Source organism: Frankia sp. CeD (genome assembly GCF_000732115.1).
Taxonomy (GTDB): Bacteria; Actinomycetota; Actinomycetes; order Frankiales; family Frankiaceae; genus Frankia; species Frankia casuarinae.
The window spans coordinates 84,628-129,057 of record NZ_JPGU01000002.1 but is presented as its reverse complement, the minus strand read 5'-3'; the positions used below and the strand labels follow the sequence as shown (position 1 = coordinate 129,057).

At 70.7% G+C, this 44,430-nt stretch carries 38 protein-coding genes and 3 pseudogenes (1 of these 41 only partly in view); 9 read left to right on the top strand and 32 right to left on the bottom strand.

Features of this window, described 5'->3' with window-relative positions; genetic code table 11:
- Nucleotides 1–115 precede the first annotated feature (115 nt).
- From CED_RS24960 to CED_RS02090, 4 genes are all read right to left on the bottom strand, one after another.
- On the bottom strand, nucleotides 116–355 hold the full coding sequence (locus tag CED_RS24960) for a hypothetical protein (protein ID WP_235186859.1): 240 nt from the start codon (nucleotides 353–355) through the stop codon (nucleotides 116–118).
- A gap of 230 nt (nucleotides 356–585) precedes the next feature.
- The gene (locus tag CED_RS02100; protein WP_023839802.1) at nucleotides 586–1,368 is read right to left on the bottom strand and encodes a UbiX family flavin prenyltransferase; all 783 of its coding nucleotides are present in this window, start codon (nucleotides 1,366–1,368) and stop codon (nucleotides 586–588) included.
- Nucleotides 1,369–1,382: 14 nt separating this feature from the next.
- On the bottom strand, nucleotides 1,383–2,330 hold the full coding sequence (gene mqnP, locus CED_RS02095; RefSeq protein ID WP_035908543.1) for a menaquinone biosynthesis prenyltransferase MqnP: 948 nt from the start codon (nucleotides 2,328–2,330) through the stop codon (nucleotides 1,383–1,385).
- A gap of 87 nt (nucleotides 2,331–2,417) precedes the next feature.
- Nucleotides 2,418–3,869 carry a menaquinone biosynthesis decarboxylase gene (locus CED_RS02090; protein ID WP_035908541.1) on the bottom strand — a complete coding sequence of 484 codons (1,452 nt, stop codon included), beginning with the start codon at nucleotides 3,867–3,869 and terminating at the stop codon, nucleotides 2,418–2,420.
- A gap of 386 nt (nucleotides 3,870–4,255) precedes the next feature.
- On the opposite strand from CED_RS02090, the gene CED_RS02085 reads away from it, so the two are divergent.
- Nucleotides 4,256–4,681 (top strand): PLD nuclease N-terminal domain-containing protein, encoded by a 426-nt coding sequence (locus CED_RS02085; RefSeq protein ID WP_011434974.1) that lies wholly within the window; start codon nucleotides 4,256–4,258, stop codon nucleotides 4,679–4,681.
- Between the two features lie 186 nt (nucleotides 4,682–4,867).
- Here CED_RS02085 and ccsB read toward each other — a convergent pair whose 3' ends face one another.
- From ccsB to hemL, 7 genes are all read right to left on the bottom strand, one after another.
- A complete protein-coding gene (gene ccsB / locus CED_RS02080) occupies nucleotides 4,868–6,061 on the bottom strand; it encodes a c-type cytochrome biogenesis protein CcsB (RefSeq protein WP_035908434.1) in 1,194 nt (397 codons plus the stop codon).
- Entirely contained in the window at nucleotides 6,061–8,175 is a 2,115-nt protein-coding gene (locus CED_RS02075; protein ID WP_035908433.1) for a cytochrome c biogenesis protein ResB, read from the bottom strand. Before CED_RS02075 ends, ccsB begins: the two co-directional genes overlap by 1 nt.
- Nucleotides 8,172–9,107, bottom strand: coding sequence for a cytochrome c biogenesis CcdA family protein (locus CED_RS02070; protein WP_035908432.1), 936 nt, complete (start codon nucleotides 9,105–9,107; stop codon nucleotides 8,172–8,174). Before CED_RS02070 ends, CED_RS02075 begins: the two co-directional genes overlap by 4 nt.
- Before the next feature lie 34 nt (nucleotides 9,108–9,141).
- Entirely contained in the window at nucleotides 9,142–9,771 is a 630-nt protein-coding gene (locus CED_RS02065; RefSeq protein WP_011434970.1) for a TlpA disulfide reductase family protein, read from the bottom strand.
- A 212-nt stretch (nucleotides 9,772–9,983) separates the two neighbouring features.
- Nucleotides 9,984–10,853: a putative RNA methyltransferase gene (locus CED_RS02060; protein ID WP_235186857.1), complete on the bottom strand. Its 870-nt coding sequence runs from the start codon at nucleotides 10,851–10,853 to the stop codon at nucleotides 9,984–9,986.
- An 89-nt stretch (nucleotides 10,854–10,942) separates the two neighbouring features.
- Nucleotides 10,943–11,590 (bottom strand): histidine phosphatase family protein, encoded by a 648-nt coding sequence (locus tag CED_RS02055; protein ID WP_035908427.1) that lies wholly within the window; start codon nucleotides 11,588–11,590, stop codon nucleotides 10,943–10,945.
- Nucleotides 11,587–12,945, bottom strand: a complete 1,359-nt coding sequence (hemL, locus tag CED_RS02050) for a glutamate-1-semialdehyde 2,1-aminomutase (protein WP_035908426.1) — start codon at nucleotides 12,943–12,945, stop codon at nucleotides 11,587–11,589. The genes CED_RS02055 and hemL overlap by 4 nt, the downstream gene beginning before the upstream one ends.
- Nucleotides 12,946–13,134: 189 nt before the next feature.
- Here hemL and CED_RS02045 point away from each other — a divergent pair, with 189 nt between their 5' ends.
- Entirely contained in the window at nucleotides 13,135–13,398 is a 264-nt protein-coding gene (locus CED_RS02045; RefSeq protein WP_035908425.1) for a hypothetical protein, read from the top strand.
- Between the two features lie 153 nt (nucleotides 13,399–13,551).
- Here CED_RS02045 and argS read toward each other — a convergent pair whose 3' ends face one another.
- Nucleotides 13,552–15,588 (bottom strand): arginine--tRNA ligase, encoded by a 2,037-nt coding sequence (gene argS, locus CED_RS02040; protein WP_235186865.1) that lies wholly within the window; start codon nucleotides 15,586–15,588, stop codon nucleotides 13,552–13,554.
- Nucleotides 15,589–16,111: 523 nt separating this feature from the next.
- On the opposite strand from argS, the pseudogene CED_RS02035 reads away from it, so the two are divergent.
- Nucleotides 16,112–16,276 (top strand): annotated as a pseudogene (locus tag CED_RS02035) (MerR family transcriptional regulator); the annotation flags it as partial.
- 131 nt (nucleotides 16,277–16,407) lie between these two features.
- Nucleotides 16,408–17,061: a class I SAM-dependent methyltransferase gene (locus CED_RS02030; protein WP_035908423.1), complete on the top strand. Its 654-nt coding sequence runs from the start codon at nucleotides 16,408–16,410 to the stop codon at nucleotides 17,059–17,061.
- A 192-nt stretch (nucleotides 17,062–17,253) separates the two neighbouring features.
- Here the strand turns inward: CED_RS02030 and CED_RS02025 are convergent, their stop codons facing one another.
- Entirely contained in the window at nucleotides 17,254–17,577 is a 324-nt protein-coding gene (locus tag CED_RS02025) for a hypothetical protein (protein ID WP_023839810.1), read from the bottom strand.
- Nucleotides 17,578–17,675: 98 nt separating this feature from the next.
- Here CED_RS02025 and CED_RS02020 point away from each other — a divergent pair, with 98 nt between their 5' ends.
- Nucleotides 17,676–18,191, top strand: a complete 516-nt coding sequence (locus tag CED_RS02020; protein WP_035908536.1) for a putative immunity protein — start codon at nucleotides 17,676–17,678, stop codon at nucleotides 18,189–18,191.
- A gap of 183 nt (nucleotides 18,192–18,374) precedes the next feature.
- On the opposite strand, the gene CED_RS25980 is transcribed toward CED_RS02020, so the two are convergent.
- A complete protein-coding gene (locus CED_RS25980; RefSeq protein WP_369807771.1) occupies nucleotides 18,375–18,560 on the bottom strand; it encodes a hypothetical protein in 186 nt (61 codons plus the stop codon).
- A gap of 620 nt (nucleotides 18,561–19,180) precedes the next feature.
- Between CED_RS25980 and CED_RS24950 the strand changes: the two genes are divergently transcribed.
- Complete coding sequence (locus tag CED_RS24950) at nucleotides 19,181–19,579, top strand: hypothetical protein (RefSeq protein WP_035908419.1); 399 nt, start codon at nucleotides 19,181–19,183, stop codon at nucleotides 19,577–19,579.
- Between the two features lie 112 nt (nucleotides 19,580–19,691).
- Here CED_RS24950 and CED_RS25975 read toward each other — a convergent pair.
- The 5 genes and pseudogenes from CED_RS25975 to CED_RS01995 form a co-directional block, all read right to left on the bottom strand.
- Nucleotides 19,692–20,117: pseudogene (locus CED_RS25975) on the bottom strand (TniQ family protein); the annotation flags it as partial.
- A 4-nt stretch (nucleotides 20,118–20,121) separates the two neighbouring features.
- On the bottom strand, nucleotides 20,122–21,255 hold the full coding sequence (locus tag CED_RS02005; RefSeq protein WP_035908417.1) for an ATP-binding protein: 1,134 nt from the start codon (nucleotides 21,253–21,255) through the stop codon (nucleotides 20,122–20,124).
- Complete coding sequence (locus CED_RS02000; protein ID WP_051868639.1) at nucleotides 21,252–22,823, bottom strand: Mu transposase C-terminal domain-containing protein; 1,572 nt, start codon at nucleotides 22,821–22,823, stop codon at nucleotides 21,252–21,254. The genes CED_RS02005 and CED_RS02000 overlap by 4 nt, the downstream gene beginning before the upstream one ends.
- 20 nt (nucleotides 22,824–22,843) lie before the next feature.
- Nucleotides 22,844–23,182, bottom strand: a complete 339-nt coding sequence (locus CED_RS21295; RefSeq protein ID WP_011434956.1) for a hypothetical protein — start codon at nucleotides 23,180–23,182, stop codon at nucleotides 22,844–22,846.
- On the bottom strand, nucleotides 23,182–23,814 hold the full coding sequence (locus tag CED_RS01995) for a TnsA-like heteromeric transposase endonuclease subunit (RefSeq protein WP_235186864.1): 633 nt from the start codon (nucleotides 23,812–23,814) through the stop codon (nucleotides 23,182–23,184). The genes CED_RS21295 and CED_RS01995 overlap by 1 nt, the downstream gene beginning before the upstream one ends.
- A 2,121-nt stretch (nucleotides 23,815–25,935) precedes the next feature.
- Here CED_RS01995 and CED_RS01985 point away from each other — a divergent pair.
- Nucleotides 25,936–27,465, top strand: a complete 1,530-nt coding sequence (locus tag CED_RS01985) for a methionine--tRNA ligase (RefSeq protein ID WP_023839818.1) — start codon at nucleotides 25,936–25,938, stop codon at nucleotides 27,463–27,465.
- 78 nt (nucleotides 27,466–27,543) lie between these two features.
- On the opposite strand, the gene CED_RS01980 is transcribed toward CED_RS01985, so the two are convergent.
- The 8 genes from CED_RS01980 to CED_RS01945 all read right to left on the bottom strand — a co-directional run bounded on the left by CED_RS01980 (nucleotide 27,544) and on the right by CED_RS01945 (nucleotide 38,140).
- Complete coding sequence (locus tag CED_RS01980; protein ID WP_035908415.1) at nucleotides 27,544–30,096, bottom strand: cation-translocating P-type ATPase; 2,553 nt, start codon at nucleotides 30,094–30,096, stop codon at nucleotides 27,544–27,546.
- 113 nt (nucleotides 30,097–30,209) lie between these two features.
- A complete protein-coding gene (locus CED_RS01975; RefSeq protein WP_011434951.1) occupies nucleotides 30,210–30,434 on the bottom strand; it encodes a heavy-metal-associated domain-containing protein in 225 nt (74 codons plus the stop codon).
- Between the two features lie 613 nt (nucleotides 30,435–31,047).
- Entirely contained in the window at nucleotides 31,048–32,076 is a 1,029-nt protein-coding gene (gene hemB / locus CED_RS01970) for a porphobilinogen synthase (protein WP_035908413.1), read from the bottom strand.
- Nucleotides 32,073–33,896 (bottom strand): uroporphyrinogen-III synthase, encoded by a 1,824-nt coding sequence (locus CED_RS01965; protein ID WP_035908412.1) that lies wholly within the window; start codon nucleotides 33,894–33,896, stop codon nucleotides 32,073–32,075. Before CED_RS01965 ends, hemB begins: the two co-directional genes overlap by 4 nt.
- Nucleotides 33,897–33,898: 2 nt before the next feature.
- A complete protein-coding gene (gene hemC / locus CED_RS01960; RefSeq protein WP_011434948.1) occupies nucleotides 33,899–35,086 on the bottom strand; it encodes a hydroxymethylbilane synthase in 1,188 nt (395 codons plus the stop codon).
- A complete protein-coding gene (locus CED_RS01955; RefSeq protein ID WP_011434947.1) occupies nucleotides 35,083–36,504 on the bottom strand; it encodes a glutamyl-tRNA reductase in 1,422 nt (473 codons plus the stop codon). The genes hemC and CED_RS01955 overlap by 4 nt, the downstream gene beginning before the upstream one ends.
- The gene (locus tag CED_RS01950; protein WP_035908411.1) at nucleotides 36,501–37,643 is read right to left on the bottom strand and encodes a redox-sensing transcriptional repressor Rex; all 1,143 of its coding nucleotides are present in this window, start codon (nucleotides 37,641–37,643) and stop codon (nucleotides 36,501–36,503) included. The genes CED_RS01955 and CED_RS01950 overlap by 4 nt, the downstream gene beginning before the upstream one ends.
- Nucleotides 37,644–37,828: 185 nt before the next feature.
- Nucleotides 37,829–38,140 carry a glutaredoxin family protein gene (locus CED_RS01945; RefSeq protein WP_011434945.1) on the bottom strand — a complete coding sequence of 104 codons (312 nt, stop codon included), beginning with the start codon at nucleotides 38,138–38,140 and terminating at the stop codon, nucleotides 37,829–37,831.
- 262 nt (nucleotides 38,141–38,402) lie between these two features.
- Here CED_RS01945 and CED_RS01940 point away from each other — a divergent pair, with 262 nt between their 5' ends.
- A complete protein-coding gene (locus tag CED_RS01940) occupies nucleotides 38,403–39,119 on the top strand; it encodes a sigma-70 family RNA polymerase sigma factor (protein WP_011434944.1) in 717 nt (238 codons plus the stop codon).
- A 256-nt stretch (nucleotides 39,120–39,375) separates the two neighbouring features.
- The gene (locus tag CED_RS01935) at nucleotides 39,376–40,263 is read left to right on the top strand and encodes an HAD family phosphatase (RefSeq protein WP_011434943.1); all 888 of its coding nucleotides are present in this window, start codon (nucleotides 39,376–39,378) and stop codon (nucleotides 40,261–40,263) included.
- 25 nt (nucleotides 40,264–40,288) lie between these two features.
- On the opposite strand, the gene CED_RS01930 is transcribed toward CED_RS01935, so the two are convergent.
- The 5 genes and pseudogenes from CED_RS01930 to proC form a co-directional block, all read right to left on the bottom strand.
- Entirely contained in the window at nucleotides 40,289–41,398 is a 1,110-nt protein-coding gene (locus tag CED_RS01930; RefSeq protein ID WP_035908410.1) for a lysophospholipid acyltransferase family protein, read from the bottom strand.
- Nucleotides 41,399–41,493: 95 nt separating this feature from the next.
- Nucleotides 41,494–42,534, bottom strand: a complete 1,041-nt coding sequence (locus CED_RS01925) for an NAD-dependent epimerase/dehydratase family protein (protein WP_023839821.1) — start codon at nucleotides 42,532–42,534, stop codon at nucleotides 41,494–41,496.
- Nucleotides 42,535–42,861: 327 nt separating this feature from the next.
- Nucleotides 42,862–43,731: an S-adenosyl-l-methionine hydroxide adenosyltransferase family protein gene (locus tag CED_RS01920; protein ID WP_023839822.1), complete on the bottom strand. Its 870-nt coding sequence runs from the start codon at nucleotides 43,729–43,731 to the stop codon at nucleotides 42,862–42,864.
- Between the two features lie 294 nt (nucleotides 43,732–44,025).
- Nucleotides 44,026–44,124, bottom strand: coding sequence for a 30S ribosomal protein bS22 (locus tag CED_RS22060; protein ID WP_003948845.1), 99 nt, complete (start codon nucleotides 44,122–44,124; stop codon nucleotides 44,026–44,028).
- A gap of 96 nt (nucleotides 44,125–44,220) precedes the next feature.
- Nucleotides 44,221–44,430 (bottom strand): annotated as a pseudogene (gene proC, locus CED_RS01915) (pyrroline-5-carboxylate reductase); it runs 588 nt beyond the window's last position.

The following is a 44,430-nucleotide window of genomic DNA, read 5'->3' as shown; positions in this document are numbered from 1 at the left end:
CTNNCCCGCCGGTCTCGGTGTCCTCGGAGGCGAGCACGGCTGCCCGGTCACAGCCGCCCCGCGATCCGCCCCGCGATCCGCCCCGCGATCCGGCGGGGCGTCCGACTACTCGCGGCTACCCGGCGTTCCCGCTGTTCCCGCTGTTCCCGGCGTTCCTCGCATCCGGGCGCTGAGCGGCCCGCTGTGCGGCCCTGCGCTGCATCCGCCCGAGCGGCCAGGTCAGCAGTCCGGCGACAGCGAACCCAACGAGCAGCGCCATCAGCAGGTTCAGCCCGACGGCCACCAGGATCACGGTAATCACGGCGAGGGCTGCGACGCGGATCAGGAAATACGGCAGTTGCGCACGCAGGTTCACGTCCTGCGGCGCGGGCCGCTCGGCGCGAGTGGGACGACCCGGCCGCGCCGAGGCGGATCTGCGTGCCGTGGCCCCGTCCNCCCCNCCGGTTCCCCGGCCCCGGTTCCTCGTCGGTCCGCGCCCNCCCGTCGCCATATCGTCCTCATCCCGCCGGCACCGCGGCCCCGGTCGGGGCCCGTTCCCGACAACTGTGCCTGTCCGGGTGGGGCCTGCGCCAGGGGGAACAGACGTCACCCGGCCGGTGGCGCCGTCTCGACCTCCAGCAGGTCACGGCGGTCCGCCAGGTCACGGCGGGCGCCGCCGAGCTCGCCGGTCCAACGCCGGAAGAGCGTGTGCGGCACGTCGGCGGCGTCGAGCACCCGCCCGGCCACGAAGTCGACGAGATCGCCGGCCGTCCGCACACCCGCGTAAAACCCCGGGCTCGCCGCGGCCACCACCGCCCCGGCGTCGTGCAGGTCCAGCATGTGGCGCAGCGTCGCGCGGGTGTAGGGCATCTCCCGCGGGACGACGATCAGACGGCGGCCTTCCTTGAGCGTGACATCCGCCGACCGCTGCAACAGATCCTTGGACAGTCCCAGGGTGATGCCGGCCAGGCAGGCGGTGCTCGCCGGGACGACGATCATCCCGCGAGTCGGGTACGAACCGCTGCTCGTCGGCGCCCCCAGATCACCAGGGGCATGTACCGCGACGAGGGTGGACACCGTATCGGCCAGCACGTCACGATCGGCCAGCCGCGCCGACAGACCCTCCGGAGGTGACACCCCGCCCAGGGGCATGGACAGCCACGTGACCAGGGCTTTCGCCCAGGCGGAGTCACGCCAGGCGATACCCGTCTCATCGAGCAGGGTCAGGCGGGCCGCGCGGGACAGCACCAGATCGACTGGCAGCCGAGCGGCCAGCAGGCCACGCAGCACCGCGGCCGCGTAGGGGGTTCCACTGGCGCCGCTCACCCCGACCACCCACGGCAGGCGCGCTCCGGCCCCCTCCTCGGGGGCACTGAACACATCGGCCATGACGAATCCGATGCTCAGACGGCCAGACCACGGCTGGCGAGATCGACAACGGCGAAGAGGAACAAGACGATGCCGACGAATCCGTTCGCGGTNAGGAAGGCCCGGTTGACCCGCGACAGGTCGTTCGGGGACACGATGGCGTGCTCATAGCAGAATGCCGCCGCCGTCAGCACGAGCCCAGCCCACCACCACGGACCGGCGTTGTCCATCAGCCCGTAGACGATGAACAACGCAAAGGTGATCATATGCGTAACCGTGGAACCAATGAGCGCGGCCCGCACCCCGAACCGGGCCGGCACCGCACGCACGCCGATGCGCCGGTCGACCTCGGCATCCTGGCAGGCGTAGATCACGTCGAAGCCGCCGATCCAGCTACCGACCGCAAGGCCGAGCACCAGTGCGGCCCAGGACCACTCACCGGTGACCGCGATCCACGCGCCGACCGGGGCCACCGCCTGGGCGATGCCGAGCACGGCGTGCGGGAAGTCGGTGAACCGTTTCGCNTAGGGGTAGACGACAAGCGGCGCGACGGCGACCGGCGCGAGCAGCAGGCAGAGCCAGGACAAGGCCGCGGCGGCGGTGAGGAAGACGGCGAGCGCGACCGCGGCGCCGACGACCGCCGTACGCACCGAGACCACGCCGGTGACCAGCTCTCGGTTCGCCGTCCTCGGATTACGGGCGTCGATCGCGCGATCGATGACCCGGTTTGCGGCCATGGCGAAAGTTCGGGCCGCGACCATCGCCACGGTGACGAGGGCGAGGTCCGACCAGTGCACCGACCGGGAATCCGCGAACGAGGCGGCGAGCGCCGCGATGTAGGCGAACGGCAGCGCGAAGACCGAGTGCTCGATGACGACGAGCCGCAGAAACGCCCGTACCCGGCCGGTGGCGTGTCCCGGGCCGGCTCCCGACCCTCGCCCGACCGACTCCGACGCGCCAGGCACCCACGCGGCGTCACTCACCGCGATCACCACTCCTTGTTCCTTGCCCAGCCAGAGGCCCCAGCGTCCTTTTTGTCCCTCTGGCTAGGCAAGAAAAACGGAGGACGGTCACAGGCCATACTCCTTCCATCGGCGGGNGACCCGTTCGCGGNCCGCCNCNTCCNTGACGATCTCCTCCGGCCAGCCGCCGTCGCGCCGGTAACCCTCGCTCGGTAGCTTGCGGGTCGCGTCCACACCGACCTTGCCGCCCCAGAACTGCTCGTAGGCGGCGTGGTCGAGATGGTCCACCGGCCCGATGGTGGTGATCAGGTCGTGGGCATAGTCGACGTTGCCGAAGGCGCGCCAAGCGACCTCGTGGTAGTCGTGCACGTCGCAGTCGGCGTCGACGACCACGATCAGCTTCGACAACGACAGCAGCCCGGCCCCCCAGACCGCGTTCATCACCTTCTGCGCGTGCTTCGGATAACGCTTCTCGATGGAGACGATGCAGCAATTGTGGAACNCCCCCGCCTCGGGCAGGTCGTAGTCGACGATCTCGGGAATCATCATCCTGACCAGTGGCAGGAAGATCCGTTCGGTGGCCTTGCCCATCGGACCGTCCTCCTGCGGCGGCCGACCGACCACGATCGTCTGGAACACCGGGTCACGCTGCATCGTCATCACGTCGACGTGCAGCGCCGGGAACGGTTCGACGGGCGTGTAGAAGCCGGTGTGGTCGCCGAACGGCCCCTCGGGCAGCCGCTCCCCCGGCTCGAGCCAGCCCTCGATCACCACCTGTGCGTTCGCGGGCACCCGCAGCGGGACGGAGAGGCAGTCGACCATCTCCACCCGCTCGCCGCGCAGGTAACCGGCGAACAGGTACTCGTCGAGGTCGGCAGGCAGGGGGGCGGACGCGGCGTAGGTGACCGCCGGGTCGCACCCGAACGCGATGGCGACCGGCAGCCGCTCCCCACGCCGCTCGGCGACCGCGTGATGCGCGTTGGAGTCCTTGTGGATCTGCCAGTGCATGCCGACGGTGCGTGCGTCATGGCGTTGCAACCGGTACATCCCGAGGTTACGCGCCCCGGTCTCGGGGTGCTTCGTGTGCGTCAGACCGAGGTTGAGGAAGGCCCCGCCGTCGTTCGGCCAGGCGTGCACCCCCGGCAGCCGGAACAGGTCGACGTCCGGACCCTTGAGGACGACGTCCTGGCAGGGCGCGGTCCGGACCCGGCGGGGCGGGACCGAGGCGAGCGACGCTGCCTTGCCGAACGCCTCACGCAACCCGGACAGGCCGATCGGCAGCTGCGGGCGCAGCAGCGCGCCGAGCCGTTCACCGATGTCGTCCAGCGCCTCGACGCCGAGCGCGGCAGCCATCCGCTCCTCGGTGCCGAACACATTGATCGCCAGCGGCATGTCGGCGCCGGCCGGGGACTCGAACAGCAGAGCCGGCCCGCGCTCCCGTACCACCCGGGTCACGATCTCGGTGACCTCGAGACGCGGGTCGACGGGTACGGTGACGCGGCGCAGATCCTTCCGCCTTTCGAGATGAGCAAGGAACGCACGCAGATCCGCCCAGGCCATGAGCTCCATCCTCGCAGTCGCCACGGGTGGATGCCCGACCGCCCACAGGTGGTCACGATCCCAGTTCAACACGTCACGTCCCGGGCACGGCCTCGTCGGATAACGGACCNGGAGGACGAGGAGCCGGCGCGGAAGGCACACTAGAGATACACGGGCCGGCCATCACCACGACATGTACGTCCGTCGCGGGCCATAGCGGACGGTACGTGCTCGCCTGACCCATCTGGTGAGGTCGCCCGTCCGTGGCGCCATCCGTCCGTGACGTCGCCACGGGTCGGGGGTTTCGCCACGGGTCGGGGATTAGATGCCCGCGGATCGGATGTTCCATACCTGACAGGCCAAGACGGACATAACGATCAAGAAAAGCAGGAAGGAGCGACCGGCCGGTGCTGGGCCTCGCGCTGACGTTTGTGATCATTGGTGTTTGGGCTTACGCGATCATCGATGTCTTCGGGACACCCCCCGAGGAGGTTCGGATCATGCCCAAACTCGCGTGGATCGTAGCAGTGATCTTCCTTGGTATCTTCGGCACCGCCGGATGGTTTTTCTTCGGTCGACCTCGCGCGAACAGCGTCGGCGAGCGGCCGTTGCGCCGGCCGGTCTCCGACCATCCGGCCTTCGGGCAACGATCGTCCTGGGGCATCGACAGCCGGCGTGATGGCGGCTTCGGCCGGTACAGCGCGCGGACGGGCACCCGCCGGGCCGCCGTCCGGCCGAAGGGTCCCGACGACGACCCGGACTTCATGCGGGAGCTGTCCGCCCGGATCCGCAAGGGCGAGGCCGGACCTCCGTCGTCATCGTCCCGCGGCTGAGCCGCATGGACGCGGGGGATCCAGGGGCACGAGCCCGCGGCTGACCGGCTCCGCGCACCGGGACGAGCAGCGGTCCGTCGTTCCGGTACGCGGCCGAGCGGGGTGTTCTCCGCAGGCTGCGGGTGGCCCGCCCGTTCTCCCCGGCGGGGCCAGGCCGGGACCAGGGAGCAGCAGCCGTGGGGAGGGTCAGATGCCGGCGTAGGAGTGCAGCCCCGAGATGACCAGATTCACCAGGTAGTAGTCCACGAACAGGGCGCTGAAGGCCAGCAGCGAGATCGCCGCGGCCCGCCGCCCACGCCATCCGGCCGTCGCGCGGGCGTGCAGGTAGGCGGCGTAGCAGACCCAGGTGATGAACGACCACGTCTCCTTGGGGTCCCACCCCCAGTAGCGGCCCCATGCTGATTCCGCCCAGATCGCCCCGGCAATGATCGCGAAGGTCCAGATCGGGAACGCGAACGCGATGACCCGGTAGGACAGGGTGTCGAGCGCCGCCGACGACGGCAGGCGCATGACGATGCCGCCCCGGCGCTGCATGGCCTGGCTCGCGTCAGCCCGTCCGGCCGCGACCTCGGCCAGCCGATTTTCCCAACGCTCCTTGACGAGGAACAACACCGTGGTCACGGCGGAGACCAGGAACACCCCGCTGGCGACGATCGCACCGACCACATGGATCTTGAGCCAGTACGAGTTGAGCGCGGGCACCAGCGGTCCCGCTGCGACATAGAGCACAGTGCCGGCGAAACCGAGCGAGAGCACGACCGGCAGCATGACGAAGACGCCCAGCCACNGGACCGGCTGCCGGATCATCAGGGCGAGAAACGTCGTGACCGCGATCAGGCAGATCATCGACGAGAACTCGTACATGTTGCCCCAGGGCACCCGGTCCGCCGCGAGGCCACGAGTGATGACGGACCCCAGGTGCAGCGTCCAGCCGACGACCGTCAGCGCGACGGCGATCCGCCCGATCCACCGGGCACGCGCGGGAACCGCCACGTCGCCGTCGTTACCGGCGGCCAGCGTGTGCGCGGCGTTCGCCCGCCGCCGGACAGCCTCGATCTCCCGGGCCCGGGCCGCAGCGAGGGCCACGGCGGCGGGGTCGGACGGGTCGATCGGGGTCGCGGCCCCGTCGGTCGGGCCGGCCGCCTCGGCGGGATCGGCGGCGCCGCCGATCCCGCCGGCCGCCGCCCCGATCAGCGCTGCCGGCAGCCCGGCCCCCTGCCGTGCCGGGACGGCCGCCGCCTCCTGAGCCACGTCGTGGCGCAGGCCGAGCCGGCTGAACGCGAACTCGGCCGCGTAGCCGAGCATCGCCGTGGCGTACACCGCCTCGCCGCTGCCAAACAGATGATCGGAAAGGCTGGCTACGCCCTCGTTGACCGCCATCAGTGCTCCCGTTCGCTGGCACTCGACGCGGCATCGCCGGCTGCGGTGCCACCCGGTTCGGTACTACTGGGTTCGGTACTGCCCGGCTCGGTACTGGCTGGTTCGGTACTGGCTGGTTCGGCGCCGCTCGATTCCGAGGCGGTCGGCACGGACCGGTCGGTGCCCGCGGGCCCGGTGGCCTCGCGGACCAGGGTCGTGAGCTGGGCCAGCTCGACGGCGAACCCGTCGGCGTCGGAGCGGGACAGCCCACCGATCTCCACCGTGCACCCACCGGCGGCCGCTGGCCGGGCCCGCACCCATACCCGGCGGCGGCGCACCCGAAGACTCGCGATCAGCCCGACGATGATGAGGACCGCGAAGAGCAACGCCTCACCCTTGAACGGGTCGGACTTGACCTGGAAGGTGGCGAACTCGGCTACGCGGTCGGCCTCGAGGCTCATCCCGCCGGGTAGCCCGGTAAGGGTGCGCTGCCGCGGGTTGTCGAGGGCCAGGACCTGCGCGGTGCGCTCGCTGCCCGCCGGACCCGTCATCGTGATCTGGCGCAGGTCGCGGGTGTCGACCGTGTAGACGTTCTGTGGAATGCCCTCGTTGAGATGGAGGTTGCCGACGAATCCCGTGATCGTCAGACCGGGCGCGCGGGCGGCGGGGAACGCGGAGACGTATCCCTGGGTCGGGTCGAGGCGGGTGGTCGGCGTGAACACGCCGCTGAAGGCCAGCTGCTGGGGCTCCTTGCGGACGCCCAGCGCGGGCAGTCCGGNGTCGGGGNTCTTGACGGTGCAGGTTGAGGTGAACATGCCGTCCCGCGGGGTACACGGCACGTTCGCCTCCCAGACGACCTTGCGTGCGGCGTCGCGAAGCACGAAGTGCGGGGCGAATCCATGCCCGATGAGGTAAATCTTGGCGTTGCCGATCACCAGCGGATGGTTGACGCGGATGGTCGCCTTGCGGGTCGGGGCGTTCAGCGCGGCGGCATACGTGACGTCGGCGCGGAAGTCGGACGGCTGGCCGCTTGGCTGGAACGTGGCGTTGAACCGGTCCAGCGTGAGCGAGAACGGACGCAGCTTCGCGGTGTCGACGCGCTGACCAGCGTTGAACTGGTCATAGGAGATGATCGTGTTCGCGAACCCGCTCCCGGAAACGACGAGCACGGTCCCGGAGTATCCGTACCAGGAACCGAAGCCCACCGCGGCGAGCAGCCCCACCAGGGCAATGTGGAAGACGAGGTTGCCGGTCTCGCGCAGGTACCCCTTCTCCGCGGCGACGGAGTGGTCGGCAGTCCCCTTCGCGTCGTGGGCCTCCCCAGCTGTGGCCGTGGCCCGGAAGCGCCGTCGGCGCAGCGCCTGCCGGGCAGCCGCCATCGCGTCGGCGGACTCCATCGGACTCGTCCAGGCGCTGCCGCCGGGCAGCCGGCCGGGCCGGGCCGGGGCCTTCGGCGGCGCGGTGAACAGCGCCCTGGCATGCCAGCGGATCCGGGACGACAGGCAGCCAATCAGGGAGATGAACAGCAGCAGGTAGATCGCCGCGAACCAGGGCGCGGCGAAGACGTCAAACCCGGAGAACCGGTCGAGCAGCGGACCGAGGGTGGGGTGGTCGGCGCGGTACTGCTCTACCCGCATCGGGTTGATGGCGCGTTGCGGCAGCAGCGATCCGGGCACGGCAGCCAGGGCCAGCAGGAACAGCAGCAGCAGCGCGGTGCGCATGCTGGTGAGCTGACGCCAGGACCGGACGGCGAGGGCAAGGGCCGGATGCCGGGTGAACCGGCCACCGGCGCCGGGAGCGCGCCCCGGTCCGCCGGTCGGCGTACCGGGGTCGTCGGACGACGGACCGGCCGCGCTGTCCGGCGGATCGAACGCCTCGGGGGCGGCGGCGCNGGCGTCGGCGTGCCCCTCGGGCAGACGGCGCGCGCTGGCCGCCGCGTCGGAGTCGAATCCCGCGGACTCGACGGCGGAATCGAGGTCGGACTTCTCAAGGTCGGACTCGACCTCGACGGTGTCGATGGGTTCGACGTCGACGGACCCGGCGGCGAGTGGCGCGGGATCGACGGCGAGTGCTGCGGGATCGACGGTTCCGGACGCAGGCGCGAGCCGGGCGTTCGAACGGGTTGAGGAGGTCACAGCGGCGTCTCCGAGAAGCCGGGGGCGTAGGGCCGTAGGTTCGCAACCAGGTCGGCCCACTCCCCCGTGAGTTGAAGCACTCCGACCGTGACGAGCAGCATGCCGCCGAGCAGGGTCAGGATGCGGGTATGCCGTCGCAGCACCCGCAGGGCGCCGACGGCACGTCGGAAAGCCAGTCCGACGGCGAGGAACGGCAGCCCGAGCCCGAGGCAGTACACCGCGGAGAGGAACGCTCCCCGCTGCGCCGTCGCGCTCGTCACCGCCAGCCCCAGGACGGCCGACAACGTCGGGCCGAGGCAAGGCGTCCAGCCGATTCCGAAGAGCACCCCCAGCACGGGCGCGCCGAGCAGGCCGGGCGCCGGCAACCGGTGGATGCGCCACTCCCTGTTCGCCCAGGACAGCCGGGAGAACACGCCGGCGAACGCGAGTCCCATCACAATGGTGACAACCCCGAGAAGCTGGCTGACGCCGACCTGATGGCGGGTGAGCCACTGCCCGAGCCCACCGAACGCCGCGCCGTAGGACACGAAGACCGCGGTGAAGCCGAGCACGAACAGACCCGTGCCCGCGGCGACCCGCCCACCCGCGCGCAGCCGGTACAGCCGCGGCCCGGGCGACCCGGTCCCCTCGTCGTCCCGGGCGAGGGCACCGGAGACCGCCGCCCCGCCGGCCACCGCCATGCCCGGCACCGCCGGCACCGCTACGGACACCGCCGGCATCGCCGGTGCCCGGCCCGGCAGCCCGCCCGGGGTGGCGGCAACTCGCCTCGAACGATCCTGAAGCTCCGCCCCGGACAGGCCGGTGACGAAGCTGAGATAGCCCGGCACCAGCGGAAGGACGCAGGGGGAGANAAAAGAGAGCAGTCCCGCCGCGGCGGCGACCGGCGCGGCGAGCAGGACCGGCCCGTCGGTGATGAGCCCGACCACGCTCACCGCGGGTCCTCCGCCCCGGGCAAACGGTGCCCGCTCACGCCTCGGCCTGCAGACGGCTCAACGCGGGCTTCAGGTCGTCGGGCAGCACACCACCGGTGAACCGGGCCGCGATCCGCCCGTTCTGGTCGAGCACGAACGTCGACGGGAGGCCCGGAGCGACCGGCCAGCCCGCGGCGAGGGTGCCCAGCTTGTCGACGATGCTCGGGTAGGACCTGCCGAAGTCCTGCGTGAAGGCCTTCGCACCGGAGACGGTGTCCTTCTCGTTGACACCGAGGAACGCCACCGTGGGGTTGTCCTTGGCCAGCTGGACCAGGCCTGGCGTCTCCGCGCGGCAGGGAGCGCACCACGAGGCCCAGAAATTGATCACAACGATCTTCCCTCGGTAGGACGAGAGGTCGAGGGAGGTCCCGTCGAGAGTCTTACCGGACAGGGGGGGTGCTGGATGCCGGTTTCCGGGGGCGGCGAAGTCCTGCCCGGCCGCCTGCTGGACGAAGCCGTAGCCCCCACCACCGGTGGCGTCGACCGAGTTCGCCCCGGGGGAGCAGGCGGCCAGCAGCCCGGCCGCCGCGAGCGCCACGGCGGCCAAGGCGATGCGTCCCGCCCGGCGGACACGGCGGGCCGACCAGGCCCGGCGCGTCCGCCGCATCGGGGCAATGCCTGTCACCGGCGGGTCCGACCTGTCATCCGACGCGGACCGCCATCCCTTCTCCGCCACGCGAACCAGTATGTGCCCTGCCCCTTCCCACCCGGGAACCTGTCTACGACCAACTGTAGAACTCAACTCAGGGTAGGTGGAGGGGCCGCGAGACGCGCATGGGCTTCTCGACGAAGGACACCTGTGGGCTTCATCTGCCAGGCGGGCACCGTTCCGCCGCCTCACCGGCCGCCGGCCACCGGCGGGACCGGGAGCGGACGGTAACCGCGGATCTGAAAACGGGCCGTGACGGTGGCGCTCCCGGGGAAGGCGGTTTCGGCCCGTCGGCGCAGCTGGTCGGGCGCCCGGTGATGGCCGGTCGGGCCCATCAGAGCCAGGTCGACGATCTGCTCGGTGTTCAGCGTGAGCGGAACGTCAACGTGCTCGACGATGATCGGCTCGAACCGTCCGGTGGTCCGTTCGTCGAGCCGGTCGCTCTTGCCCGTCTGTATCCCGACGAGTCCGAGCGGGCCGTGCAGCTCGGCGAGATGGCCCGGCCCGGGGGTGACGACGATGAGCAGCCCGTCGGGGCGCAGCACCCGGTGCATCTGGGCCAGGTTGCGCGGCGCGAAGACGTCGAGGAGCACGGCGACGGCGTGGTCGGCCACCGGCCAGGGGGCTGCGACGTCGAAGGAGACCGCGCCGATCCGGGGATGGGCACGCGCCGCGCGACGCAGGGCGTACTTGGAGACGTCGACGGCGAGGCCGACGGCGTCCGGTCGCGCACCGACCACGCCGGCCAGATGGTGCCCGGTCCCGGCACCGATGTCGAGGATCACCCGACCGGGCGGCCCGAATGGCCCCCCGGGGACGGGATGCGCGATCTGGGCCAGCCGGGCGGTGAGCGGCCCGTAGTGGCCACCACCGAGGAAGGNCNCCCGCGCGGCGACCATGACGGCACTGNCGCCGACGNCCCGCCGAGTCCGGCCGGTGCGCAGGTTGACATAGCCGCCGCGGCCGACGTCGAAGTCGTGCCCGGCGGGACAGCGCAGGGATCTGTCCGCCGGGTGCAGCGCGTGGCCGCACACGGGGCAGCGCAGAAACGGCAGCACGGCCCGCAGGGCCGCGAGGGCCGGCGGGGCAGCGACGGCCGGCGGGGCAGCGACGGCCGGCGCCGGNGACTCGGGNCCGGNGGNGNTCGTCAGGCGCCGACCGATCCAGGCGTGTTCGCGGTCGGCCCGTTCGGCTCCGCGTACTCGACGCCGACGAGCTCGGAGTCCCGGTAGACGGCCGTGGTGACGCTCGCCAGCCCGCACTGCCGCCGGTCGGGACGGTGCCAGAGGGGCACTCTCTCCAGGGCACGCCGAGCCGTCCAGACCGGAAGCTGGTNGCTGACGAGCACGACGTGCCGACCGGGGTGGGCGTCGCGCCATTCCACGACGGCCACGAGCATCCGCGCGGCGATCTCGTCGTACGGTTCGCCCCAGGATGGGCGGAACGGATTGAGTAGCAGGCGCCACAGGGCGGGGTACCGGACCACCGCCGGGCCGGCCTCGAACGTTCTGCCCTCGAAGGCGTTGCGGCTTTCGATCAGCCGCGGGTCGACCTGGACGGCGAGTGCGTGCGCCGCGGCGATGGGCGCAGCGGTCTGCTGGGCACGATCCAGCGGACTCGCGACCACGGCCGCGACGTCCAGCTCCGCGAGGAACTCGGCGGTGACCTTCGCCTGCTGCTGGCCCTTGTCGGACAACCGGAACCCCGGCAGCCGGCCGTAGAGGATCTTCTCCGGGTTGAAGACCTCGCCGTGGCGGACCAGATGCACCCGGGTCAACGAAGTCGGCTCCGTCATGCCCGCCCCTCGGGAGAGGCGGAGACGGTCACCGGTTCGGGTACCGCCGCGGCGGCACGTGCGGCCGCCGGTGCCGCCGCGGCGATCCGCTCCACCGTCTCGTCGTCATGCGCGGCCGAGACGAACCACGCCTCGAACGCCGACGGCGGCAGGTAGATCCCGGCGTCGAGCATGCTGTGGAAGAACGCCGCGTACCGGGCGGTGTTCTGCGCCTGGGCGCCGGCGTAGTCGACCACGGTGGCGGCGTCGGTGAAGAAGAAGCTGAACAGCGATCCGGCGCTGCTCGGCAGGTGGGCCACGCCCTCCTCGGTCAACGCGGTTGAGACGATCCCGGCCACGTCGGCGGCGCGGGTGTCGACGGTGGCGTAGACCTCATCGGTGCAGGCCCGCAGGGTGGCGAGTCCGGCGGCGACGGCAATCGGGTTACCCGACAGCGTGCCCGCCTGGTACACCGGGCCGGCGGGTGCGAGCCTGGCCATCACGTCCGCCCNCCCGCCGAAGGCCGCCGCCGGCAGCCCGCCGCCCATCACCTTGCCGAAGGTGAACAGGTCCGGCGACCAGTCCTCGATCGCGCCCTCGTTGCCCCACCAGCCGGCGCGTGAGATGCGGAACCCGGTCATCACCTCGTCGAGAATGAGCAGCGCGCCGTGGATGTCGCACAGCCGGCGCAACCCGGCGTTGAAGCCGGGCAGCGGCGGGACGNCCCCCATGTTGGCGGCGGCGGCCTCCGTGATGACCGCCGCGATCGTCTCACCGCGCTCGACGAAGACCGCCTCGACCAGCGCGAGATCGTTGTAGGGCAGAACGATGGTGTCCGCGGTGGCGGCGCCGGTGACTCCCGGGGTGTCCGGCAACCCGAGGGTCGCCACTCCGGAACCGGCGGAGGCGAGCAGCGCGTCAACGTGCCCGTGGTAGCAGCCGGCGAACTTGATGATGGTCGACCGGCCGGTGAAACCCCGGGCCAGTCGCACGGCGCTCATCGTCGCCTCGGTGCCGGAGTTGACCAGGCGCACCTTCTCGACCGGGCCGACCCGGTCGACGATCAGCTCCGCGAGCTCCACCTCCCCCGGTGTGGGGGTGCCGAAGCTGGTGCCGACCGAGACGGCGCGCGACACCGCCTCGACGACGGCCGGATGGGCATGCCCGAGGATCATCGGCCCCCACGAGCACACCAGGTCGATGTAGGTACGCCCGTCCGCATCGGTCAGATAGGGGCCGTTGCCCGCCACCATGAAGCGCGGCGTGCCGCCGACGGCACGGAAGGCTCGGACCGGAGAATTGACCCCACCGGGAACAACACGCTCGGCGCGCCGGAAAAGCTCCTCGGATGCCGGCGCGGCAGACGGAACCACCATGCCCACGATCCTCGCAGGTCGGCTCCGCCTCCCGCGCCCCGCGTGTCCGGTGGCACGCCGCGTCCTCCTCCCCGGTCCATGCTCCGCGTTGACCCACCCGCCACCATCGCTGGAAGCCATCGCTGGAAGCCATCGCTGGAAGCCGCCGGTGGACGGGGGTCTGCCCCGGCCGCCCACCGACGGCGGCTCGTGCGCCCGGTCCTCCCCGGACACCCGCGGCCGTCGGTCGGCCGCTGTCCCTCCCAGGCCCCGGCGTTCGGCGATCCACCGCCGGTCGGCCCGATCTCGATGGGCGAGGACTACCGCGAGGGCTACAAGGAAGACGACGACGTTGTCCCGATGGTTGTCCTGGTGGTTGTCCTGGTGGTTGTCCTGGTGGTTGTCCTGGTGCTGCTTGCCCTAATGGTGCCCGGTACGCCGCCCACACGACCCACTCCAGTCAATGATCATTAGGGATCATTGAGGCAAGCCTGGCCCACGCCGGACGGATTCCGTCTCGGGACGGCCGCGGGATGAGGAGCTTCTCGCCGAGGCAGGTAATACTCGCCCGTGGGCCCGTCTGATAACCTCAGAATTCGCGGCACGCCGTCTTCGGGGTACTACACGTCAGATCTTCGGGGGACACTCGACGTGGCAGAGACGCAGTCCGTTAACCAGCGTGTACTGAACAGCCCGAGTGATCATTAGTCGAAATTCGTTGGCGGCCTCACCCGCAAGGACCGGCGAGGTCGTATAGTAGGAATTGTAGAGTGCTGCCAGATCCAGTAGATAGCGGACGAGAATGGCCGGGCTATCCTCGCCTGTTGCTCTGGTAATCTTGCTAGGCAACTCCTGCAACCTGAGAATGAGCTGCGCCTCTTGGTCGCTGACCTCGAAATGTGTCAGGTCAACCAGACTCGGCACGGGCTTGCCCCATTTCCGTAGGATTGCCCGTGCGCGGCATGCGGTGTAGACAACATACGGTCCTCCTGACTTCTCGAAGGCCGTCAAGGTCGGAGAAAGATCTCCGCGAGCCATGGCGACAGTCGTCTTCATGTCCTGCTTGAGGTCGTTGAAGACGAGCGAGCCGACCGCCAACTGCTGGGCGGCGACGGAGAGTTCCTCCTCCGTCATCGTGCCGCGCTCCGCAGACCTCTTCCAAAAGTGCTCGAATGACATTTTCAGTAGATCGTTTACTCCGGCGACGCTGTCTCGGCTTGAGAGCTTCCGGCCAGTCTTCTCATCGACGTAGAAGCCAAAGTAGATGTGTCGGAGGTCCAGTTCGTCACGGCTTGCGATGCCCAGGACCTCGACAGCTTGAAAGAGCCGCGCGAAATGGACGCGCTGCTCTTGGCCCACGACATAGTAGATGCCGGACGGGTCGAAGATATCACGGCGGAGCTTGATGGCTCCGACGTCGCGTGTCGCGTAGATGCTCCGGCCGTCCGACCTGCGGACCACGAACCGCTCGTTTCCTGGAAGAGGAACGACGATGGCTCCGAGATCCTTCCGGGCGAATTCCACAGTCCGGTCGCGAACGGCGGAGGTGATCTCACCGGCAGACATGGCCTGCTCGATCTTGGCGATTTCCTCGCGCAGGCGACTCTCCGTGAACTCGAATGCCCGGCCGTCGCGCAGAGCGGTCTCGATCACCTCATTACCGGCCTGGAAGTAAAAGCTTTCACCGATCGTGAAGTCGATGTGGATGTCGAGTGCTTCATAGAAAGAACGGAAATCTGCAAGGCTCCAGTCCACCATCTTGGACCAGAGTTCCACCTCCTCGGAGTCTCCGCCTTCCAGCCTCGCAAAGCGGGCATCCGACGCCTCCACGTAACCCTTGAACGCAGACTCAAGCGCATCCTTGCTGTCCACGCCCGGGAAATAGCGCTGGAGCACGGCGGCGTCCGATTCGCTGGCGCCGCCCAGCCCTCCGCCGGAGGCAACCACCCTCTCCAGCGCGCGGCGGATGGCGTAGATCTCCAGCAGGCGATCGTTCTCGGTCATGGCCGCGGGAAACATATCGCCGAAACGGCGAAACCCCTCCAGCATAAAACCGAATCCGCCGAAGTCATTGATGTGGTTCAACCGGTATACGAGCGCACCGCATGCTTGGTGTAGATTGCCGAGCACATGCCCAATGATAGTTGATCGGACGTGTCCGGCGTGAAGCTTCTTCGCGACGTTCGGCGACGAGTATTCGATGATGAGGGTCCGCCTGGCGGCACTGTCGTTCTCGCCGAATCTATCGCCAAGGCTGTTGATCCCCTGGACGGCCTGCGCCAGCCAGTTATCGGACAGCGTGAGATTGATGTAGATGCCTTTGGCGGTGGCCTCGGAAATTACCTTCTTGAGCTCCTCGACCTGCAGGGCCTCGATGGCCCGCGGAATGTAGGTCCTAACGAACTCTTTCGCGCCCGCCTCTTTAAGGAGCATCGGCATCTTAACCGTCACGTCGGCGCCGAACTTCTCTCGGGAGATCAACTCGATCTCCGCCGTGAGATCGGAACGCGCAAACTNCTCCTGCAATGCTTGCGTGACGATCGCACTTAGCCTTGCCAGCGGATAGTCGCGTGACGAAGGAAAGGCCGCGGGGCGAGACCCGCGAACCCGGTCGCGGAGATCTTCGATATCACGCCTACGCGTGGAGGTCACCTGGGCAAGCATATTCACGGCCCAGAGTTTATCAGGGCGGCATAGATTGGCTGGTGGAGGCGGTGTTTGCCCGTTCCTCATGTTGGGCGTTGGGCTTCGTGCGGACGATTTCGTGGCGGTTCGTCGGCACGGTGGCCGGGCTGGCACAGCCGATCCGAGCCCTCAGTCGGAGCATCGCTCGGCCCCGGTCCGCCAGCGCCCTGTCCGACCCGGGCGAGGACGAGTGCAGCGGCTGGGCCAGCACGCAGCCGACGAGGCCCCCGGCGGTGTTGGTTCAGGCCGCGGGCCGGGACGGTGCCGATGGAACTTCCACCACCCCTCCCCCAAGCGACCCAGTCGACGCAGGTTTTCACGCTCCGTGAAAGTGGCGGACGTCACACCAGTCGAGGCTTCTGATCGTTTCCAGACTCGCTCGGACGTCCGTACCCCTCCGCACCCCCGAACCGGCGATCGGCACAATGCGGCCGTTCCGATCCCCACAGCCCGCCGTCTGTAGGGATCGCGCGACGTTGGCCATCCCGGGGCCTAGTGAGAGGTGTACGGGATCTCGGTGGCCGCCGATCTGGTCGGGATGGACCCGCAGAGCCTGCGTCTGTACGAGCGGCGCGGGCTGCTGGAGCCGGCCCGCACCGACGGCGGGACCCGCCGCTACAGCAGCGACGACCTGGCCCGGCTTCAACGGATCGGGCATCTATCTGCGATCCCTAGACCGTTGTAGGAAACGGATCTACTTGGCCACTCCGAGCTGGCAGGTCGCGGTTGTTGGCCAGCGCCAGCGCCCCGGCTGGCCACCGTAGTTGGCCAGCCGGGGCACGCCTAGGATGATCGGCCATGGCCGAGTCTGCCCCGAACTATCTGACGACCGTCGCGGCGGCGTATGACGGCGTGGCCGAGGTGTATGCCGAGCTATTCGCCGACGTGCTCGACCGCCAGCCGCTGGAGCGTGCGCTGCTGTCCGCGTTCGCCGACCTCACGCGCCCCCTGCCCGGCCCGGTCGCCGACCTCGGCTGCGGGCCCGGCTATGCGACGGCCCACCTGCACCGCTTGGGGCTGGACGTGTTCGGCGTGGACCTGTCACCGGAGATGATCGCTATCGCTCGACGCTCACATCCACAGCTGCGTTTCGAGGTGGGCACGATGACCGCGCTGGACCTGCCGGACGGCATCCTCAGCGGCGCCCTGTGCCGCTACTCGCTCATCCACNCCCCGCCCGCCGACATCCCCGCCATCCTCGCCGAGATCTACCGCGTCCTTGCACCCGGCGGCCACCTGCTCCTCGGCTTTCTGGCCACCGACGAGCCCGCGGCCGGGGTGCACGCCTATGACCACCGGGTCACCGGCGCGTACCGCTGGCCACCCGACCACCTCACCGAGCTGGCACGGCAGGCAGGACTGGTCGAGGTCGCCCAGCTGGTACGAGCACCGACGGACGAAGAACGAGGCCGACAGGCCCAGCTACTGGCCCGCCGCCCCCAGCAGACGTAGGCCTCCACCGGATTACGCCCGTACCGGCACCGAGACCACCTCACATCCGAAACAGCCCATCCTCAGGCAACCGGCCCCCTCGCCGTCGCTCGGCGCGGCCAGAGGAGGGGCCGACGGGCAGCGTCTACTTGGCCATTTTTGGCGATCCAGGAGGCGGCGGAGGCGCTGTTCGTCGTGATGCAGAACCTGGTGTCAGGTGAACCGATCGGCGAGGTCGCGCAGTCTGCGTGCCGCGGCGAGGACGTCCTGAACATCACCGCCGCCTGGCAGGATCGCTGACTCCTCCATCCTGGTCGCGTAGCGCAGGTAGCGGTCTCGCGCGTAGTCCCGGCACGGCAGGCAGGTGACACGTTCGGGATGGGTGGAGGTCGAGGCATACGAGACCTGCGTGCCGCATCCCGTCCGCACCGCGTGAGGTGCGTCGCCGACGAGCCCGAACACTGATGCCGTCACCGCGCGCAGATCGGCGCTGGCGTTCGGCACGGCCCACTCGACATGTACATGCGGGTCGTCCACGCTGCCCCTCCTTCGAACCCATCGTCCCATCGGGCCCGCCGGTTCGTCGCTGTCTGCGGGCAGACCTGCGATGTCTGCGTGGCCGTACGGTGGAACCCGTGATCCTCCCCAAGGAGCGGGACCCCCGGTTCATCACGGTTCGCCGTGGGGGCACGCTCACGGACTCCGATCATCAGCTCCTGGCCGTGTGGGCGGCAGCCTGCGCAGAACACGTTCTGTACCTCTTCGAGTCGGTGCAGCCGTCGGACCCCCGGCCCCGCCATGCGATCGAGCAGATTCGAGCCTGGTCGCGAGGCGAGATCACGATGTCCCAGTCCCGCTCGGCAGGCGGCCATGCCATGGCCGCCGCCAGGGTGATGAGCGGAGCGGCTCGTCACGCGGCGTTCGCCGCCGGTCAGGCCGGGGNGGTCGCCCATGTCGCCGCACACGAACTCGGTGCCGCGGCCTACGCGATCAAGGCCGCGCGGGCGGCGGCGCCCGCGGGCGAAGCTGAGGCCGCCGCACGGCTTGAGTGCCGTTGGCAGCGAGAACAGCTCCCGGACGCGATTCGCGAACTGGTTCTGGACGATCAGCGACTGCGCAACGACATCTGCTGGTCAGTGTTCGACGGCTGACACTGCTGCGACCGTCGTGGCCTGTCTGAGGACGGGATGCGGCGAGGTGGAACATCAGCGGTTCGATGCGGAACCGGCCCTCGGCCGGGGCGGCGAGTTCCTCCTCGACGACGTCGGATGTTAACCCGGTTCATCACGAATGCCCGTGGCGTCGCGCCCCAGGAACAGTCATGACGGAGTGGGTCAGGAGGGTGTCCTCCCCGGATTCCGAGTGCGGTCGAGGAGATCAAGGATGGGCAGGAGGGTGTGGGCGAGGTGTTCGCCGTGCGGGGTGAGCATGAGGTGTTCTTGATCGTCGGTGTGCAGCAGTGCGGCGCCGACGGTGTGTTCAAGGTGGTGGATCTGCCGTCTGAGGGCGTCGGTGCGGATGCCGAGGGCGCGGGCGGCGTCGCGGAGGTGGGCGTGGCCGGGGGTGGCGAGCAGTCTGCGGACACGCTGTTCGGCGCCTCGGCCGTCGAGGACGGTCCAGGTCAGCGGGGTGAACGCGTCGGGTCCTCCGTGCGGGGCCAGGGGGTGGGTGTGGGCGGCGGTGCCGCGGCGGGTGGGGATGCCGAGGGCGCGTGCTCGGGCGCTGACGTCGGTGCCATGGATGCCGAGCTCGGCGGCGATGTCGGCGAAGTGTCGTCGCTTGACTTCGTATTGCTCGCGTAGCCAGGCGGGATCGACCGCGGCGAGGATCGCGCGCCCGGACAGCTGGGTGGGCTCCGTGATGGTCGGGGGCTGGACAGTGTGGGGCGGTTCGATGGGGGCGGGGTCGGTGGGCCCAGAGTTCCCGGCGGTGCACGCGGGNGGGGTCGAGGCCGGGCCAGGTGATGCCGGTGATCCAGTCGAAGGGCGGTTCCCAGGTGACAGGTTCGTCGATCCTGCCGCGGCGCAGGATGTGTGCGGCGCGGTCGTGCAGATAAGCGATCGCGCCAGGCGGTCTCGTCGAAGTCAGGCTGGCGCAGGCGTCGCCATCGCCGGCGGCGGGCGTAATCGATGGGGGCGCCGTGGGTGTCGAAGGCGTCGGCGAGCTGGATGAGGATGGCGAGCACGGTGTCCAGGTCCGTGGCGCGTCGTCCGGCGGCTGCGTTGTTCCGCCCGGCCGGGGCAGGCTGTCCGGTGCCGCCACCGAGTTCGGTGAGGACCGCGACGGCCAGAGGCGGCGCGGTGGTGGGGGCGCGCAGCGCCAACAGCGCCGCGCGGGCGACGGCGTGCAGGTCGTCGAGGCGCTGCGCGACACCCGCCGGCCGGGCGACGGTGCCAGGATGGCTGCGGCCGAGCTCGGCGAGCAGATTGTCTACGTGACGTTGCGCGGTGACGATCGGACCATCGGGACGCAGCGCGACCGCGTCGGTGTCGGCGGGTGGGGCCGTGCAGGCGGGCGGCTGGCGTCCGCGCGGGTGTGACGGGAGCGGCAGGCCGGTCGTGTCGCACCGTCCCGGGGCCGCGGGGCGGCTGGTCAAGGGCGGGGCGGTGAGCCCGGCCGCAGGCGAGGCAGGTGTCGACGAGCAGAAGATGATGACGGGTGCAGGCGAAGGTCCAGGGCAGCCGCCAGGCCAGCATCCACCGTCCGCCGTTGCCGGCGAGGCACCGGGGGCAGAACCGTGATCCTTTGAGCTGGTTCCACCAGCGGGGCGGCCGGGGCCGTCCGGTCGGCCGGATACCGCTCAGTAGGCCGGTGTCGTCGTAGCGGGCGAGGGTCATCGCGGTGAGAGTCTGTGGCCGAAGGCCAGTGACGGTGGCGAGCGCGGCGCGTTCGACGGGGTCGAGCCGGTAGGTCCAGGGCCGGTGGCCGAGCTTCTCGGTGCTCGGCTGACCTGCCAGGCCCGCGAGGGTGAGGATGTCGGAGACCTCGGCGTGCAGCAGGCGGGCGTAGGCGTGCAGGTAGCTGTCGAGGTCCTCACCGGGCAGCGGGGCCAGCCGGATCGGGATGCTGTCGACCACCGGCTTATCCCGCCGCCGGCAGCGCCGGCTCGGCGCGTGGGGTGCTGGCGGGTCGGCTGGTCAGCCGGCGGNGGGTGAAGGCGGCGTGCAGTTCCTGGCGGGCGGCTTCGGCGGCGTCGTTGCGGACCTGGTCGAGCAAGGCGGGAGTGAGCCGTTCCTGGCCGGTGCGGACCGCGCGGCGGCAGCCGCGGACGATCAGGGTCATCAGCGAGGCGAAGTGGCCGGTGCTGCGGGCGAACAGGTAGTCCGACAGCTCGTCGGCGACCATCCCCGGATGGCCCTCGGCGAGGATCAGGTTCTTCTCGATCGCCAGGAGCAGCCGCCGCCAGGTGCGCCGGCCCGGCTCGGTCTCGATCTCGAACGGGTCGACGGACAGCGTCGTCCACCGGCGGCCGTTCTGCGCGAGCTCCTCCTCGGACGGGCCGAGTCCCTCGGCGAGCAGGCCGCGGCGGATGATCCCGACACCGACGTAGAGGAACGTGACCGGGAAGGTGTTCGCCAAATATTTGAAATGGTTCGCCACATCGCGGCCGTCGGCGCGCCGCGGGTCGAGGAAGTGGACGTCATCGATCACGATCAGCCGGGTGTCGCAGGCCAGGACCGCATCGGCGGCCTTGTGGCCGAGGTGCTCGGCGTTGCCCCGCTCCGAGCCGGGCAGGTGGAAGAACCGGCNGAGCATCGTGTTGAACGTGCGTTTCGTCGTCGACGAGGTCAGGCAGACGTGCGCGACCGGGACCCGCTCATGGCCGCCGGTGGTCGTCGGCCCGTAGCGGGCCAGCTGGCGCTGGTGGAAGCCGCGGGCGAACGTCTGCGCGACCGTGGACTTCCCCAGCCCGGGGAACGCGTCGATGACCGCGGCGCCTTTGACCTTGTCGCCGTCCTGCCGGTTGGCCTCGACGATGTCATCGAGGTCGTCGTGGACAGCCCGCATCTGCGGGGTGCGGATCGGGCCGAGGTTGGCGTGCCAGACCGTGCGCTGCTCGTCGTAGTCCGCCCGCGCCGTCGCCGACAGCGCCGCCAGGCCGGCGCGGTCCAACGCTTCGGGGCGTGGCCGGTCCGGGGCGGTCACGAACGTCGTCCATCCCTGTTTCGTCGACAGGCTGTAGGCGCGTTCGCCGCCGTCCGGCGGTGCGGTCACACGATCTCCATCGCGTCGGCGTAGAAGTCGTCTTCGCCAGGGAACGGGGCGCCAAGCTCGTCGTCGCGGTCGTCATCGCCCGCCGTCTCCTCGGCCGAACGGTCCTGGTCGGGCGAGGCGACCGCCGGGGCGGGTTCGTCCGGGACGGCCGTGTCGCCGACGAGACGCAGCCGCCGTTCGGACAGACGCACCGCCATGCGCCGCTCGGCCCGGTTGCCGGCCAGGCCCGCGTCCCAGCGTTCCAACAGCCGGGCCAGTGCTCGGCGGGTGTCGGGGAACCGGTCGGTCGCGGTGGCGAGCTGGCGGGCGTAGGCCAGCGCGTCCGCGCTGAACGGGCCGCCCAGGGCGTCGGCGTGCTCCCAGCGCAGCACATGCCAGCGTTGGTCGGCCGGGTCCTGGAAGTAGACCCGGCTGACGTCATCGGCGTCGACGCGGATCGGCCACTTGCCCGCGTGGACGCCAGTGTGCGGGCTGGTCCGGTTGCGGTAGGGCGACAGGGCGGGCCCGTCGTAGCGCAGCCCGCCGATCTCCACCCCGTAGTGCTGGATCGTGCGCCATTCGACCGCCAGGAAGTCGAAGACCAGGTCCGCCCGCGCGGGCACCTGGAGATGACCGGCCCGCGCCACCCCGTGGGCGAACATCTCCAACGGCGACACCGCCAGCCCCGGCACCTCCGGGACCACGAGGCCGCCATGGGGCTGACGGTGGTAGCAGTCCGCGACCCACTGGCGGATGAGTTCTTCGAGCTCGTCGAGGAAGTAGAACGCCTGCTCCTCGACATCGGCGCCCCGGTGGTGGACGTCCGGGCCCTTGTAGCCGGGAAGCGCGACGAGTAGCTGCTCGCGCAGCGTGCGGAAAAAGCGTTCGACCGCTGCCTTGTCGGTGGCCTGGGCGACCCGCGCCGGCTGCACCGAGATCCCCAGCCGCTGGCAGACCGACAGCAGATGCTCCGACAGATAGATCCGGCCATGATCGACCACCAGGGTCTCCGCCGCCACCGACGGCAACAGCGGGACGCCGCCGGCGTCGACGAGCCGCTCGACATCGACCACCACCCGCCCAGGAACACCGTGATAGGGCGGGCGGACATCCACCCAGCCCGCCGCCGGCTCCGGCAACGGACGGATCGACTCGAACAGCACCGCCGCGGCGTCGACCGCCTTCGTCGACACCGGGGTCAGCCGCAGCCCGGTGATGCACCGGTCGTAGCGGTCCATCGCGACCGTCAGCTCCGCCTGCACCCAGCGCAGCGTCACCCGCTCCATCGCGAACACGTCCAACCTGGTCGTGTCCACCAGCAGGTACTCACCCGGCNGGTGCGCCCGCAGCTTCCCGTAAGGCGCCACCGGGCGGCCCGCGATCTCCCGCCGGCCCTTGGCTCCACCGAACGCGCTGGTGCCGCGGCTCAGCTCCCGCAGCAGGGCCCGCGCCCGGGTCCGACCCGGCAGGCGCACCACCCCCGGGCCGTGCTCCTGCTCAAGCCGAGCCTCGATCGCCGCGAGAACCAAGTCCTGAGTCGGCGTGCTCGCGTGGCTGAACTCGGCGAGCACGCCCCGCGCCGTATCCACCCAGCGGCCATCCACCACGCTCAGCGCTGTCTGTCGCCGCCGCCACCGCTCGTCGACCAGCCCCGCCGGAACCCCGTGCGGACCTCCTGCACGTGCCCGACCCGATCGGCCAGCGCCTCACGGCCAGCCGCGTTCAAGCCCGCCAGATCCGCGCCCACGCCCGCCACCGCGTCGACCGGGACGTCGGTGAGCAGCCGGGTGCTGGGATGCGCCAGCAGATGAGCCAGCCCGACCTGCCGGACCCCGCCACCGACGTCGGTGAGCAGCACCGAGCCCGCCGTCAGCTCGGTCACCGTCCACCACCGGCCGTCGTGCGCCAGCCGGCTACCGACCGCCACGTCCACCCGCGCCTGCGCCATCACAGCGCCGTCTCCAGCGTGCTGTCGTCGCCCAGCCGACGGTGCAGGTCCGTCGACAGCCTTCGCTGCCACAGCAGCGTCAGCGCTGCGGCCTTGACCTGCCCCGCCGGGCTTTCCCGCGTCGCGCGACCGACAAGCGAACCGATCGTGTCACCGGGCCGGAACGCCGCGACGACGGCATCCGTCAACCCGTCGGGCAGCAGACCCGGCCGGCGATAGCCGGCCAGAAACCGCAGGTTCGCGAGATAGACCGCCTCGGTGCCGCTCCAGATCTCATACGCCCAGCCGTGCGACCGCGCCACGACGCCCGGCCACCGCAGCGCCTCGGCGACCACCGGGTCCTCCAGCCGAGACACCGGCTTCACGTTCACCAGCCGCGCCGCCCCATCCGCATGCACCAGCAGGAGGTCCGGCACGTGCCGGCGGACCCGGCCACCGACCGTCGCCCGCAGCAGGAACGGTTGCGCCGCGATCCCGACCACCTGCGTGTCGAAGTCCGCGACCGGCAGCCGCGCCAACTCCAACCGGCTCTCGTAGACGACATGACCGCCCGTCGTCGCAGACCAGTACCAACCCGGAAAATGCGGCTGCCCTCGCACGCTTCGGACCGTCCGCCACGGCACAGCCGCCATCACCTGCGCTGCCGTAACGTTCCGTATCGGGCGTTCGACCTCACCCTCCGCCGTGCGCAACAACACGACCGGCTCAGGCAGGTCCTCCCCGTCCGCGCAGGCCGAACCCGAAGCCCGCTTCTGCGCGACCAGTTCNCCGTCGATGTCCGAAAGGTAGGGCGCCAGGAGGCCGGAACCGCCGCAATGCATCGCAGGGCACACCTCGGACCACACCCGCGGCCCCAGAGAACACGGCAATCAGCGAGTTCCTACAGATCGAAATGACGATTATCCGAGGCTGGCACCCCGCGAACCATTCAGCCGGAGAGCCGACGATCTCGCGCCGACCTTCCGCACCCGCGACGGCGGCAGAATCGCTCCGGACCGGCATCACCCGACGTCTCCCGCAGATTGGCCAACTACCACGGCCAGCGGCCATCTACTGGCCAACCATCACGGTGAGTGGCCATCTGTCCGCGATCCCTACAGATCCCTAGACCGTCATACGCGTACCCGACCACCCCAACGGACCCCCAACGGCGTACCCGCTAATTGGGTACGTCTGAGGCGGCGCATCGGTGCAGCTCAGCGAGCATCTGGCACGTACCCGGGTAGGCCAAGAGTAGGCCAAGAGTCATGCCATTACTGGCATCCTATCTAATCATGGTCACGAGCGGGAGTGGTCGGCAGAATGCACGCGCTTGGCAGAATCGGATAGTGCGGTTAGCGTTTATTTGCCGAATNCCCCCGCCTGTTCTGTGAGGTGCCGTGGTCGATCCGTCCCGCCTCCGCCGACTCGCACGACGGGCCAGCGCAGACCGGGGACGGGCCGCCGCAGACCGGCCCGGCGGACACGGGCGGAAACGGCCCCACGGCGGTGCCCGACGCCGGCGGACCGACGTCCCGCGCCACGAGACCGGCGTAACTGGCTGAACGCCTGAGGGAGGCCAGCCCGTACCCGGCTGGCGACCGGGGGCACGCCCTCCGACGTCAACAGAAAGCTGACGGATGCGGGTGTCGGCTACCGCTAGTCCCGGCACCCGCACGACCGGCCGGCGGAAAGGCGCCGGGCCGATCACCCGTCGGCCCTTTCTATCGAACTATTCCACCCGGCTGGCGACCCCAGTCCCGTTGGCCCTGGTCCCGTTGTAGCTGGTCCCGGCCCTGACGACCATGGTCCCGGCGCCACTGGTCCTGGCTACCGCCGCTCTGGCGGCTGTCGTCGTGGCGTCGCTCGTCCTCGCGGCCCTGGTCCTGCCGCCCGATGCCCCGACCGCCCTTGTTCCAGCCGTTCCAGTCGTTCCGCTTCCAGCCGTCCGTGGCGTGCCAATGGTTGACACTCCGCACGGGAACGCGGTCGTCGGCCCAGGCGCTTGAAGCCGCCGGTCCCACCGTCACACAGACTGCCGACACGGCGGACAGGGAGGCGACCACCGCTTTCCTCTTCAGGGATCTTGTCATGATTCTCCCGTCATCAAAAATATCGATCGACTACTTGCGATGGGAAGACTAGCCGTACGCACCGGCGCCTGGCTGGATTGCGCCCGGCGTGTTCGCGCCAGAGATGGCCGGAAGCATTTGGCGGCAGATCACATGTGATTCTCGTGTGTTTTTCATGAAGCCTTTCTGTGATTCTTAGAAAACCCTGAAGACGGGAGCCAAAATTCGATGGACAAAGTACATCAACGCCACATCCCGCGGATCGTTGTCGAGACCCGGATTAGTCTGGCGAACGGCGACGGTTACGAAGTACCTCCGCCGACGATCGTTGTCACGATCGGCGGAAGCAGCCCGGCGCCGACCGACGCCGACGCTTGGCCGACCGGCGGGGGGNGCCGGCAGCGCCGGCCGCGATGGCCCGCATGGGCATGAACGCGGNGGNCAGCGTCTATGGCGACCTCAGTCGGAAACCATGATCCGAATCATGCGGATCGGGCCACACTCCCCGGGAGGCTACCGGGCGCGAGGTCGCGTAGGATTCACCCTGTGTCGAGGACACATGCCACGGCCGAGACGCCGGCCAGCCAGATGATGATGCACATGCCGTCCGGCCTCTTCCGCGCGTCTTGACAGACTGACCGATGAGGCCCTGACGGAGCCTCGTCGGTGAGGCTGCTACCGGGGCGGAAGGACTCACACCAGATGGGCCGCTACTTCGTGACGACGGCGATTCCGTACGTCAACGGCAAGCCGCACGTAGGTCACGCTCTCGAACTGATCGAGACCGATGCGTACGCACGTCATCTTCGTCAGCGCGGCCACGAGGTCCGGTTCCAGACCGGCACCGACGACAACGCCCTGAAGAACGTCCAGGCGGCCGAGGCCGAGGGGATTACACCCGCCGAGTACGTCGAGCGGGTCGCCACCGGGTTCGTGGGCCTTCGCGGTCCGTTGGGCCTCTCGTTCGACGATTTCATCAAGACGAGCACGGACCCCCGTCATCGGCCGGGAGTCGAGAAGCTGTGGTCGGCCTGCGCCGACCGCGGGGACTTCTACCGCAAGACCTACGCCGGTCTGTATTGCGTGGGATGCGAGCTGTTCTACCAGCCCGACGAGCTGGTGGACGGCCGCTGTCCGGAACACGGGACCGTTCCCGACCTGGTGGAGGAGAGCAACTGGTTCTTCCGGTTGGGCCGCTATCAGGACCAGCTCCACGCGCTCATCTCCACCGACCGGCTGCGCATCGAGCCCGCCGCCCGCAAGCGGGAGGTGCTGTCCTTCATCGAGGCCGGTCTGGAGGACTTCAGCGCGTCGCGGAGCATGAGCCGGGCCCGCGGCTGGGGTATTCCGGTCCCCGGCGACCCCGAGCAGGTCATCTACGTGTGGTTCGACGCGCTCGGGAACTACATCACCGCCCCCGGGTACGGCAACGACGACGACAGCTTCCAGTACTGGTGGAACGACGCCGACAGGCGAGTGCACGTCATCGGCAAGGGCATCATCCGCTTTCACGCCGTCTACTGGCCGGCGATGCTGCTCTCGGCCGGGGTGCGCCTGCCCGACACCATCTTCGTGCACGAGTATCTCACCGCCGACAGCATGAAGATCAGCAAGTCGGCTGGCAACGCCGAGGATCCCGCCGACATCGTCGCCGCCTTCAACACCGACGCGCTGCGGTGGTGGATGCTGCGCGACGTCGCCCGAGCCGGCGACACCGACTACACGACCGAACGGCTCGTGACCCGCGCGAACGAAGACCTCGCCAACAACATCGGCAACCTGGTCAACCGGACCGTGTCGATGGTGAAGCGGTACCGGGACGGGCTCATTCCCCCACTCGCCCTCGACAATCCCGCGGCCGCCAAGCTGCGGGCAGTGCGCGACGAGACCCCCCGGACGATCGACGACGCCTTCGCCGCCTTCGACTTCCGCCGGGCGGCCGAGGTCATCACGAGGATCGGCGACGAGGGTAACCGCTACGTGGAGGCTGCCCGGCCCTGGGAGCTCGCGAAGGCGGAGCGCAAGGAGGGAGCGTCGCGCGACGCCCTCGACGCAGTCCTCGCCGAACTGGTCGCCACGTGCCGGGAGCTGGCGGAGCACCTCGCGCCCTTCCTGCCTGACTCGGCACCGCGCATCGCCGCGCAGTGCGGCGACGGCGGGTCGCGGGTCGCGGGTCCCAGCCCGGTGTTCCCGCGCCTGGAGGCCCCGCCGGCCGAACCGGCCACGACCTGACCGACGCCGTGGAACCGCTCAGGCCGGACCCGCTCAGGCCGGACCCGCTCAGGCCGGACCCGCTCAGGCCGGACCCGCTCAGGCCGGCCGCAGTGCGGTGAAACGCCGCAGCCGCAGACTGTTCGTGACGACGAAGACGGAGCTGAACNCCATCGCCGCCCCCGCGATCATTGGGTTGAGCAGACCGGTCGCGGCAAGCGGTAGCCCGGCCACGTTGTAGGCGAACGCCCAGAACAGATTGCCCTTGATCGTGCGCAGGGTGGCGCGCGACAGTCGGATAGCATCCGCCACCAGGCGGGGATCCGCGTTGACAAGCGTCAGATCCGACGCCTCGATCGCCGCGTCGGTGCCGCCGCCCATCGCCAGGCCCAGATCGGCCTGGGCGAGCGCGGCGGCGTCGTTCACCCCGTCGCCCACCATGGCCACGACCCGGCCCTGCGCCTGCAAGCGACGGACCGCCGCGACCTTCTCCTCGGGCAGGACCTCGGCGATGACATCCTCGTCCGCGATGCCGACCTCGGCGGCGACGGACCGGGCGACCGCCTCGGCGTCCCCGGTCAGCAGGACCGGGTGCAGCCCGAGCCGACGCAGATCGGCGACGGCCGCGGCCGCGGTGGGCTTCACCGTGTCGGCGACACTGATCAGTCCACGGGGACGGCCGTCCCAGCCGACCACGACGGCGGTATGCCCGGCGGCCCGTTCCCGGTCCAGCTCGGCGGCGAGCGCGTCCGGGAGTTCCACGAACACCTGGGGCCGCCCGACGAGCACCGCATGCCCCTCGACGGTGCCGCGCACGCCGAGGCCCGCGGTGTTCGCGAAGTCCGCGACCGGCGGCAGCACACCGACGGCCACCGCGTGCTCCCCAGCCGCACCAGCGGCCACCGCGTGCTCCCTGGCCGCGTCGGCGATCGCCCGGGCGATGGGGTGCTCGCTCGCGTCCTCCACCGCCGCGGCGAGCCGGAGCACCTCGGCGGCGTCCTCGCCGGGAGCCGGCAGCACCGCGACAACCTGCATCCGCCCGCTGGTCACCGTGCCGGTCTTGTCGAGTAGGACGGTCTGGACCCGCCGCGTCGACTCCAGCACCTCCGGGCCGCGGATAAGGATGCCCACCTGCGCACCGCGTCCCGTCCCGACCAGCAGCGCCGTCGGCGTGGCCAGGCCCAGCGCGCAGGGGCAGGCGATGATCAACACGGCGACGGCCGCGGTGAAGGCGTCGGTCGCCGGCTGCCCGAGAGCCAGCCAGACCCCGAGGGTGACGAGTGCGAAAATGATCACCACCGGAACGAACACCGCCGAGACCCGGTCGGCGAGGCGCTGGACGCGGGCCTTGCCACTCTGGGCCTCCGTCACGAGCCGGGCGATGCGCGCCAGCTGCGTGTCGGCACCGACCCGGGTGGCCCGGACCACGAGCCGCCCGCCGACGTTCACCGTCGCCCCGACAACCGCGTCACCCGGGCCGGCCTCGACGGGCACCGACTCGCCGGTGACCATGCTCGCGTCCACCGCCGACAGCCCATCAAGCACGACGCCGTCGGTGGCGATCTTCTCGCCCGGACGGACGACGAACTCGTCCCCGATCCGCAGCGCCTCGACCGGGATCCGCTCCTCGACCCGCCGCGGGCCAGTCCCCCGCGCGCCGTCCGCCGGCCGGACGCGCAGCACGGTGACGTCCTTCGCCCCGAGGTGGAGCAGCGCCCGCAGGGCCGCGCCGGAACGCCGGCGGGCACGTGACTCCAGGAATCGGCCGGCGAGCAGGAACNCCGTCNCCCCGGCGGCGNCCTCCAGGTAGAGGGCCGTGCCCGCGCCGCCGTGGGCACTCCCGCCGGTGCCGTGACCACTCCCCGAGTGGACGATCTCGCCGGCCGAGGCTTCCGGGCCCGGGAATCCGCCGGTGAACGAGAACGAGTGCCGCATCCCCGGCTCGCCCGCTCCGCCCAGGAACAGGGCGTACAGCGACCAGACGAAGGCGGCCAGCGTTCCGAGGGAGACCAGGGTGTCCATCGTCGCGACACCGTGCCGGGCGCCCCGGGCCGCGGCCCGATGGAACGGCCAGCCTCCCCAGAGCACGACCGGCGTCGCCAGGGCCAGCGAGACCCACTGCCAGTAGTCGAACTGCCAGGCGGGCACCATGGCCAGTACGATCACCGGCATGGCGAGCGCCGCCGAGACCGCCAGCCGGACGCGCAGCGCCCGCAGCGCCGCGCCGGGTGCGTCGTCCTGCGTGCCGCCGCCGTCCTGCGCGCCGCCGTCCTTGGCATCCGCCGCACCCGCCACCTGCTCGGCCGCGGTGCCGGCTACGACCTCGGTGTCAGCCTCGGCATCGGCTGCCGTCTCGGCCCCGGTGTAGGCCGCCGTCTCGGCCCTGGTGTCAGCCGCGCGTCCGGCGGCCGGGGCCGCGGAGTAGCCCGCGGCCTGGACCACGCGGATCAGATCGTCGAGACGGACCGCGGGGGCCTCCGTGTCCGTGAGGGTCACGGTGGCCTTCTCGGTGGCGTAGTTCACCGAAGCGGTGACGCCGTCCAGCTTGTTGAGTTTGCGTTCCNCCCGCGCGGCACACGACGAGCAGGTCATCCCGCCGATCGCGAGCTCGATCCGCGCGGGGTGACCCCTTCCGACGTCGAGAGTGGTCATCAGCTCTCCCCTTACGGCGGATTCCTGACGGCGGACCGGAAGGTACCGCCGGTCACGGGCGGTGGGAGCGGACACACCCGCCGACCACCGGCACCGTTGGCACCACCGAAGCGCTACGCCCGCCCGACAAGCTCGTATCCGGCCTCCGCAACGGCCTCCCGGACGGCGCCGTCCTCGACGACGCCATCGCTGACGAGGGTGACCCGACCCTCGGCCAGGTCCACGGCGACGTCCGACACGGTCGGCAGCCGCGCGAGCTCCTCGGTCACGGATCGGACGCAGTGCTGGCAGGTCATCCCGGCCACCGTGTAGGTGGTCGTGTAGGCGGTTGTCGTCATGGCCGTTCCCGTCTCCTCGTCTCCTCTTGTAAGCCGCCCCGGCCCCAATGGATCTGCCCGACCCACCGGCCCACCGGCGCCCGTCCCACCTCCCGAACATACCCTCCCCCCGTATGGTGTACCGGTACCCGGTGGGGGTATCTTCCGAACCAATGGTCGATCATCACGGGGGAGATCCCACCCACGCCGACACAGGAAGGCCGCGACGCACAGCCCCACCTTGGCCAACCCGCCGGCCTACTTCGGGCAACATGCCGAACACTTTCCGCACATGTCGAGCTTCCGGCACCATCGTGGAGAGCAGGCGCACGGGACTGTGACCGGATGGGCGGCCAGCTGGGCGACGGGAGCGCATCACATCAGCGCATCGCAATACGGCCGGGTGGTCCAGAGTCCATCAGATCCTGCGCGGACGGACGACCGGCACATCAGCCGGGCACCCACGACCCGGCACGTCGGGGCGCCGCCTCGCGGTGGTCACCCACCGGTCCGGCGCGGCCCGCTCCCGGCGCGGCCCGCTCCCGGCGCGGCCCGCTCCGTTGAGCGCGGCCTCCCGCCCGGATACCTGTCCAGAAAGCTGCCGGCGGACAGGAATCGTCACCGAGGGGGACAGTCAGCGGGCGGCGGCCAAGCGGCGGGCAACCTCGGTGGCCCAGTAGGTCAGGATGATGTCCGCCCCGGCCCGGGAGATCGCGGTCAGCGTCTCGTCGATCGCCCGGTCCCGGTCGATCCACCCGGCCGCCGCGGCGGCCTCCACCATCGCGTACTCGCCCGACACCTGGTAGGCCGCCACCGGTACGTCCACCGTGTCGGCCACCGCCCGCAGCACGTCCAGGTAGGCCAGCGCCGGTTTCACCATCACCGCGTCCGCGCCCTCGGCGAGGTCGAGCGCGACCTCGCGCCGGGCCTCCTCGGCCGAGCGAGCCGGATCCTGCTGGTAACCGGTCCGGTCCCCGAACTGCGGGGCGCACTCGGCGGCCTCGCGAAACGGCCCGTAGAACGCCGAAGCATACTTAGCCGAGTAGGCGATGATCGGCAGGTCGACGAAGCCCTCCGCGTCCAGCGCGGCCCGGATCGCGCCGACCTGGCCGTCCATCATCCCGCTCGGCGCGACGACCTCGGCACCCGCACGGGCCTGCGCCACGGCGATCGCGCCGTAGCGCGCCAGGGTGGCGTCGTTGTCGACCTCCCCGGAGTCGGTGAGCAGACCGCAGTGCCCGTGGTCGGTGTACTCGTCCAGGCACAGGTCCGTCATCAGGACGACGTCGCCACCGACCTCGGAGGCAAGATCGGCGAGCGCGAGCNGGACGATGCCGTCCGGGTCGTCGGCGGCCGAGCCCCGGGCGTCCTTCTCCGCGGGCACACCAAACAGGATGAGCCCGCCCACGCCGGCCTCGGCGGCCTCGACGGCCGCCCCCCGCAGCGAGGAGCGGGTGTGCTGGACGACACCAGGCATCGAGGCCAGTGGAACGGGATCGGCCACGCCCTCCTTGACGAACATCGGCAGCACCAGGTCGGACGGGTGCAACCGCACGTTCGAGACCAGCCGGCGCAGCGCGGACGAGCGGCGCAGCCGGCGGGGACGTGCCGTCGGATAGCCGGCCCCGGCCCCGGCCCCGTTCCCCCGGGCCTGCGCCCTCACCGCCGCGAGCCTCGCCGTGGCTTCGGCAACCGCGCAGCGAGCGGCCCGATCTTCCCGAGCTCCTCCCGGTGTTCGGCAGCGAACTCCGCCAGCGCCCCGACAAGGGCGGGGATGGACGCCTCCGGAGCCTGCACGTCGACGCGCAGCCCGAGCTCCTGGGCAGTGGCGGCCGTCGCCGGACCGATCACGGCGATCACCGTCGTCTCGTGGGGCTTGCCGGCGATGCCGACCAGGTTGCGCACGGTCGAGGATGAGGTGAAGACGACCGCGTCGACCCGGCCGCCCTTCAGCGCCTCCCGGATGGATGCGGGCGGCGGAGCGGCACGCACGGTGCGGTAGGCCGTCACGTCATCGACCTGCCAGCCGCGTTCCTTCAGGCCGGCGACCAGGGTCTCGGTGGCGATGTCGGCACGCGGCAGCAGCACCCGGTCGAGCAGGTCGAGGGTGTCGTCGAAGTCCGGCCAGTCCGCCAGCAGCCCCTCGCTGGACTGCTGCCCGGACGGGACGAGATCGGGCCGGATACCGAAGGTGCGCAGCGCGTCGGCCGTCGCCTCGCCGATCGCCGCAACCTTGACCCCCGCGAACGCGCGGGCGTCGAGGCTGCGTTCCTCGACCTTCTCCTGCACCGCCTTGACCGCGTTGACCGAGGTGAAGGCCNCCCACTGGTAGCGCCCAGAGACCAGACCGGTGATCGCGCGCTCCATCGGGGCGGCGGTCCGCGGGGGCTCGACGGCGATCGTCGGCACCTCCAGCGGGCTTGCGCCGTGCGAACGCAGCAGGTCGGACAGGATCGCCGCCTGTTCCTTGGTCCGCGGGACCAGCACCGTCCAACCGAACAGCGCCCGGGTCTCCCACCAGGAGAGCTTGCCGCGGGTCGCGACCACCGGGCCGATGGACAGCACGACCTGGGTGATCGGGGTGGGGGCCGCGGTCAACAGCGGTGCCGTGTCCGCCTCGACCCGGTCGAGCGTCGAGGTGACGGTGCGCTGGTCGGTGGTGGTGCCGTCCACGGTCACCGCGATCGGGGTGTCACCGGGCCGCCCGTGCTCGACGAGCGCCGCCGCGACCTTGCCGACCTCCGTCGGTGCCGCCGTGACCACGAGGGTGCCCGGGGTCTGGGCGAGGGCACCCCAGTCCAGGTCACCGGGGGAGGAGATCGGCGCACCGAACCCGCCGAAGCCGCCCGCGGCACCGAGGCCCAGCGGCGAGCCGAACCCGCCGGTTCCCAGGCCACCGCCGAGCCCGCCCCCGAGACCGGCGATCGGCCGTCCGCCCAGCCGCGAGGCCCCGAACGGAGGACCGGTGAGCGGACCCACCGGCTCGCTCCCGCCGAACGGCGAGGACGCCGGCACGGTGCCCGACGACGAGAAGACCCCGGAGGTACTGGCGAAGGTGACCGGCGCGCCCGGGGCGACCCCGGCGTAGGTCGCGACCGCGGCGCCGGTGAGGATGCCGGGCACCACCCGATAGGGGATCTTGGCCTTCGCGAGCGCCTGGGCGTCCGCGGCGCCGATGCGGGTCAGCCACGGATCGGAGGCGTAGAGCCGGACCACCTTGTCACCGGCACGGGCCCTGCTCACCACCGCGGCGGTCGCCGCCTCCGCGTCACGGACCGGCTTCGGCGCCTCGAGGTCGCCGATGCGCAGCACTTCGGCGGTGAGGTTCTCCACCACCGCCGGCGCCACCTCGGGATCGGCAACCACCAGGTCGGCGGCGGCCAGGGTCTCGACCGCGAGGACGGTGAGCAGTCCGGGGTCACGCGGTCCGGCACCCACCAGGGCGACCGGGGAGACGGGCTTCTTCGTTCGTCGGGTGGCCATGCTCAGCGGGTTCCCATCAGCGAGTGTGCTCCGGCGGACAGCATGTCGTCCGCGAGGCGCTGCCCGAGCGCCTCCGGGTCGACGGCGGATCCGGTGACGTCACGCCGGAGGACATCGCTTCCGTCCGGCGCGGCGACGACCGCCCGCAGGCACAGACGACCCGCGGGAGGCGCACCGCCGGCCTCCGCCGCGGCTCCTTCGGCCAGCTCCGGAAGAAGCTCGGCCAAGGCGCCGACCGGGGCAGTACAACCAGCTTCGATGCCGGCGAGGAACGCGCGTTCCGCTCTGACCGCGACGGACGACGATGCGTCATCGAGCACAAACCGTAGCAGCTCGGCGAGGCCCGTATCGACGGGCTGGCCGCCATCTGACCACGTTTCGCCACCGGTTTGTCCCACAGCGGGACCTGAACCCGGCCCGGCGGGCACCAGAGCGCGCGCCGGACCGGCCACGACGAGCCCGGCACCGCCCGTGCACTCGATCGCCAGGGCTCCCTGGCCGGGCGCGGGCAGCATCACCGTGGGTTCGAGGATCTCGGTGACGGCATCGAGCCGGTCGAGCCGCGCCAGCCCGGCGTGCGCGAGGACGACCGCGTCCACCTCACCGTCGATGGCCTTCTTCAACCGGGTGTCGACATTGCCGCGGATCGTGACGACCTCCAGCCCGAGGCCGAGAGCACGCAGCTGCGCGGCGCGACGTGGGGATCCGGTCGCGATCCGGGCGCCGGCCCTGAGCTCGGCCAGGCGCCGCCCGCTCGGGGCGACCAGCACGTCCCGGGGGTCCGCCCGCGGCGGGACCGCGGCGAGCACCAGACCGGGTGGGGTGGCCGTCGGAAGGTCCTTCAACGAGTGGACCGCCAGGTCGATCTCGCCGGACAGCAGGGCGTCGCGCAGCGCGCTGACGAAGACGCCGGTCCCGCCGATCTGGCTGATCTCCCCGGACGAGCGGTCCCCCGCCGTGACGATCGGCACCAGCTCGACGGCGCAGCCCACCCGCGCCCGCAGGGTGGCAGCGACCGTCCCGGACTGGGCCAGCGCCAGCGCCGAGCGCCGTGTTCCCAGCCGCAGCCGGCGGCCGGCGAAACGGGCCAGCAGGTCGGCGCCGGTACCCGTGGCGCCGGTACCCGTGGCGCCGATGCTCGTCGGATCGGTACTCGTCGGGTCGGTACTCGTCGGGTCGATCCCCGTCACGAACGCTCCAGCAGATCAAGGTCAGGCGCGGACACCACGGCGGGCACCTCACGCGGCAGATCGAACAGTTCCCGCAGGGCCTCGGCGTAGGCGTCCCCACCGGGCGCCCCGGCCAGCTCCTGTACCCGCACGGTCGGGGCGTGCAGCAGCTTGTCGACGACGCGCCGGACCGAGCCCTCCACCAGGCTCCACTCCCGATCGTCGAGGTCGGGCAGGCGGGTGTGCAACCGGGCGAGCTCGCTACGCACCACGGCGGCGGCGTGGGCCCGCAGCGCGACGACGGTCGGCGCCACCCGGCCCGCCCGCCGGCGGTCGAGGAAGCTCGCGACCTCGGCGGCGACCAGCGCGCGGACCGCCTCCACGTCGTGCGTCACCTGGGCGCCGTCCAGCGCGATGCGCAGTGCGTCCAGGTCGATCAGACTCACCCCGGGCAGCTCGCGCACCCCCGGGTCGATATCGTGCGGCAGGGCCAGATCGAGGAAGACCAGCGGGCGCCCTGCCCGGCCGGGCAGGGCCGCGGCAACCAGCTCGTGCTCGACAACGAGACCGCTCGCGCCGGTCGAGGAGATCACCAGGTCCGCCATGGTGATCTCGTGGGCCAGGTCGGTGAGACCGACGACCCGGGCCTCGTGGGCCTCGGCGACGCGGGCCGCCCGGGCGGCGGTCCTGTTCGCGATCACAACCTCCCCGGCGCCAGCTCGCCGGACGGTCTGCGCGGCCAGCGATCCCACCGCGCCGGCACCGATGAGCAGCACCCGGGTCCCGGCCAACGGCGGGGGTTCGGGCGTCACGGCGTGTCGCGGCCCCTCGGCCGCGACTCCTCCCCCGTCCAGCGCCCGCCCGCCCGGCGGCGCCACCGGCACGGCCGGAACCTCGCTGTGGAGGCCCAGGCCGGAAGCGGCCAGCCGGACACCCACCGAGACAATGGAGGCGCCGGCGGCATCGATGGACGTCTCGGAGTGGGCCCGCTTGCCGACCCGCAGCGCGGCCTGGAACAGGCCGGACAGCGCGCTGCCCGCCACCCCGGCGGCCTGACCGGCCCGGAAGGCCGTGCGTACCTGACCGAGGATCTGGCTCTCCCCGACAAGCATGGAGTCCAAGCCGCACACCACCGAGAACAGGTGCCCGATGGCCCGCGCCTCGTGGTGGACGTACAGGTGGCCGGCAAGATCACCGAGGTCGATCCCACAGATCCGGCTGAGCTGGTCGGAGATGTCGGCGACCCCGCCGTGGAAGGTCTCAACCTCGGCATAGATCTCGATGCGGTTGCACGTCGAGAGCACCACAGCCTCGCTGACGTGGGTGCCCTCGGCCAGATCGTGCAGGACCTTCGGGATGTCCTCGGCCGAGACCGAGGTGCGTTCGAGCAACGACGTGGGCGCGGTCTGGTGGTTGAGCCCGACCACCAGGAGGCTCACGACGCCTCACCTCCGGCCATCAGCGCTCCCGCGGCCGGCAGCGTCCCGCGCGCCGGCGATCCAGGCTCCGGGGTGTGCTCCAGGCGCACCGCGCCCGGTTCCCCCTCCCGATCATCCCGGGTCGGCCGATCGTCCCGAGCCATCCCGGCCGGACGAGCTGCCCCCGCCGGACGAGTCATGCCTACTTGCCGAGTCACCCGCACGACCTCATCCGTATCGGTCTCCAGCCTGCCCGCGGAGGGCTCCGTCCCGTCCGCGCTCGTCACCCCGTCCAGGCCCGCCGCCCCGAGCGCGGCGAGGACCTCGTCGCCGCCNGGCAGCGCCNCGCGTGCNGNGGGCGCCCGCCGCGCCGGGCGCGCCCGGCGCGGCGGCACGGCGTCACGCCCGGAGCCGGCGCCCGGTGTGGATCTCGCGCCCCGTCTCGGTGATGTGTCCCGTGCCGGCGACGGACGTTTACGTGCTTCATGGAACGAGAGGATCTGCAGTTCCACGGCAAGGTCGACTTTACGCACGTCCACACCGTCGGGTACCGAAAGCACCGTGGGGGCGAAGTTGAGGATGCTGGTGACCCCGGCAGCGACCAGACGATCACACACCCCCTGCGCCGCGGCTGCCGGCGTGCAGATCATCCCGATCGTGACCTGACCCTGGACGATCACCTGTTCGAGATCGCCGACGGGACTGACGACAACCTCACCGACCCGCTCGCCGACTCGCTCGGGATCCGCGTCGACCAGGGCCACGATCCGAAAGCCCCTGGCATAAAAGCCGCCGTAACCCNCCAGGGCGTGGCCGAGGTTGCCGACTCCCACCAGCACAACCGCTCTGTCCTCGGTGAGGCCCAGTTTCGCGGCGATGCAGTCGAGCAGGACATCCACCTCGTAGCCGACGCCCCGCGTGCCGTAGGAACCGAGATGGGACAGATCCTTGCGAACCTTGGCCGGAGTGACTCCGGCGGCGGCCGCGAGCGTGTCCGAAGACACAGTATAAACCCCGCTTTCCGCCAATGTCGTCAGCACCCGGAGGTAGAGCGGAAGCCGCGCGACCGTCGCCTCCGGAACGTCGGAGGAACGCCTGGAAGCCGTGTCACTACGTGTACGTCGCCGGATCACCGCCGGGCGACGCCGTGGCTGACTCATCCGCGGCTCCGATCTCTAGGCGCGCGGTTACGCCCGGAGCTATGGGCCCGAATCCGTGGCCCCGCCGACACCCAGCGTGCGGTAGTCCCGGCGTGCGGTAGTCGGCGCCACAAGTCGGCTGTCCTCGGGCAGTGTACGACTTCGTGAAGGGATTCACGAAGTGCCGAGGAGAGCCGGCCCCCTGATCAGCGACCACCCTTGGCAGGGCGCAGCGCCCACCGGCCGCCGGCGAGCGCCCGCCGCAGCCGGTCCTCCTCCACCCGCCAGTAACCGTGTTCCCGGCCGTCGAGCAGGATGACCGGCACCCGGTCGCCGTAGGCGTCGGCAAGCTGGGGATCGGCGTCGACATCGGCCTCCCGCCACCCGACCTGCTCCTGCTCGGCGACCCGGACGACCGCCGCCCGCGCGGTGTCGCACAGATGACATCCCGTCCGGGTGAGCAGTGTGATACGCACACCGTCGCGGCCGGAATCCGCCTGTTCCAACCCGTCGTCCATTCCCCGATGGTAGGCGCGATCCCCGTCGCCGCCGAGTGGCTTTCCGAACCGCTCGGTGGGACCGAGGTCCGTTCAGGGGCCCGGCCCCGGCCCCGGCGTGCGGTCCGGTCCGGACCTCGCCGGAAGACGCCCTCTGCCTGCGCCCGGACGATCTCCGACTTCCCGCGCTCCCTCCTCCGGCTACACTCAGCTACTAACGGAACCATGTGCGCCGGGCCTTCCGGCCCACCTTGCCGCGACCGCATCCTCCGGAGCCCGGGCTGTGACCGAATGCACGCTCGCCGACCTCGTCGACCTCGTCGACCTCGCCGCCCCGCGCCGCGGCCCCCTCCGCCGGCAGGACGCGATGTCCCCGGTGGGCGCCCGGGAGGACCGCGAGCGAGTCGGGGACCCTCAGGGCGATCCGGCCGACGACGACCGGACGGCGCTCGTCGCCCGGGCCCGGCGAGGTGACGTCAACGCCTTCGGGCTGCTCTACGACCGGTACGCCAACCTCGTGTTCCGGTACGCGCTGTACCGGCTGGGCGGGGATCCGGTGGCCGCCGAGGACATCGTCAGCGAGACCTTCCTGCGTGCCTTCCGCTCCATCGGCACGTTCCAGTGGCAGGGNCGGGACATCGGTGCCTGGTTCATCACCATCGCCCGCAACCTGCTGGTCGATCAGGCCCGCTCGGCGCGGCGCCGGTTCGAGATCCCGACGGCGGACATCCTCGCCGCGGCCGAGCACCGAGCCACGGCGCTGACGGCGCCGAGCCCCGAAGAGTCGATCCTGGCCGTGCTGACCCGCCGCGAGCTGCTCGACGCCGTCCGCGAACTGCGCCCGGACCAGCAGGAGTGCGTCGCGCTCCGGTTCCTCGAAGGGCTGTCGGTCCGCGAGACCGCGCTGGCCATGGGCCGCAACGAAGGGGCGGTCAAATCCTTGCAGTTCAGAGCAATTCGGACACTTGCCCGCGCCCTTCCCGCAGCAGGCACGGCCTGACCTCCGGGCCCCTCGCCGTGAGCGATATCCCAGATCACGTCGCANCCCCGGCCCGGTCGTTGTTCCNCCGGCACTTTCCCGCCGTCACGTTCGAGCGGCGGCCGCCGCGAAGTCGTGCCGCACCGTACTCTGACGGCGTGCCGGCGAACCATGGCGTGGATCGCGGCGCGCGGAGGTGGCGACAAGGGGTGGGTGGCGGCCCCGGTCACTTCCCGAGCCGAGCCCTTGCTCCGCCCCGGACAGCATGGAGTTGACGATGAGGGTGCGACGACGCAGGGACCTGGCCACGACGAGGCAGGCCGCCGAGGCCGCCGCGATCGCCGCCTTGAAGGTCGCGGCCGAGGAGGTTCCGCGGGCTCCGCTGGACGAGTCGGCGGCCGCGTTCTTCGACGTGGACAACACCATGATGGCGGGCGCCTCGATCTTCTACTTCGCCCGCGGCCTGGCCGCCCGGGACTTCTTCAACTCGCGTGACCTGATCCGGTTCGGCTGGCAGCACATCACCTACCGGCTGCGTGGGCTCGAGGACCCGAGCGGCATCCGGGATGCTCGGGAGACCGCGCTTGCCTTCGTCGCCGGGCGCACGGTGGCCGAGATCGTCCGTTACGGCGAGGAGATCTACGACGAACGGATGGCCGAGCAGATCTACTCGGGTACGCACGCGCTCGCCCAGCAGCACCTTGACGCGGGCCAGCGAGTGTGGCTGGTCACGGCCACCCCGGTCGAGCTCGCCTCGGTCATCGCCCGGCGGCTGAACCTCACCGGCGCCCTCGGCACGGTCAGTGAGGTCTCCGCCGAGGGCACCTACACCGGCCACCTGGTCGGCGGCCTGCTGCACGGCCAGGCGAAGGCCGAGGCCGTGCAGGCGCTCGCCGAGCGGGAGGGCCTGGACCTGTCGCGGTGCTGGGCCTACTCGGACTCGATCAACGATCTGCCCATGCTCTCCCTGGTGGGCCACCCGGTCGCGATCAACCCGGATCCGGACCTGAAGACCGTGGCCCGGGAACGCGAATGGCCGATCAAGGACTTTCGCACGGCCCGCAAGGCAGCCAAGATCGGCATTCCGACGGCAGCCGGGGTGGGCGCGCTCGCCGGCGGGGTCGCCGCCGGCATGGCGTTGCGGCGCCGGGCCGCGGGCGCCTAGAGCACCTTCGGCGCCGGGAAAGAACCTAGAAGAACACCGAGCGGCGCTGCATCAGCAGGCTGTACAGCGTATGCTGGATGGTCTCCCGGATGCGGTCGGTGAGCTCGAACACCAGCATCGGGTCGTCCGCCGCCTCAGCGGTGTACGTCTTCGTTGGGACCGGCTCCCCGAACTCGATGATCCATTTGGACGGAAGCGGGATGAGCCCCAGCAGACCGAACCACGGGAAGGTCGGTGTAACCGGCAGGTAGGGCAGCCCGAACAGGCGAGCGAGCGACTTCGCGTTACCGATCATAGGATAGATTTCTTCGGCTCCGACGATCGTGCACGGAATGATCGGCACACCCGTCCGCAACGCGGCCGAGACGAATCCACCGCGCCCGAACCGCTGCAACTTGTACCGCTCGCTGAACGGCTTGCCGACGCCCTTGAAGCCCTCCGGCCAGACCCCGACAAGGTGCCCGGTGTTCAGCAGGTGTTCCGCGTCAGCCTGACACGCCAGAGTGTTGCCGATCTTACGAGCCAGCGGGGCCAGGAACGGCACCGCGAACACCAGGTCGGCGGCGAGCATGCGCAGGTGGCGATGGGCCGGATGATGATCGAGGATGGCCACGGCCATCATCAGCGCGTCCATTGGCAGGGTGCCCGAGTGATTGGCCACCACCAGAGCGCCACCCGTGTCCGGGATGTTCTCCAGCCCCCGGGTCTCGACCCGGAAGTAGTCCCGGTAGATCGGCCGCAGCAGCGGAGCGACGACGTGTTCGGTGAGGTCCGGGTCAAACCCGTGCTCGTCGACGACGTAGTCGCCGGTGATGCGCCGCCGCAGGAAGGCCAGCGCTCCCGCGAGGGCCGTCTCCAGATCACCGGGTTCGGCCGTCGGCGGTGGCGCACCGTCCGTCCTGGCAGCGCCATCGGGCCCGGCAGCGGCGGTGGGACCCGTCGCCGGGNCGGNCGGCCCNCCCNCCGCCGACCGGCTTTCGGTCAGCGTCGCCTCGGCACCGTTGAGCGAGGAGCGAGGGGACGCGGCGGCTGGACCAAGGAAGACCTCGTCGGGGGAAACCTCGTCGAGAAAAGCCGGGTCACGCGAAGCCGGGTCACGCGAAGCCGAATCGGCTGCGGCGGATTTCCAAGGCATGATCTGCGCTTCACCCCGGGATTCGTCACCTTTTATCACGTGTTCCGCCTCCCCCCTATCCGATCCCGCACCCGGCGGGCCGCAACCGCCCTCCATCACCCTGTTCCCACCAGCCGGCGTCGGGCCAGCGAATCGAGCATCCTGTGCTCGGCTCGGGAGATCAGATCGTGGTCGATGGTGAACCGGAGCCCGCGCTGGCGGACGAAACTGTCGAAGGTCTCCATCGTCGAGTACCGGGGCCGGTAACCGAAGATCTCCTTCAGCCGGGTCGTGTCCACGGCCCGGCCGTGCGCGAGGAAGTCAAGCTGCTCAGCGGAGAAGTCGACGAGCCGCAGCCGCCGGGCGATCCCGCCCAACACCCCGATCGCGGGGAACGGCACCGGCGTGGACGGCCGACCCGCTCGGCGGATCGCCTGCGAAAGCAGGAGCACACCGTCCCCGGCCACGTTGAACGTCCCCGGGTGGGCGCGGCGGGTCGCGCGCATCAGCACGGCCAACGCGTCATCGGAGTGCAGCAGCTGGATGCGGGGGTCGAAGCCGAGGACCGTGGGAACCAGCGGAAGGTCCAGATAGCGCGCGAGCGGGCTGTCGATCTGCGGACCGAGGATGTTGGTGAACCGCAGCACGGTTACCGCGATGTCGGGACGTCGCCGGCTGAATCCACGCACGTAACCCTCGACCTCGACGGCGTCCTTGGCATAGCCACCGGCGGGCAGGGCGCGCGGCTCAGTGTCCTCTGTAAACAGCGCGGGGTCGCGAGCGGACGACCCGTAGATCGACGTCGTGGACTTCACGACCAGCTTGGTGACACTGGGCGCCTTCTGGCACGCGGCCAGCAGCTGCATCGTGCCGATGACGTTGATTTCCTTCATCGCGGCCCGTCCACCCGCACCGAGCGGCGTGGCGATCACGTTCAGATGCAGCACCGTATCGATCTCCGTGGTGGAGATCACCTTTGCGATCAACGGATGCCGGATGTCCGCGCGCACGAACTGGGTCCGCCCGAGGTCGCTGGTGGGAGCAGTGGTATCGACCCCGACGACGGCCTCGACCCCCGGGTCAGCCGCGAGCGCCATCGCCACCTGCGCCCCCAACGGCCGCGCTACACCGGTCACCAACACACGGCGTGGTCTCATGGCAGTCTCCCGCAACGCCCGCATGGTCCAGCCCGGCACCCGGACCGGATGGCCGGGCGACCGGGCAGCCCGAACCAGGCCGACCGGAGCGCGCCACCGTTCCCCGGGACCGGGGGCCGCGATGTCCGGCCGAGAAAGGTTCACGCGGTCCGATCGTGGGCTCATCGTACGCCCGTCCCTCGACCGCTCATTGCACAGCGTAAGGCCAGCCGCGCACATCGAATACGGAAAGTAGGGGAAAAACAACCCGNCCGAGCCGGACGAGGATCGACGCCGGCCAGGCCCGGTGCCGCTGCCGACGCTGCCGNCNNAGCGGTGATGCCGGCATCACCGCTGGGCCGGCAGCGGAAAATCCAGGATGGAGCGTCCCGGTGACGGGCTCCTCGGCAGCTGCGCCACGACGACCGCGTCCTGGCGCCGCAGCCGCAGCAGGTCGGCCGCTCGCCCACAATTTACTGCGATCATCACTCGACGCAACGCGTCCTCACACAAGGTGACTCCACCGCGGGGCGCATCGCCGTAGGTATGCGTGAACGTGAGCCGCATGACGCGGTTGCCGGCGCGGACCTCGACCAGATCTCCCAACAGAATACCGGCGGCCTCCAGCTCGGCCCGGGTCATGTTGAGCGAGAGATTGCCGAAGTGGTCGACGGACACGACCTCGCCGTGCACATGGTCGTCGTCGACGCTGCACGCCCGCGGCTGGAAACGCGTGAGCGCGTCGGGGTCGAGCCGGGGGCCGACGTCGGTGAGGGCGAGTCCGGCCGCAAGCCGGGCCGCGACCGGCGCATAGACGTCCCGTCCCCGGAACACCGCGGTGGGCAGCGGCAGCCACAGCTCCCGGTTGGAGATCTCGTGCACCGCGGCGACGCCACCGAGCGCATCCCAGGCCAGCGACGCCACGCCGTTGTCCGGGCAGACGAAGGTCGAGCCGTCCGTGCTCCGGATCGCCGCGCCGCGGGTGTAACCGTCGGCATCGAGCCGCTCCACGACGACGAGATGAACCCCCATCGGAAGATAACCGATCGCGCCGACCAGGGTGACGGCCGCATGCCCGACGTCCTGCGGCGCGATGGCGTGGCAGACGTCGAGGACGCGCGCCGACGGGGCGTGCCGCGCGATAACCCCGTGACACACCCCTACAGAGGCATCGTCGACGCCGTAGTCGGACAGGAAATTGATCCACGATCCCGTCATGCCGTCTCCCTGGCTGCGGGCCGGCCACGCTGCCACCCGAGGGAAACAGCCTGTCACACGGTGACAGTTACAGCACGCAAAGCCACATGATACGAGACGGCATGGCGGTACGAACTCGCGACGTGCGGGGTGGACACCGGACGCCGGGGACCGCGGATCGGCCGACTGTCTCCAGGTACGACCGGACTCCCGGGTACGCCCCACCCCCCGGTGGGCGACCCGCGTCCTAGTGCGCTACCTACTTCCTGGCAGCGGCCTGACTTCCTGGCAGCGGCCTGACTTCCTGGCAGCGGCCTACTTCTTGTTGCGGCGCTGAACGCGCGTCCGCTTCAGCAACTTGCGGTGCTTCTTCTTGGCCATCCGCTTACGACGCTTCTTGATGACAGANCCCACGTNCCCGACCGATCTATGTTGAGGAAGTTACCGGGCGAGCCTACCCGCCACGGCGGGCAACCATCGGAGCCCGGGTGCTCCGGTACCCGGGTGCCCTCAACTACGGCCGAGTTCCCGCGACCGACTGCTCGCCGCCTCCAGGGCGTCCATGAGCGCCGCGCGCACACCGCGACGGTCCAGCTCCCGCAGTGCCGCGATCGTGGTCCCGGCCGGAGAGGTGACGGCCTCCCGCAACAGCGCCGGATGCTCACCGCTCTCGCGCAGCATCCGCGCCGAGCCCAGGGCGGTCTGGGTCATGAGTNNNNC

What these genes read in the sequence shown, in the direction of transcription:
- CED_RS02100 (WP_023839802.1), bottom strand. Translation starts at nt 1,368, where the DNA reads ATGGCCGATGTGTTCAGTGCCCCCGAGGAGGGGGCCGGAGCGCGCCTG.
- CED_RS21295 (WP_011434956.1), bottom strand. Translation starts at nt 23,182, where the DNA reads ATGGCGCAGGCGCGGGTGGACGTGGCGGTCGGTAGCCGGCTGGCGCAC.
- CED_RS01995 (WP_235186864.1), bottom strand. Translation starts at nt 23,814, where the DNA reads ATGGCGGCTGTGCCGTGGCGGACGGTCCGAAGCGTGCGAGGGCAGCCG.
- CED_RS01985 (WP_023839818.1), top strand. Translation starts at nt 25,936, where the DNA reads ATGGGCCGCTACTTCGTGACGACGGCGATTCCGTACGTCAACGGCAAG.
- CED_RS01975 (WP_011434951.1), bottom strand. Translation starts at nt 30,434, where the DNA reads ATGACGACAACCGCCTACACGACCACCTACACGGTGGCCGGGATGACC.
- CED_RS01945 (WP_011434945.1), bottom strand. Translation starts at nt 38,140, where the DNA reads ATGGACGACGGGTTGGAACAGGCGGATTCCGGCCGCGACGGTGTGCGT.
- CED_RS01935 (WP_011434943.1), top strand. Translation starts at nt 39,376, where the DNA reads ATGAGGGTGCGACGACGCAGGGACCTGGCCACGACGAGGCAGGCCGCC.
- CED_RS01925 (WP_023839821.1), bottom strand. Translation starts at nt 42,534, where the DNA reads ATGAGACCACGCCGTGTGTTGGTGACCGGTGTAGCGCGGCCGTTGGGG.
- CED_RS01920 (WP_023839822.1), bottom strand. Translation starts at nt 43,731, where the DNA reads ATGACGGGATCGTGGATCAATTTCCTGTCCGACTACGGCGTCGACGAT.